Source organism: Ancylobacter sonchi, assembly GCF_018390695.1.
Classification (GTDB): domain Bacteria; phylum Pseudomonadota; class Alphaproteobacteria; order Rhizobiales; family Xanthobacteraceae; genus Ancylobacter; species Ancylobacter sonchi.
Genome location: NZ_JAHBGF010000010.1, coordinates 287,235 through 343,408, shown reverse-complemented (window position 1 = coordinate 343,408; position 56,174 = coordinate 287,235). Strand labels below are relative to the sequence as shown.

At 67.9% G+C, this 56,174-nt stretch carries 53 protein-coding genes, 1 tRNA gene and 1 pseudogene (1 of these 55 only partly in view); 18 read left to right on the top strand and 37 right to left on the bottom strand.

Going from position 1 to position 56,174, the window contains the following annotated elements; all coding sequences use genetic code 11:
* Positions 1–447: the end of a LysR family transcriptional regulator gene (locus KHC28_RS03080; protein WP_214006854.1), read on the top strand. It extends 450 nt beyond the left edge of the window; the window shows 447 of its 897 coding nt (coding positions 451–897); its start codon lies beyond the left edge, outside the window; its stop codon occupies positions 445–447.
* 95 nt (positions 448–542) lie between these two features.
* Here the strand turns inward: KHC28_RS03080 and KHC28_RS03075 are convergent, their stop codons facing one another.
* From KHC28_RS03075 to KHC28_RS03055, 5 genes are all read right to left on the bottom strand, one after another.
* Complete coding sequence (locus KHC28_RS03075; RefSeq protein ID WP_214006853.1) at positions 543–2,045, bottom strand: MFS transporter; 1,503 nt, start codon at positions 2,043–2,045, stop codon at positions 543–545.
* A 188-nt stretch (positions 2,046–2,233) separates the two neighbouring features.
* Positions 2,234–2,680: a hypothetical protein gene (locus KHC28_RS03070; protein WP_214006852.1), complete on the bottom strand. Its 447-nt coding sequence runs from the start codon at positions 2,678–2,680 to the stop codon at positions 2,234–2,236.
* Positions 2,681–3,279: 599 nt separating this feature from the next.
* Positions 3,280–3,369 (bottom strand) — tRNA-Ser (locus KHC28_RS03065).
* A 55-nt stretch (positions 3,370–3,424) separates the two neighbouring features.
* Positions 3,425–4,129 (bottom strand): alpha/beta hydrolase family protein, encoded by a 705-nt coding sequence (locus tag KHC28_RS03060; RefSeq protein WP_214006851.1) that lies wholly within the window; start codon positions 4,127–4,129, stop codon positions 3,425–3,427.
* Positions 4,130–4,278: 149 nt separating this feature from the next.
* On the bottom strand, positions 4,279–4,548 hold the full coding sequence (locus KHC28_RS03055) for a hypothetical protein (RefSeq protein ID WP_214006850.1): 270 nt from the start codon (positions 4,546–4,548) through the stop codon (positions 4,279–4,281).
* A gap of 529 nt (positions 4,549–5,077) precedes the next feature.
* Between KHC28_RS03055 and KHC28_RS03050 the strand changes: the two genes are divergently transcribed.
* Positions 5,078–5,647 carry a hypothetical protein gene (locus tag KHC28_RS03050; RefSeq protein ID WP_214006849.1) on the top strand — a complete coding sequence of 190 codons (570 nt, stop codon included), beginning with the start codon at positions 5,078–5,080 and terminating at the stop codon, positions 5,645–5,647.
* An 87-nt stretch (positions 5,648–5,734) separates the two neighbouring features.
* Here KHC28_RS03050 and KHC28_RS03045 read toward each other — a convergent pair whose 3' ends face one another.
* From KHC28_RS03045 to KHC28_RS03035, 3 genes are read right to left on the bottom strand one after another with little or no spacing between them, the layout of a single operon-like run.
* Entirely contained in the window at positions 5,735–6,502 is a 768-nt protein-coding gene (locus KHC28_RS03045; RefSeq protein WP_214006848.1) for a heme ABC transporter ATP-binding protein, read from the bottom strand.
* A 6-nt stretch (positions 6,503–6,508) separates the two neighbouring features.
* On the bottom strand, positions 6,509–7,648 hold the full coding sequence (locus tag KHC28_RS03040) for a FecCD family ABC transporter permease (protein WP_376772584.1): 1,140 nt from the start codon (positions 7,646–7,648) through the stop codon (positions 6,509–6,511).
* The gene (locus KHC28_RS03035; protein WP_246564179.1) at positions 7,618–8,583 is read right to left on the bottom strand and encodes a heme/hemin ABC transporter substrate-binding protein; all 966 of its coding nucleotides are present in this window, start codon (positions 8,581–8,583) and stop codon (positions 7,618–7,620) included. The genes KHC28_RS03040 and KHC28_RS03035 overlap by 31 nt, the downstream gene beginning before the upstream one ends.
* Before the next feature lie 247 nt (positions 8,584–8,830).
* Between KHC28_RS03035 and KHC28_RS03030 the strand changes: the two genes are divergently transcribed.
* The 3 genes from KHC28_RS03030 (at position 8,831) to rimO (ending at position 12,879) form a co-directional block, all read left to right on the top strand.
* Positions 8,831–10,972 carry a TonB-dependent receptor domain-containing protein gene (locus tag KHC28_RS03030; protein ID WP_214006847.1) on the top strand — a complete coding sequence of 714 codons (2,142 nt, stop codon included), beginning with the start codon at positions 8,831–8,833 and terminating at the stop codon, positions 10,970–10,972.
* A 77-nt stretch (positions 10,973–11,049) separates the two neighbouring features.
* Positions 11,050–11,376 carry a heme-degrading protein HmuQ gene (gene hmuQ, locus KHC28_RS03025; RefSeq protein WP_214006846.1) on the top strand — a complete coding sequence of 109 codons (327 nt, stop codon included), beginning with the start codon at positions 11,050–11,052 and terminating at the stop codon, positions 11,374–11,376.
* A gap of 144 nt (positions 11,377–11,520) precedes the next feature.
* Positions 11,521–12,879 (top strand): 30S ribosomal protein S12 methylthiotransferase RimO, encoded by a 1,359-nt coding sequence (gene rimO / locus KHC28_RS03020; protein ID WP_214006845.1) that lies wholly within the window; start codon positions 11,521–11,523, stop codon positions 12,877–12,879.
* Positions 12,880–12,994: 115 nt separating this feature from the next.
* Here the strand turns inward: rimO and KHC28_RS03015 are convergent, their stop codons facing one another.
* The 9 genes from KHC28_RS03015 to KHC28_RS02975 form a co-directional block, all read right to left on the bottom strand.
* A complete protein-coding gene (locus KHC28_RS03015; RefSeq protein WP_214006844.1) occupies positions 12,995–13,765 on the bottom strand; it encodes a bestrophin-like domain in 771 nt (256 codons plus the stop codon).
* Positions 13,766–13,780: 15 nt separating this feature from the next.
* Positions 13,781–15,019: an ArgE/DapE family deacylase gene (locus KHC28_RS03010; protein WP_214006843.1), complete on the bottom strand. Its 1,239-nt coding sequence runs from the start codon at positions 15,017–15,019 to the stop codon at positions 13,781–13,783.
* Entirely contained in the window at positions 15,016–16,296 is a 1,281-nt protein-coding gene (locus tag KHC28_RS03005) for an allantoate amidohydrolase (protein ID WP_214006842.1), read from the bottom strand. Before KHC28_RS03005 ends, KHC28_RS03010 begins: the two co-directional genes overlap by 4 nt.
* Positions 16,297–16,452: 156 nt before the next feature.
* A complete protein-coding gene (locus KHC28_RS03000; protein WP_214006841.1) occupies positions 16,453–17,538 on the bottom strand; it encodes a BMP family ABC transporter substrate-binding protein in 1,086 nt (361 codons plus the stop codon).
* Positions 17,539–17,646: 108 nt separating this feature from the next.
* Positions 17,647–18,570 carry an ABC transporter permease gene (locus tag KHC28_RS02995; RefSeq protein ID WP_214006840.1) on the bottom strand — a complete coding sequence of 308 codons (924 nt, stop codon included), beginning with the start codon at positions 18,568–18,570 and terminating at the stop codon, positions 17,647–17,649.
* A complete protein-coding gene (locus tag KHC28_RS02990) occupies positions 18,563–19,639 on the bottom strand; it encodes an ABC transporter permease (RefSeq protein ID WP_214006839.1) in 1,077 nt (358 codons plus the stop codon). The genes KHC28_RS02995 and KHC28_RS02990 overlap by 8 nt, the downstream gene beginning before the upstream one ends.
* A complete protein-coding gene (locus tag KHC28_RS02985) occupies positions 19,629–21,203 on the bottom strand; it encodes an ABC transporter ATP-binding protein (protein WP_214006838.1) in 1,575 nt (524 codons plus the stop codon). The genes KHC28_RS02990 and KHC28_RS02985 overlap by 11 nt, the downstream gene beginning before the upstream one ends.
* Positions 21,204–21,490: 287 nt before the next feature.
* Positions 21,491–22,468, bottom strand: a complete 978-nt coding sequence (locus KHC28_RS02980) for a quinone oxidoreductase family protein (RefSeq protein WP_214006837.1) — start codon at positions 22,466–22,468, stop codon at positions 21,491–21,493.
* 38 nt (positions 22,469–22,506) lie between these two features.
* Entirely contained in the window at positions 22,507–23,232 is a 726-nt protein-coding gene (locus tag KHC28_RS02975) for a CDP-alcohol phosphatidyltransferase family protein (RefSeq protein WP_214006836.1), read from the bottom strand.
* A 167-nt stretch (positions 23,233–23,399) separates the two neighbouring features.
* Here KHC28_RS02975 and KHC28_RS02970 point away from each other — a divergent pair, with 167 nt between their 5' ends.
* The gene (locus tag KHC28_RS02970) at positions 23,400–24,680 is read left to right on the top strand and encodes a UbiH/UbiF family hydroxylase (RefSeq protein ID WP_246564178.1); all 1,281 of its coding nucleotides are present in this window, start codon (positions 23,400–23,402) and stop codon (positions 24,678–24,680) included.
* Between the two features lie 12 nt (positions 24,681–24,692).
* Here KHC28_RS02970 and KHC28_RS02965 read toward each other — a convergent pair whose 3' ends face one another.
* Complete coding sequence (locus KHC28_RS02965) at positions 24,693–25,649, bottom strand: AEC family transporter (protein WP_214006834.1); 957 nt, start codon at positions 25,647–25,649, stop codon at positions 24,693–24,695.
* A gap of 189 nt (positions 25,650–25,838) precedes the next feature.
* Here KHC28_RS02965 and hspQ point away from each other — a divergent pair, with 189 nt between their 5' ends.
* Complete coding sequence (gene hspQ / locus KHC28_RS02960; RefSeq protein WP_213351762.1) at positions 25,839–26,168, top strand: heat shock protein HspQ; 330 nt, start codon at positions 25,839–25,841, stop codon at positions 26,166–26,168.
* A 124-nt stretch (positions 26,169–26,292) separates the two neighbouring features.
* On the opposite strand, the gene KHC28_RS02955 is transcribed toward hspQ, so the two are convergent.
* Positions 26,293–27,060 carry an invasion associated locus B family protein gene (locus KHC28_RS02955; RefSeq protein ID WP_214006833.1) on the bottom strand — a complete coding sequence of 256 codons (768 nt, stop codon included), beginning with the start codon at positions 27,058–27,060 and terminating at the stop codon, positions 26,293–26,295.
* A gap of 359 nt (positions 27,061–27,419) precedes the next feature.
* Between KHC28_RS02955 and KHC28_RS02950 the strand changes: the two genes are divergently transcribed.
* Complete coding sequence (locus KHC28_RS02950) at positions 27,420–29,126, top strand: extracellular solute-binding protein (protein WP_214006934.1); 1,707 nt, start codon at positions 27,420–27,422, stop codon at positions 29,124–29,126.
* A 167-nt stretch (positions 29,127–29,293) separates the two neighbouring features.
* Positions 29,294–29,614 (top strand): hypothetical protein, encoded by a 321-nt coding sequence (locus KHC28_RS02945; protein ID WP_214006832.1) that lies wholly within the window; start codon positions 29,294–29,296, stop codon positions 29,612–29,614.
* 250 nt (positions 29,615–29,864) lie between these two features.
* Here the strand turns inward: KHC28_RS02945 and mfd are convergent, their stop codons facing one another.
* Positions 29,865–33,410: a transcription-repair coupling factor gene (mfd, locus tag KHC28_RS02940; RefSeq protein ID WP_214006831.1), complete on the bottom strand. Its 3,546-nt coding sequence runs from the start codon at positions 33,408–33,410 to the stop codon at positions 29,865–29,867.
* The gene (locus tag KHC28_RS02935) at positions 33,407–33,703 is read right to left on the bottom strand and encodes an FAD assembly factor SdhE (protein ID WP_214006830.1); all 297 of its coding nucleotides are present in this window, start codon (positions 33,701–33,703) and stop codon (positions 33,407–33,409) included. Before KHC28_RS02935 ends, mfd begins: the two co-directional genes overlap by 4 nt.
* Positions 33,704–34,239: 536 nt before the next feature.
* On the opposite strand from KHC28_RS02935, the gene recG reads away from it, so the two are divergent.
* The 3 genes from recG to mobA all read left to right on the top strand — a co-directional run bounded on the left by recG (position 34,240) and on the right by mobA (position 37,533).
* Positions 34,240–36,324, top strand: coding sequence for an ATP-dependent DNA helicase RecG (gene recG, locus KHC28_RS02930; RefSeq protein WP_214006829.1), 2,085 nt, complete (start codon positions 34,240–34,242; stop codon positions 36,322–36,324).
* Between the two features lie 190 nt (positions 36,325–36,514).
* Positions 36,515–36,910 carry a YbaN family protein gene (locus tag KHC28_RS02925; protein ID WP_246564176.1) on the top strand — a complete coding sequence of 132 codons (396 nt, stop codon included), beginning with the start codon at positions 36,515–36,517 and terminating at the stop codon, positions 36,908–36,910.
* Positions 36,907–37,533, top strand: coding sequence for a molybdenum cofactor guanylyltransferase MobA (gene mobA / locus KHC28_RS02920; protein WP_214006828.1), 627 nt, complete (start codon positions 36,907–36,909; stop codon positions 37,531–37,533). The genes KHC28_RS02925 and mobA overlap by 4 nt, the downstream gene beginning before the upstream one ends.
* 24 nt (positions 37,534–37,557) lie before the next feature.
* Here the strand turns inward: mobA and mobB are convergent, their stop codons facing one another.
* The gene (gene mobB / locus KHC28_RS02915; protein ID WP_214006827.1) at positions 37,558–38,079 is read right to left on the bottom strand and encodes a molybdopterin-guanine dinucleotide biosynthesis protein B; all 522 of its coding nucleotides are present in this window, start codon (positions 38,077–38,079) and stop codon (positions 37,558–37,560) included.
* A gap of 87 nt (positions 38,080–38,166) precedes the next feature.
* Between mobB and KHC28_RS02910 the strand changes: the two genes are divergently transcribed.
* Positions 38,167–38,457 (top strand): sulfurtransferase TusA family protein, encoded by a 291-nt coding sequence (locus KHC28_RS02910; protein ID WP_214006826.1) that lies wholly within the window; start codon positions 38,167–38,169, stop codon positions 38,455–38,457.
* A gap of 3 nt (positions 38,458–38,460) precedes the next feature.
* Here KHC28_RS02910 and KHC28_RS02905 read toward each other — a convergent pair whose 3' ends face one another.
* Positions 38,461–38,754, bottom strand: a complete 294-nt coding sequence (locus KHC28_RS02905) for a DUF2218 domain-containing protein (RefSeq protein ID WP_214006825.1) — start codon at positions 38,752–38,754, stop codon at positions 38,461–38,463.
* A gap of 396 nt (positions 38,755–39,150) precedes the next feature.
* Between KHC28_RS02905 and KHC28_RS02900 the strand changes: the two genes are divergently transcribed.
* On the top strand, positions 39,151–40,122 hold the full coding sequence (locus tag KHC28_RS02900) for a hypothetical protein (protein WP_214006824.1): 972 nt from the start codon (positions 39,151–39,153) through the stop codon (positions 40,120–40,122).
* A 136-nt stretch (positions 40,123–40,258) separates the two neighbouring features.
* Here the strand turns inward: KHC28_RS02900 and KHC28_RS02895 are convergent, their stop codons facing one another.
* Complete coding sequence (locus KHC28_RS02895) at positions 40,259–41,188, bottom strand: cyclase family protein (protein WP_214006823.1); 930 nt, start codon at positions 41,186–41,188, stop codon at positions 40,259–40,261.
* A gap of 181 nt (positions 41,189–41,369) precedes the next feature.
* Entirely contained in the window at positions 41,370–42,818 is a 1,449-nt protein-coding gene (locus tag KHC28_RS02890; RefSeq protein ID WP_214006822.1) for a S1C family serine protease, read from the bottom strand.
* A gap of 232 nt (positions 42,819–43,050) precedes the next feature.
* Here KHC28_RS02890 and KHC28_RS02885 point away from each other — a divergent pair, with 232 nt between their 5' ends.
* Positions 43,051–43,407 (top strand): hypothetical protein, encoded by a 357-nt coding sequence (locus KHC28_RS02885; RefSeq protein WP_214006821.1) that lies wholly within the window; start codon positions 43,051–43,053, stop codon positions 43,405–43,407.
* A 144-nt stretch (positions 43,408–43,551) separates the two neighbouring features.
* Here KHC28_RS02885 and KHC28_RS02880 read toward each other — a convergent pair whose 3' ends face one another.
* Positions 43,552–45,015: a Hint domain-containing protein gene (locus KHC28_RS02880; protein ID WP_214006820.1), complete on the bottom strand. Its 1,464-nt coding sequence runs from the start codon at positions 45,013–45,015 to the stop codon at positions 43,552–43,554.
* A 431-nt stretch (positions 45,016–45,446) separates the two neighbouring features.
* Complete coding sequence (locus tag KHC28_RS02875; RefSeq protein WP_214006819.1) at positions 45,447–46,433, bottom strand: helix-turn-helix transcriptional regulator; 987 nt, start codon at positions 46,431–46,433, stop codon at positions 45,447–45,449.
* Positions 46,434–46,970: 537 nt separating this feature from the next.
* On the opposite strand from KHC28_RS02875, the gene KHC28_RS02870 reads away from it, so the two are divergent.
* A complete protein-coding gene (locus KHC28_RS02870; protein ID WP_214006818.1) occupies positions 46,971–48,080 on the top strand; it encodes an alginate lyase family protein in 1,110 nt (369 codons plus the stop codon).
* Between the two features lie 61 nt (positions 48,081–48,141).
* On the opposite strand, the gene KHC28_RS02865 is transcribed toward KHC28_RS02870, so the two are convergent.
* Complete coding sequence (locus tag KHC28_RS02865) at positions 48,142–48,807, bottom strand: YoaK family protein (RefSeq protein ID WP_214006817.1); 666 nt, start codon at positions 48,805–48,807, stop codon at positions 48,142–48,144.
* A 209-nt stretch (positions 48,808–49,016) separates the two neighbouring features.
* On the opposite strand from KHC28_RS02865, the gene KHC28_RS02860 reads away from it, so the two are divergent.
* Together KHC28_RS02860 and KHC28_RS02855 are read left to right on the top strand one after the other, a co-directional pair.
* Positions 49,017–49,409 carry a GFA family protein gene (locus KHC28_RS02860; protein ID WP_214006816.1) on the top strand — a complete coding sequence of 131 codons (393 nt, stop codon included), beginning with the start codon at positions 49,017–49,019 and terminating at the stop codon, positions 49,407–49,409.
* A gap of 151 nt (positions 49,410–49,560) precedes the next feature.
* The gene (locus tag KHC28_RS02855) at positions 49,561–49,854 is read left to right on the top strand and encodes a YciI family protein (RefSeq protein WP_214006815.1); all 294 of its coding nucleotides are present in this window, start codon (positions 49,561–49,563) and stop codon (positions 49,852–49,854) included.
* A 52-nt stretch (positions 49,855–49,906) separates the two neighbouring features.
* Here KHC28_RS02855 and KHC28_RS02850 read toward each other — a convergent pair whose 3' ends face one another.
* From KHC28_RS02850 to KHC28_RS02810, 9 genes and pseudogenes are all read right to left on the bottom strand, one after another.
* The gene (locus KHC28_RS02850; RefSeq protein ID WP_214006944.1) at positions 49,907–50,089 is read right to left on the bottom strand and encodes a hypothetical protein; all 183 of its coding nucleotides are present in this window, start codon (positions 50,087–50,089) and stop codon (positions 49,907–49,909) included.
* Between the two features lie 148 nt (positions 50,090–50,237).
* Positions 50,238–50,981, bottom strand: coding sequence for an arsenical resistance protein ArsH (gene arsH / locus KHC28_RS02845; RefSeq protein WP_214006814.1), 744 nt, complete (start codon positions 50,979–50,981; stop codon positions 50,238–50,240).
* On the bottom strand, positions 50,974–52,227 hold the full coding sequence (locus KHC28_RS02840) for an MFS transporter (protein WP_214006813.1): 1,254 nt from the start codon (positions 52,225–52,227) through the stop codon (positions 50,974–50,976). The genes arsH and KHC28_RS02840 overlap by 8 nt, the downstream gene beginning before the upstream one ends.
* Positions 52,224–53,276 carry an ACR3 family arsenite efflux transporter gene (gene arsB, locus KHC28_RS02835; RefSeq protein WP_214006812.1) on the bottom strand — a complete coding sequence of 351 codons (1,053 nt, stop codon included), beginning with the start codon at positions 53,274–53,276 and terminating at the stop codon, positions 52,224–52,226. Before arsB ends, KHC28_RS02840 begins: the two co-directional genes overlap by 4 nt.
* 6 nt (positions 53,277–53,282) lie before the next feature.
* On the bottom strand, positions 53,283–54,110 hold the full coding sequence (gene arsN2 / locus KHC28_RS02830) for an arsenic resistance N-acetyltransferase ArsN2 (RefSeq protein WP_214006811.1): 828 nt from the start codon (positions 54,108–54,110) through the stop codon (positions 53,283–53,285).
* Positions 54,111–54,118: 8 nt separating this feature from the next.
* Positions 54,119–54,646 (bottom strand): arsenate reductase ArsC, encoded by a 528-nt coding sequence (locus tag KHC28_RS02825; protein ID WP_214006810.1) that lies wholly within the window; start codon positions 54,644–54,646, stop codon positions 54,119–54,121.
* Positions 54,639–55,007 (bottom strand): ArsR/SmtB family transcription factor, encoded by a 369-nt coding sequence (locus KHC28_RS02820; RefSeq protein ID WP_214006809.1) that lies wholly within the window; start codon positions 55,005–55,007, stop codon positions 54,639–54,641. The genes KHC28_RS02825 and KHC28_RS02820 overlap by 8 nt, the downstream gene beginning before the upstream one ends.
* A 9-nt stretch (positions 55,008–55,016) precedes the next feature.
* On the bottom strand, positions 55,017–55,226 hold the full coding sequence (locus KHC28_RS02815; RefSeq protein WP_214006808.1) for a hypothetical protein: 210 nt from the start codon (positions 55,224–55,226) through the stop codon (positions 55,017–55,019).
* Between the two features lie 321 nt (positions 55,227–55,547).
* Positions 55,548–56,121: pseudogene (locus KHC28_RS02810) on the bottom strand (IS3 family transposase); the annotation flags it as partial.
* Positions 56,122–56,174: the final 53 nt, after the last annotated feature.

Sequence of the window (56,174 nt, the reverse complement as noted above, 5' to 3'; positions counted from 1 at the left end):
AGCGCGCTGGTCGCGAGGCGTGTCGGCGCGGTGCGCCGGGTGATCTGCGCGAGCCCGGCCTATCTGGCGCGGCGGGGCGTGCCGCACCAGCCGGACGATCTTGCTGCGCATGACAGCATCAGCTTCCAAGGTTTCGCGACCGCGCCGGAATGGCGCTACCGGCGTGACAGCACGGCGTTCGCTGTCGAGCCGCGCGCCAAACTCGCGGTCAACACGACGGAGGCTGCCATCCAGGCGGCACTGGCGGGCGTCGGCATCATCCGCGTTCTGTCCTATCAGGTAGATGACCAATTGCGCTCCGGCGAGTTGCAGGAGCTGCTGGCGGCGTTCGCTCCGGAGCCGCTGCCGGTGAACCTCCTCCATGCCCCAATTGATCCCCTGCCGCTGAAAGTGCGGAGCTTCCTCGACTGGACCGCTCCGCGCCTGCGGGAGCGGATGGTGCGCTAGAGTCCGCTATAGAGACGCCGTCGGGAGCCCAGCTTCTGGCGCGATACGTCCTGTCAAAGCGCCATTCGAACTTGCGAGATCCTTGCGTCGATCAATCAAGCAGCTTTGCCCGAGGTCGGCCTGGCGCTCGCGCCTTGGCGCTCCATCCTCCGCGCGGCGTACCAGGCGGCAAAGCCCGCGAGCACCACGACGGCCCCAAGCAGCGGCAGGCTGTCGCGCACCGCGAGGAGCATGTCTGCACCGCTTGAAGAAAGCCATGTGCGCGATATCCCATCCGGGGCTTCCAGATTCAGCGTGAGCATGGTTGCGCCGCCGGCAACACCGAGACAGGTTCCCAGCGCGCGCATCAGGTTGAGCAACGAACCGGCAGGGCCCGACAACTCTGGCGGCACTGCCGCGATCGCCACTTGGTTATTGGGGGCGATGAAGAGGCCGAGACCGATGCCGAACAGTGCATAGGCGATGCCGTCGGAAAGTCGATGGTCCTCCACCCGTCCGAGAGTGGAAAACAGAAGGACAACGGCCAGGAAGCTCAGCGCCATGCTCACCATGCCGACCCGGCGTTCGCCCAACCACTCCTTCACCGTGCTGCTGAACGGTGCCGTGAGCCCGATGGCTACCGGAATGATTGCGAGGTGAAGGCCGGCCGTACCGGGCGGCTCGCCGAAGCCGTGCCCTTGCGCGAAGGACATAAGAAAGAACATGCCGAACAGCTGCGCATAACCGAGAGCCACTCCGGCCGCCGCACTACAGAACGCAATGCTTCGGAACAGGGTGGGATCGATCAGCGGCGCGCGGAAGATGCGTTCGCGCCGCACCAGCAACACGAGCAACAGCGCCGCCACCGCAAGACTGCCGAGCGTCGCCGGGGAACTCAGCCCCCAGCTCGAGACATGGTTGAGTACTGCCACGATCAGTATCAGAGCGGGACCGATCAGCAGCGCCCCGCCCCAGTCGAAGGCGCGGTCCGGCCGCGTGCCGCTGCTTCGAGGCAACGCCAGCCAGCCAATGACGACGGCCAAGGCACCAAACGGGACGGTGAGCCAGAAGATCCATCGCCAGCCGAACGTCGCGAGAAGCAAGCCACCCAGCACCGGGCCCGCGCTCATACCCACCGCCTGAGCTGCCGCGAACCAGCCGAGCGCCCGTCCTCGCTGCGCCGGCGAGACCGTCTTCACCAGGATCGAAATGCTGTTGGCGCCGAGCAGCGAGCCACCCACGCCCTGCAGGAAGCGGAAGGTCACCAGTTGCTCGAAACTGGACGCGAAACCGCACAGGGCGCTGGCGAGGATGAAAATGAGGTAGCCGGCGATATACAGCGTCTTGCGGCCGAACATTTCACACAGACGGCCAAAGATCGGCAGGAATGAAACGAAGGCTGCGAGATACGACAGCGCGATCCAGCTCACATGTTGAAGCGGCGCGTCGAAATAGCGTCCGAGAGTCGGCAGGGCGAGCTGAACGATCGTGGCGTCGAGCTGCCCGACAAATGCGCCCATCGAGACGAGGCCGACGACAAGCCAGGGATGCCATGCCTGACGCTCCAGCCAGGCGAGTGGAGCGGGTTCGGTCGTAAGCCGGTCGATGAGGCGAGACATTCAATCACCAAAGGATTGGGGGACCACATCTTCCCCGGTGGAGCGCGTGCGATCCTGCCGGCGGAGTCGAGGCGCTCGGTGCGGATCGGCGTCGCCCCTGGGAGGGGCGAGCCCGGCAGCATCGCCGGAAGATGACAATGGCCCCGCTCCGCCCGAGAAGGAGCAGGGCCTCCGCCTCAGGGGAGCAATCAGCGTTTCGTTACGTCATTGCAGCTTATGATCGCCGGCTCGTCATTGGCCTGCCGGACGCCAGCCAGAAGATAGCAATAGGCAAGCGTGGTATCGGACAGATCCTCGACGAAATAGCCATCCGTGTCGGCCATCATCACCTTGTCGCCAGCTTTTGAGGCGGTTCCGATAAATGGTTCGGTTGTAACCCTGCCGCCGGAGGCTTCGTCGCCAGCAATGATGCTTTCGCCCCGGAGGCGGCGGCCATCCTGACCAACGATGCGAAGTGTGATGTCACGCTGTGCCCGGAGCGGTTTCTCCCAGGCGGCCTTGCTGTCCGGCCAATGCGCTCCACCCGCGCCGGCAATGAGCGTGTTGGTCCTGCCGATCCAATCCCCTTTCATGTCAGGAGTTTGAGCGGCGGCGACGGAAATCGTCATCACGTTGCAGAGCAGTATCCCCTTCATCGCCCCTCGCCATATTGTTCGACTTTGAATCGAAAACAGCTGTATCTCATCCTCGCAGGTACCGGAATGACAGGCGGCATGGCAGCTTTGTCACAGACCGCGTGACGCGCATCCGGAGTGAGGCGGCCAAGGCATTGCCGATCTCTATGGCCGGGTGCCATGCGCGCCAGGCGAGGTCGCGGCGCATCCACGGGGATTCGAGGGTAGCTCCGGTGGAGGAGAAACCATGTCGGCGGCGGATGCGACCCGGGCCGACAGGACTGGCCCACTCCATCCGGGGTGAGGACGGCGCGCGCGGCGTCCTTCCATGGCGGGGACGATGATGGAGCTCGCCTTGGCGATGGCAGTACGCCCGCAGTCCGAGGTCTGAGAAGACGTTGTGTGCGACAAGAGAAAGAAGAACCGCAGCGTCGTGCGGGCGAGGTCCATGCGGGTATATGTCCGCGACGCCTTCTTCCCTGGCGCGTGGCGCTCGCCGAATCGAACGCTCCCATCCCGGCGTATACCATCCCATCCAGCGACCAAGATGGAGCCTGACGTGGGGCTTCAGTACGAACTCGAAAAAAATATGATATATTTCAATATATTGTATGAAACTCTGGCGGAGAGGGTGGGATTCGAACCCACGGTGGGCTTGCACCCACGGCGGTTTTCAAGACCGCTGCCTTAAACCACTCGGCCACCTCTCCAAGCGCCGGATCGTTCATCCCATACCCGGCGGCGAATGCAAGAGTGCGGCGTTGCTTATCCCCCTCTCGGGCGCGACTGTCCGGCGCCCCCTTCCGACGGGCGCTCCGCCTGCGCCGAGCGCCACTGCATCATGAAGGCCGCCGTCTGGTCGAGGATCATCGCCTCCACCGCCGGATGCGTCGGCAGGGAGGCATGGTTGACGAAACGGGCGCCCGCTGCCCAGGCGTCGATGTTGCGGGCGCCGCGCACATTCGGAAAGCCGGGACCGTGAATGTTGATGCAGTGCGCCACCGGGCAAGGCGGGGAACCGGGCGCCGCATCGACGGTGATGACCAGCGGCGCCTCGTGCCCCCGGCGCACGAGGTCGCGGGCGAAAGTGAGCGCCGTCGAGCCGCCGAGGGAATGGCCGATGATCACGTCGGGTACCGCCCTGGCCTGCCGGTTGAGAAAATGTGTATCGCTCAACGTCCGGAAGCCCTGCTGGCGAAGTGGCCGCGCCAGCGCGGAGACACCGACATAGTCCGTCTCGACATAGACGCCGAGCCCATCCAGCAGCAGCACCAGCGGCGGCTGTTGCGGTACCGGCACAGGTGCCGAATCGGGTGGGGGCAGCAGCGGCGACACCTGCCAGGGCGCGAACAGGGAGGGCGGCTGCTGCGCCAATGCCGGTGCGCTCCATCCCAACGCACCCCACAGCATCGCCGCGATCGGCCATGCTGCGAACCTGCTGCCACCGAACTTCGCCTTTACGCCCTTCAACTCGTCACCTGCATGTTCCGGCGCGCGACCGTCCGCCCGTCGACTGATAGCCGACAGGATGAAACCTGACGAACGGCGATTTTGCGGCGCACCGCCTTCACGCGATGCGCCGCCCCTGGATCATGCACAGTGCTGGCGAGGGCGATCCGTCAGGCGGCGTGCGGCCGGCCTTCATCGCTGGCGTGCAGCCCGCAGGCCATCGCCCAGCTACGGAATGCGGTCCAGGCATGGGCCTGCTGCACCGGCCCGCGCGCCTGCTCCAGCTGGGTGAGCAGCATTTCCGCATAGTTGCCCAACCGGTCGTGGCGCAGCGAGCGCAGGAGATTCACCGCACAGTCCAGCGAGCGGACCTCGATGGTCTCGCGGCCGATATGGACATGGATGGGTTCGGGTCGGAATTCGGCTACCGCAAGCGTCATGATGCTGATCCTCCCAAAAAAACGCGGCTCTTGATTGATGGTCGGCTCGCAGGAGCCGCCGCAGCCCCTGGCCTTTGCGGGAAGTTTAGCGCGGATTTGCATCATTGGCGCGACACCATTCGGTGATCGCGGAGCTTTCCGCCGACCGGGGACGGCTTCCGACGATTTCGGCATGAAAAATACAGAACATTATACATGGAATCTGGGATGCCAGACGAGCATTCAGTCTACCGTCATCCCGACACAAGCTCGTTGGCTCTCGGTGCAAACAACCAGACGACATGCAGCGCCGCCTTTTCCACGCCACCCTCGAGGCAATCGCGCGAAGTCGGAACAATAGACAAGTTTTGTACCATAAACATCCGCGATGAAATTAATCCTGACAGCAAACTAAGTTGCATATTATTATCATATCTGCACAAAGCTTCGCCCATCTCATCGTTAGAAAATTGCACTATATTTCATAATTTACTTCATGTTACGCTGCGAGCGGACGACGCCAAGATCGTCCCCTAAAGAGGAAACGCCAATGTCCATCCGTACCAAGATCGCCGCGCTGGCCGCGGCGGCGACCCTGCTCGGCATCGTGCCGGCCCTCGCGCAGGACGAGATGTCCCACGCCGCCGCCGTCACCGCCTATGTGAAGAAGAACATCGAGCCCTGGCTCAGCGACCCGGCAGTGATTTCCGCCGTCCTGACTTCCAACAAGGCCCACGCCAAGCTCATGCAGAGCGACATCGATGAGCTGGACAACAAGTGGAAGGCCAAGGACCAGGCGCTGCGCGACAGCACCATGAAGAACAAGCTCGCCGAGTTCCTGACCAAGAAGAAGGACGCGTCGGGTGGCGTCATCACCGAAGCCTTCGTCATGGACGGCTACGGCCTGAACGTCGGCCAGACCGACGGCACCTCCGACATGTGGCAGGCCGATGAGGCCAAGTGGCAGAAGACCTATCCGGTCGGCCCGGGCGCCATCTTCGTCGACAAGGTCGAGGAGGACGGTGGCAAGAAGATCGCCCAGGCCAGCGTCGCCATCTCCGACAAGGGCCAGAACATCGGCGCCGTCACCTTCGGCATCGACGTCGACAAGCTGAAATAAGCCTACTAGCCGGCCAAGCGCGCCGGCGAACAGCCGCCGGAGGATGCCCCCCCCAGCCTCTTCCGGCGGCCCCAAGCGCGCCGCCCCTCAGGCGCGCGTCATCGCCTGCGGCAGCAGGAACGGGCCAGTCTGCGGTGCCGTGCCGATCCGCGCCGTGACCGCGTAGAGCTCGCCGACGAGGGCGTCGGTCAGCACCTCGGCCGGCGTTCCGCGCGCGACGATCCGGCCGCCCTTCAGAGCCACCACCTCATCGGCGATCATCGCCGCGAGATTGAGGTCGTGCAGCACCGCCGCCACGCCGCCACCGCTTCGGGCCACCTGCCGGGCGAGTTCGACCACCATCAGCTGGTGCGACAGATCGAGACTCGATGTTGGCTCGTCGAGCAGCAGGTAGCCCGGCCCGTCGCAGCTCGCGAGCTGGGTGAGCGCGCGGGCGATCTGCACGCGCTGCTGCTCGCCGCCGGACAGCGCCGCATAGGGCCGGTCGCGAAAACCGGCGAGGTCAACCTTCTCCAGCGCCCCGGTGATGCGGTGCGGCGCGCGCTCGCCTTGCGGCAGGCCGATCGCCACCACCTCGGCGACGGTGAAGGGAAACGCCACATGCACATCCTGCGGCAACACCGCCCGTCGCCGGGCCAGCCGGGCCGGCCCCAGCGCCGCGATGTCCTGCCCATCGACCAGCACCCTGCCCTGCTTCGGGCGTAGTTCGCCCGTCAGCACCTTCAGCAGCGTCGACTTGCCGGCGCCATTGGGGCCGATCAGCGCCGTCACCCGGCCGGGCCGCACCGTAAGGTCGGCACCGTCGAGCAGCAGCCGGCCGGGCACCGCGTAGTCGATATCCTGCGCTTCATACATGGAACGTCACCCGAACAGATCGGCACGGCGGCGCAGCAGCAGCCAGAGGAAGAACGGTGCGCCGATGGCGGCGGTGACGATACCGAGCGGCAGCTCCGCCGGCGCGGCGATGGTGCGCGCCACCAGATCGGCACCGAGCAGCAGCGCTCCGCCGGCGAAGGCCGAGGCCGGCAGCAGCAGGCGGTGCCCCGGCCCGATGAGCAGCCGCAGCAGGTGCGGCACCACCAGCCCGACGAAGCCGATCACCCCGGCCGCCGCCACTGCCGCGCCCGCTCCGGCGGCGACGCCGGCAATGGCGAGGCGTTTCGCCCGCTCCACATCGACGCCGACATGAAAGGCCGCCGCCTCGCCCAGCGCCAGCGCATCGAGCGCGCGCGCCAGCGGCGGCGCCAGCACGAACAGCAGCAGCACGAAGGGCGACGCCGCCATCAGCTTGGCCCAGGTCGCGCCACCAAGGCTGCCCATGCTCCAGAAGGTAAGATCGCGCAATTGCTGGTCGGAGGCGATGAACACGAGAACGCCGGTCCCCGCCCCCGCCATCGCCCCGAAGGCGATACCGGCGAATAGCAGCGTCGCCACCGAGGTCCGCCCCTCGCGGGTCGCCACCACATGCAGCACCGCCGTGACCAGCAGCGCCCCGGCAAAGGCGGCGGCCGGCAGGCCGAACTCGCCGATGAACGCCGGCAGGCCCACCCCCGGCAGCACAGCCGCCAGCGAGGCGCCGAGCACGATCCACAGCACCGCGGCCAGAGCCGCGCCGCTCGACACGCCGATCAGGCCGGGATCGGCCAGCGGGTTGCGGAAGACGCCCTGCATCACCGCGCCGGCCGTCGCCGTCGCCGCTCCGACCATGAGGCCGAGCAGCGTGCGCGGCAGCCTGATGTCCAGCACCACCACGCTCTCGCGCAGCCCGATCTCCGGGCCGGCGACGCTGCCGCCCATCGCCCGCCACAGGATCGCCAGCACATGCTCGACCGGGATCGTCACCGGTCCGATGGCGAGCGAGGCGAGCGCCGCCGCCAGGGCGAGCGCCGCGCAGGCGGCAAGCCCCAGCCGTGCCCGCCTCTCTCGCGCGCCGCGCTCCGGCACCGCCCTCACCGCGACCGCCTCGATAATCACGGCGCCGTCCCCGTAGCCTGCGTCCACGGCCGCTCCGGCAGCTTCGGCAGATCGAGCTCAGGATAGATCGCTGCGGCAAGGTCGCGCGCGGCCTGCGGCATACGAGGACCGAAGGCCAGCAGATAGGCGCCATCGACGGGGAACAGCCGTTTGTCGCGCGCCGCCGGCGTCGTCGCGAAGGCCGGCAGCTGGAGTATGGCGTCATCCGCCCCGCCGCTGCGCCCCATCTTGACGATGGCATAGGGCTCGACGGCCAGCACCGCCTCGCCCACCGCCGGCTTGTAGCCGGTGATGGCGCTCATCACATTGGTCACGCCGGCCAGCTTGAAGGCGGCGTCGGCCCCGGTGCCCTGCCCTGCCACCATCGGCGAGCCGCCGCCCATCGACATCACGAACACCGCCCCACGCGGCTCCTTGATGCGCGCGCGCATCGCCGCCAGCGCCTCGAAGTCCTCGGCCACCGCCTTGGCGAGCACCTCGCCCTTCGCGTCCGCGCCCATGGCGTGGGCGACGAAGCGGATCTTGGCGACGACGCCGGCGGCATCGTGCCCTTCCGGCACCGAGATGAACGGCACCGAGGCCTGCTGCAGCACGTTGATGGTGGTGGGCGGCCCGGAGCCCTCCATCGCCAGCACCAGGCTGGGGGCCAGTGCCAGCACGCCTTCGGCGGAGAGCGCACGCATATAGCCGACATCCGGCTTGTCCTTCAGCGCCTGGGGCGGGAACACGCTCGTCGTGTCGACCGCGACGATGCGATCCTGAAGGCCCAGCGCATAGAGAATCTCAGTGATCGAGCCGCCGATGGCGACTACCCGGCTGGTGTCCTTCACCGTCACATGCCGGCCGGCGCTGTCGACCATCTCGACCGGCGCCGGCTCGGCCGCGCGAGCGTATTCCTGTGGTAAAATCGCCACGCAGAGCAGAAACACGAACTTAAAACTATTATAAATCGCATTCGGCATGGCAACACCTCTCAATGTTGTCGCCTATGTGGACCAATGATTGCCTTGATTCAATTCATTTTCGCATGAGTCATCGAACTGAATTGGTCGATAAATCTCAAAATGTAATTATTATAAAGTGGAACTAAACTTTGTTGACTCCGATATTTACCTGAAAATATGACCGATGTGACGCAGATGCGAGGCGGAGTCGGCTACCGAAAAACGGCAGTTCTCTGGCCTCGCCGCTTACGCATCGAGGATGATCATGGCCGCGACCTTCCCGCGCGCCGGCGCCAGCCGCCGTCCGCTCTCCCGCCACTCCGCCCTGCTCGGCATCTCGCTCGGCGCGCTCGTCGTCGCCGCGCCGGCACTGGCGCAGCAGGCCGCCTCCACGGCGGCCAGCACGACGACGGCTACCGCCGGCGAGGCGGAGGCGCTGCCGACGGTGACCGTCCAGGGCGCCGACGGGCGGCTGGTCTCCGACCCCTATTCCACGCCGTCGGCGGTCAGCACCGTCAACATGCTGAACAACCTGAACCAGTCGAGCCGCCTCGACACCGTGCTGCGCACCGTGCCCGGCACCTTCACCGAGCAGAGCACCTCCAATCCCGGCGTCGCGATCAACATCCGCGGCTTCCAGGGCTTCGGCCGCGTCAACATGATGATCGACGGCGTGCGGCAGAATTTCCGCTTCGTCGGCCACGAGGCGTCAGGCTTCGCCTATGTTGACGAGCAGCTGCTGGCCGGCGTCGACATCGCCCGCGGCGCTGTCTCCACCGCAGGCGGCGCCGGTGCGCTGGCCGGCGCGGCGGACATGCGCACGCTCGGGGTCGACGACATCATCAAGCCGGGCAACAATTGGGGGGCGATCTCCAACCTCACCTGGGGCAGCAACGGCGTCGGCTGGAAGGAAATGTTCGCCGGGGCCGCCAAGCTCAACGACCGCGTCTCGGTCGCCGGTGCCATCGCCAATTCCGGCCCGACCAATTACGAGAACGGCGCCGGGGTGATGGTGCCCTATACGTGGCAGAACCTCACCTCGGGCCTGCTGAAGAGCGACATCAAGCTCACCGACGACTCGACGCTGAAGCTCGGGGCGGTGTTCTACAACAACTTCTTCTACGCCAATTCCGCCGACCAGCAGGTGACCAACAACACCTTCACGGCGAACTACCACTACGACCCAGACAGCGAGCTGATCGATTTCCGGCTGAATGCCTATTACAACGACCTGACTATGACCTACCTCAACACCACGCGCACCTCTTCGAGCTCGCGCGGCCGTGTCATCGAGGATCAGGGCTGGGGCTTCGACACCTCCAATACCTCGAAGTTCATGTGGGGTGAGGTCGCGGTGTCGACCATCAACGGCTTCGAGTATTTCTACGACGACGTGAGCGCTTCCAACAGCCTCACCCCCGCAAATTACGGCGGCGTCAATCCCTCGGGCGAGAACTCGATCGGCGGCGTCTTCTCCGAGACCACCTTCAGCTACAACATCGTCGATTTCATCCTTGGCCTGCGCTACGACTTCTACACGTTGGACGGCTCGGGCTATGAAAGCGGCACCGGCGGCGCGGTGCCGATCGGCGCATGGACGGTCGACCAGAGCGACGGCCGCTTCGACCCCAAGTTCACCCTCGCCATCAACCCCTTCGACTGGCTGCAGCCCTATGTGACCTATGCTGAGACCATGCGCGCGCCCACCGCAAGCGAGACCATGGTCGGCGGCACCCATCCGGGCGGCACCGGCTCCTATTCGGCCAATCCCTATCTTGAGCCGGAAGTCTCCAAGGGCTGGGAGTTCGGCTTCAACATCCGTAAGGACGGCCTGTTCGTTGCCGGCGACCAGCTGCGGCTGAAGGCCGACTACTTCACCAACGACATCTCGAACTACATCGTCACCTGCCGCAACGTGCAGTATTATTTCTGCAACGTCGACGGTACCTCCAACGTGAGCGGCATCGAGCTGGAGGCCAACTACGACTCCGGCAAGTTCTTCGCCTCCGCGAGCTACACCCACAACAAGAACGATCTGCCGCCGCAGACCCAGGGCTTCGGTACCAACCAGTACCTGCCGGACGACATCGTCTCGCTGACCGCTGGCCTGCGCTTCTTCGACGAGCGCCTCACCATCGGCGGGCGCTATTCCTTCTATTCAGAATCGACGCAGATCACCTTCGGTCCGACGTTCGTCGGCGCCATCAGCTCGACGCCCTCGGCGAGCTACAACCTCGTCGACCTGTTCGGAAGCTACCAGATCAACGACAAGCTGACCTTCCGCGTCGACGCCACCAACCTGTTCGACGAGGAATACACCCCGGCGCTCTCCGTCGGCGCGACCGGCTTCACCGGCTATACCGGCCAGGGCCGTACCGTGCTGATGAGCCTGCGCGCGCATTTCTGAACGACGCGCCGGTTTCCATCTCCCGATGCCGGGCGCTATCGTCCGGCATCACCCATCCGACCAATGAGGGACGCTCCATGTTCATCGCCATGAACCGCTTCAAGGTGAAGCTCGGCTCGGAAGCCGATTTCGAGCAGGTCTGGCGCGCGCGCGACAGCCACCTGTCCACCGTGCCCGGTTTCAAGAAGTTCGACCTGCTGCGCGGTCCGCAGCGCGACGATCACACGCTCTATGCCTCGCACACCATCTGGGGCAGCCGCGCCGATTTCGAGGCCTGGACCAAGTCGGAGGCCTTCCGCGCCGCCCACAAGAACGCCGGTGGCAACAAGCCGCTCTATGTCGGCCATCCCGAGGTCGAGCTGTTCGAGGCCATCGATCTCGGTACCGCCGAAAAGGCCGCCTGACGGCCCTTCTGCCGACCGTCGACCACCTTCACGCCGGGTTGTCCTGCGCCGTGCGCGCGGCGGCCCGGCGTCTTCGTGAGTTGACGGCGGACCGCGCCTCGATTAACGGCTCGCGCTTGCTTCGAGAACCCGAGCCCGACATCCATGGCCGATCCCGCGTCGATCGACGTCCCGCACAGCCCTTCCGGCGAGGCGCCGCGCATTTCCTTCGTCTCGCTGGGCTGCCCCAAGGCGCTCGTCGATTCCGAGCGCATCGTCACGCGCCTGCGTGCCGAGGGCTACGAGCTCTCGCGCAAGCATGAGGGCGCCGACCTCGTCATCGTCAACACCTGCGGCTTTCTCGACAGCGCCAAGGCGGAAAGCCTCGCCGCCATCGGCGACGCGCTGAAGGAGAACGGCAAGGTCATCGTCACCGGCTGCATGGGCGCCGAGCCCGAGCAGATCCGCGACGTGCACCCCGGCGTGCTCGCCGTCACCGGCCCGCAGCAATATGAGAGCGTCGTCAATGCGGTGCACGCCGCCGTGCCGCCGCGGCACGATCCTTTCCTCGATCTCGTGCCGCCGCAGGGGGTGAAGCTCACTCCGCGTCACTACGCTTATCTAAAGATTTCCGAGGGTTGCAACAATCGCTGCACCTTCTGCATCATCCCCAAGCTGCGCGGCGACCTGGTCAGCCGGCCGGCCGGTGAGGTGATGCGTGAGGCCGAAAAGCTGGTCGCCGCCGGGGTGAAGGAACTGCTGGTCATCTCGCAGGACACCTCCGCCTATGGCGTCGACCTGAAATATGCCGAGAGCCAGTGGAAGGACCGCCAGGTCCGCACCCGCTTCCTCGACCTGTCGCGCGAGCTGGGCTCGCTCGGCGCCTGGGTGCGCATGCATTATGTCTACCCCTACCCGCATGTCGACGAGGTGATCGGCCTGATGGCGGAGGGCGTGATCCTTCCCTATCTCGACATCCCGTTCCAGCACGCCTCGCCGACGGTGCTGAAGCGCATGAAGCGCCCGGCGGCGCAGGAGAAGACGCTGGCGCGCGTCCAAGCCTGGCGGGCCGCCTGCCCGGACCTCACTTTGCGCTCGACCTTCATCGTCGGCTTCCCCGGCGAGACCGACACCGAGTTCGAGGAGCTGATCGACTTCCTGGAGGAAGCCGAGCTCGATCGCGTCGGCTGCTTCAAATACGAGCCGGTCGCCGGCGCGCCGGCCAATGATCTCGGCGTCGCCATCCCCGACGAGGTGAAGCAGGAGCGCTGGAACCGCTTCATGGAGGTGCAGCAGCGCGTCTCCGCCCGGCGGCTGAAGCGCAAGGTCGGCACCCGCCAGCAGGTGATCATCGATTCGGTCGGCCCCACCGTGGCGGTGGGCCGTTCCAAGGCGGACGCGCCGGAGATCGACGGCGTGGTGCATGTCGCCTCGCGCCGGCCGCTGCGGGTCGGCGAGATCGCCACGGTGAAGATCGAGCGCGCCGATGCTTACGACCTGCACGGCACCGCGGTGGGCTTCTGAGCCGCCGGCCTTCTAGAGCCTTTCCGGTGAACTCCGGTTCACCCGAAAGGCTTCACGGTCTTGTTCGGACGCGTCGTCTTCACGCGAACCGGATTCCACTTCGCTCGAAAACGCTCTAGCGCAGGATGCGCGCCAGTTCCTCGGAGGGGAGCAGGCTCGCATCCACCGAGGGCCAGATCAGCACCATCGTGTAGGACATGGTGGCGACGAAGGCGATGGTGAACAAGGCGAGGCCGACGATCAGCGCGCCGCGCCGCCCGGTGTGCAGGGCCGCCAGCCCGGTCTGCGACAGCACGCCCAGCAGCAGCACCATGATCCAGCGATGCGGCGCGAGATCGGAATTCACCGCGAAATAGCGGTCGCTGCGCAGCTTGCGCAGCTGCATGTAGACCTGCACCAGCGGGCCGCGCAGCGTCGCAGGCGTGGCGGGATCGGCCTCCACCTCGCGCAGGCGGCGGTTGATGGTGTCGAGCCCGGCAGCCGCCTGCGGATCGAGGCCGGTCCACCCCTCTCGCCATTCGAGCGTCACGATGGCGCGCGCATAGTCGGTGATGGCGACGTGCAGCCCGTCGCAGGGCACCCCGCACATGGCGGCGAGATCGACGCCGTTTCCCAGCGTCTGCACCTCTTCCTGCATGGTCTTGGACAACCGGACGTCGCCGCTCCAGATGTCGCTGATCATGAAGGCGAAGAACAGCGAGAAGGGCAGCGTCAGCGCGCTCAGCACCGAATTGGCGAAGTCGCGTGAATTCACCCACGCGACCACGCTTTCCATCATCGCCACCCGATAGGCGATGATGGCCCACAGCACCGGCACCATCCCGACCACGACGACCGAGATCCAGTATCCGTGGTCGTCGAGGAAGGGCGTCAGCAGACCGGCCATGACTATAGCGGGCGGCTAGCGGGCGGCGAGCAGGTCGCGCAGCGCGCCCTCGATGATCCGCGTCGCCTTGTCGAGGTCGGAGATGCGCACATGCTCGTCGGCCGCATGGGCATTGGCCTCGAGGATCGAGCGCGGCCCGGCGCCGTAGAGCACGGTCGGGATCCCGGCGGCGGTGTAGTGGCGCGCATCGGTGTAGAGCGGCACGGCGGTCGCCGGCGGCACCTCGCCCAGTATCTCGGCCGCGTGCTTCTGGATGGTCTCCACCAGAGGCTCGGTGCCCGGCAGCGTGCGCAGCGGCTCGGCGAGGATGATGCGCCGGCACTCGATGTCGATGCCGTCCCAGCCCTCGACCGCCTTCTCCACCAGCGCGGTGAGCGCGGCCTCGACCTCCTCGCCGTTCTCTTCCGGCGTCAGGCGACGGTCGACGCGCAGCGAGATGCGGTCGGGCACCACATTGGTGTTGATGCCGCCGGAGATCAGGCCAACGGTGATCTTCGGCGAACCGATGCCCGGGGTGGCGCTGGTGATGCCGTAGAGGCGGCGGCGCTCGCCATAGATGGCGGTCAGGATGGCGGTCGCGGCTTCCAGCGCGTCGGCGCCGGTCTCCGGCATGGCGGCATGCGCCTGCTTGCCGCGCACCACGATCTCCAGGTGCAGCGCGCCATTGTGCGCCACCACGACGGAATAGGAGAAGCCCGCGGATATGGCGAGGTCGGGCTTCGAGATGCCCTGCCCGAGCAGCCATTTCGGCCCGACGAAGCCGCCGGCTTCCTCGTCATAGGTCAAATGCAGCTCGACCGTGCCGTCGAGGCCCTCCGGCTTCTCCTTCAGGGCGAGCAGCGCGAAGGCATAGGTGGCGAAGTCGGACTTCGAGACTGCCGCGCCGCGGCCATAGATCGCCCCGCCCTTCTCCTCGGCGCCATAGGGATCGAAGGTCCAGCCCTCGCCCGGCGGCACCACGTCGCCATGGGCGTTGAGTGCGATCACCGGCCCCTTGGCGTCGCCAAAGCGCTCGCGCACCACCAGATTGACCACCGACTTCATGCCGTAGCTCTTCACGAAGGGCTCGGGCACCGGGTGGCGCTCCACGGTGAAGCCGAGCTCCTCCAGCAGTTGTCCGGTCACTTCGGCATGGGCGGCACAGTCGCCGGGCGGGTTGTCGCTCGGCACGCGGACCACCGCCTTGAGGAACGCCACCTCGCGTTCGAGCCGCTCTCCGTCGCGACCCGCGACGCCCGCTTCGACTTGGCTCACTGCTCTGCTCCCTGGACGCTGCCCGCCAGCTGCGGCAGCTCGAACCGTTCGATGAAACGCACCAGCGCCGCCACCGCAAGCCCGATATCCTGCGGGCTGGCGTATTCCGCCGGATTATGACTGATGCCGCCGCGACAGCGCACGAACAGCATGCCGACCGGGCACAGCCGCGACATCGCCTGCCCGTCATGGCCGGCGCCGGACGGCAAGGTCGGCGCGCGCTGGCCAAGATCGGCGGCGGCGTTGCGCAGCCTCAGCTGGAGATCGCGGTAGCATGGCACGGTGCCGACCTCGTGAAAGGCGGAAATCACCACGCCGAGCCCGCGCGCATCGGCGATGCGGTGCGCCTCGCGCTCGAATTCGGTCAGCGCCTCGCGGCGGGAGATATCGGAGCCGGAGCGCAGGTCGAGGGTGAACACCACCCGCGAGGGAATGACGTTGACCGAACCCGGCTCTACATGCAGCCGCCCCACCGTCGCCACCATGCCGTGGCGGTCGGCACGGGCGATCTTCTCGGCCACCAGCGCCATCTCGGCGGCGCCGGCGAAGGCATCGCGGCGCATGCGCATCGGCACGGTGCCGGCATGGCCGGCCTCGCCGGTGACGGTGATCGACAGCCGCGAGGCGCCGGCAATGGCAGAGACGATGCCCAGCGGCTCGCCCTCGGCCTCCAGCACCGGCCCCTGCTCGATATGCGCCTCGACATAGGCGATGGTCTTGTCCGGGTCGTAGGCCGCCGCCGGAATGTCGGCGGGATCCTTGCCATAGGCACGGATCGCCTCCTCGAGCGAAACGCCGTCGGCGTCGCGTGCGCCGAGCCAGGACGGCAGGAAATGCCCGGCCACCGCGGCAGAGGACGACAGCGTGGTGGGAAAGCGTGTGCCTTCCTCATCGCCGAAGGCGAGCACATCGATGCCATAAGGCCGCTTCAGCCCGGCCTTCACCACCGCCTCGACGGCGAGAATGCCGACGATCACCCCCATGGTGCCGTCATAGCGGCCGGCATTGGCGACGGTGTCGATATGCGAGCCGATCAGCAGGCGCGGCGCCTCGGGGCCGGCAGGCTGCCAGCGGCCGCGCAGCGTGCCGAGCGCGTCTTCGGAGACGTCGAGCCCGGCCGCCTTCATGTAGCCGGCGACCAGATCGGCGGCGCGGCGATGCTCCGGGGTCAGGAAGAAGCGGGTGAGGTTGTCGCCGGACTGCGAGATGGCGCCGAGAGCATCGAGCATCTCCGTCGCCCGCGCGCCCATGGCGGCGATGTCCACCGGTATCCTCATGCGCCCGTCGCCGCTCCCATCGTCGCCGTTCGGCCCGGTCGTTCGCGATGCCGGGCACGGCATGATCTGGCGCATCGCATATGGAGGTGGCTTTGGCAATCTCGGCGGCGGCCCGGAGGTCGCCGCCGAAGGCTTGGGAGGGTCAGACCGCCCGGCTCACTGGCCGGGCACCTTGTCGTCGATGCCCTTCACGTACCAGTTCATCGACAGGATATCCTTGTCGGCCACCGCCTCGCCGGCCTTGGCGGCCACCGTGCCGTCCTGCTTGACGACCGGACCCTGGAAGGGGTTCAGCGCGCCGGACTTGATCTTGGCCTCGGTCTCCTGCGCCAGCTTCTTCACGTCGTCGGGCATGTTGGTGTAGGCCGCCATCTCGACCTCGCCGTCCTTGAGGCCGGCCCAGGTGTCAGTGGACTTCCAAGAGCCGTCCATCGCCTCCTTGACGCGCTCGACATAGTAGGGCGCCCAGTTGTCGACGATCGAGGTGAGCTGCGCGTTCGGGCCGAACTTGATCATGTCGGAGGACTGGCCGAACGCCTTGACGCCGCGCGCCTCCGCGACCTGCATGGCGGCCGGGCTGTCGGTATGCTGGGCAATGATGTCGACGCCCTGGTCGATCAGCGCCTTGGCGGCGTCGGCTTCCTTGGCGGGATCGAACCAGGAGTTCACCCAGACGATCTTCACCTTCATGTCGGGGTTCACCGACTGCGCGCCGAGCATCATCGCGTTGATGCCCGAGATCACTTCCGGAATCGGGAAGGAGGCGATGTAGCCGATGGTGCCGGTCTTCGACATCTTGGCGGCGATCTGGCCGAGGATGTAGCGGCCCTCGTGGAACTTGGCGTTGTAGGTCGCCATGTTCTTGTCGCGCTTGTAGCCGGTGGCGTGCTCGAAGAACACCTTCGGATGCCGCTTGGCCACCTTCAGCGTCGGCTCCATGTAGCCGAAGGAGGTGGTGAAGATGATCTTGTTGCCGGCGCGGGCCAGCTGCTCGATCACGCGCTCGGCGTCGGGACCTTCCGGCACGCTCTCGACATAGGAGGTCTCGACCTTGTCGCCGAACGCCGCCTCGACCGCCTTGCGGCCCTGGTCGTGCTGGTAGCTCCAGCCGAAATCGCCGACCGGCCCGATATATACCCACGCCGCCTTCAGCTTCTCGGCGGCGGAAGCCGGCAGCGCGCCGGCGCCGGCCAGAGCCGCACCCGCGGCGAGGCCCAGCGCCAATGAGAGAATCTTCCGCATGAACGTCTCCGCTCTTCCTGTCCGTCGCGGCCTTTGGTAACGCATCCCACCGGGGCCGCCGCCGCGGGGACACACGGCCGCCTGCGCGGCCGGATACTGCGCCGCCGCTCAGCGGTCCGGCACGAAGGGGACGCCGAGCGAGGCCGGGGCACCCTGCCCCCGCTTCATCGCCGAGATCAGCACCAGCGCCCCCACCGTCGCCAGATAGGGCAGCGAGGACAGCAACTGCGAGGGAATGCCAAGGCCGAAGCCCTGGACATGCAGCTGCAGGATGGACACCGCGCCGAACAGATAGGCGCCGGCCAATAGCCAGAGCGGCTTCCAGGCGGAGAACACCACCAGCGCCAGCGCGATCCAGCCGCGACCGGCGGTCATATCGCTGGCCCAGAACGGCGTATAGGCAAGCGACAGATGCGCCCCGGCGAGGCCGGCGCAGGCACCGCCGAACATCACCGCCAGCGTGCGGATCTTGCGCACGGGATGGCCGAGCGCATGGGCGGCGGCATGGCTCTCGCCGACCGCGCGGAGAATGAGCCCGATACGGGTGCGGGCGAGCCCCCAGGTCACCAGCACCAGCAGCCCCACCGAGGCGTAGACGAAGGCATCCTGCCCGAACGCCACCTTGCCGAGGATCGGCAGGTCGGAAAGGCCGGGAATGTCGAGCGCCGGCGCGGCGTCGAGCCGGGTGCCGACGAAGGACGCGCCGATGAGCCCGGCGAGGCCGAGGCCGAGAATGGTGGTGGCGAGGCCGGATGCCACCTGGTTCGCCGCCAGCCAGATGGTCAGCGTCGCGAACACCAGCGACAGCGCCATCCCCGCCAGCACCGCCGCCAGCGTGCCGAGCAGCAGGCTGCCGGAGGAATAAGCGGTGGCGTAGCCGACCGCCGCGCCGATGATCATCATGCCCTCGACGCCGAGATTGAGCGTGCCCGCCCGCTCCGCCACCAGCTCGCCGAGCGAGGCGATCAGGAGCGTGGTCGCCGCCGCCACCACGCTCGCCAGCACCGCGCCGATCATCACCGTGTCAAGCATGGCGCACCCCCTCCACCCGCCGGATGCGGTAGCGCACCAGCACGTCCGCCGCCAGGATGGCGATGAGCAGCGTGCCCTGGAACACCCGGGTGACGTCGAACGGCATGCGCAGGGAGATCTGCGCCGCCTCGCCGCCGATATAGGTCAGCGCCAGTATGAAGCTCGACACCAGGATCCCGACCGGATGCAGCCGCCCCAGCATGGCGGCGATGATGGCGGTGAAGCCGTAGCCCGGCGAGATCGACGGCTGCAGGTTGCCGATCGGGCCGGCCACCTCGATGATGCCGGCGAGCCCGGCCAGCCCGCCCGAGACCGCGAACACGCCATAGGTCACGCGCCGCTCGTCGAAGCCGGCGAACGCCGCCGCCCGCGGCGCCGAGCCGCCGAGCTCAATGGAGAAGCCGACCAGCGTGCGCCCCAGCACGAAGGTCGCCACCACCACCACCACGAGCGCGATGACGATGCCGGCATGCATGCGCCCCTCCTCGAACAGCAGCGGCACGGTCGCCACCGCATCGAAGGTCACGCTCTGGGGAAAGTTGAAGCCGGCCGGGTCGCGCCACGGGCCGCGTACCAGATAGTCGAGCCCCAGCTGGGCGACATAGACCAGCATCAGCGAGGTGAGGATCTCGCTCGCGCCGAAGCGCACCCGCAGGAAGGCGGGGATCAGCCCGTAGGCGGCGCCGCCGACCGCGCCGAGCACCAGCATCGCCGGCAGCACCCACGGTCCGGCCTCGGTGCCGTGCGTCGCCAAAGCGAGCCAGGAGCCGAACACCGCGCCGACGACATATTGCCCCTCGGCGCCGATGTTCCAGCGATTGGCGCGGTAGCAGAAGGCCAGCCCGACGCCGATCAGCAGCAGCGGGCAGGACTTCACCACCAGTTCCTGTAAGGTATAGGGGTCGCCCAGCGGATCGATGAAATAGATGCGGAACGCCTCGACGGGGTCCTGCCCCATGGCGAGGAACATCACCGCGCCGACCACCAGCGTCACCGCCAGCGCCACGAATGGCGCGGCGATCAGCCCGGCGAGCGGCACGTTTTCCTGTCTCTCCAGCTTAAGCGGCATCGGCATCCCCCTGCGCGGAGGCCGTCTCCGCGCCGCCCATGGCAAGGCCGATCGCCTCGCGCGAGGTTTCCTCCACCGGCACCGGCGCGGTGAGCCGCCCCTCGCACATCACCGCGATGCGGTCGGTGAACTCCAGCAGTTCGTCGAGGTCCTGGCTGATCACCAGCACCGCGCAGCCTTCCGCCGCCTTGGCCCGCAGCGTGGTGCGGATGAAACTCGCCGCCGCCGCATCGACGCCCCAGGTCGGCTGGTCGACGATGAGCAGCACCGGCTCGCGCAGCACCTCGCGGCCGATGACGAATTTCTGCAAATTGCCGCCGGACAGCCGGCGCGCCTTCGGGTCGCGCCCGCCGAACCGCACGTCGAAGCGCTTGACGATCTCGCCGAACATCGCGTGCAGCACCGAATGGCTGATCACGCCGTGCCGCACATTGCGCCCGTCGCCATGGGTGGTGAGCAGCACATTGTCGGACAGCCGCATGTCCGGCGCCGCCGCGTGGCCAAGCCGCTCCTCCGGCACGAAGCCGGCCCGGAGCGCCCGTCGCTCGGTCGGCCCGAGCGCGCCGGCCGGGGTGCGGTCGATGACGATGGCCTCGGCATCGCCGCCCAGCCGCTCGCCGGACAGCGCCTCGAACAGCGCGGTCTGGCCGTTGCCGGCCACCCCGGCAATGCCGATGATCTCGCCGGCGCGGATCTCCAGATTGATGTCGATAAGCGCCGAACCGCGCGAGCCGTCGCCCTTGAGGTTGAGGTTCTTCACCAGCAGGCGCGGCTCGCCGAGCTCGTGCGTCACGATGCGCGGCGTGCGCGGCACCTCGGCGCCGACCATCAACCGGGCGAGGCTGGCGGCGCTCTCGCGGCGCGGATCGACCTCGGCGATGAACTTGCCGCCGCGCAGCACGGTGGCGCGCTGGCACAGGCGGCGCACCTCGTCGAGCTTGTGGGAGATGAACAGCACCGCCCGCCCCTCGGCGGTGAGCAGGTCGACGGTGCGGAACAGGCTTTCCGATTCGTCCGGGGTGAGCACCGAGGTCGGCTCGTCGAGGATCAGCACCCGCGGGTCGCCGAGCAGGCAGCGCACGATCTCCACCCGCTGGCGCTCGCCCACCGAGAGTTCGCCGACTCGCCGATAGGGCTCCACCTGAAGGCCGTAGCGATGCACGCAGGCCTCGATGCGGGCGGCGAGCGCCGCCAGGCCTTCATGGCGCGGCAGGCCGAGCGCGACGTTCTCCACCACGGTCAGCGCGTCGAACAGCGCGAAATGCTGGAACACCACGCCGATGCCGCGCGCCCGCGACGCTGCCGGATCGGGGAAGGAAACCGGTGCGCCCTCGAAGCGCAGTTCGCCGGAATCGGCCTGCAGCAGGCCGCACATCATCTTCACCAGCGTCGACTTGCCGGCGCCGTTCTCGCCGAGCAGCGCATGCGTCTCGCCGGCACGTATGGCGAGGCTGACGTGATCGTTCGCCACCAGCGCGCCAAAGCGCTTGGTCAGCCCGATCGCCTCCAGGAGCGCCGGCGGCGGCTCCAATGTCGATGGATCGGACGGCACGACATCAGCCATGGCGCGCCCTCCAGAGGCAGGCACGCTCCAGTGGCGTGCGCACAAGCCTTGCTGTCGGAACCGGTCGGAGCGGGCAGCGATGTCTCATCCGGATTCCACGACAGATGCACTTTAAACAAGCATCGCATGCCGGTTAGGCGGGGCAAGCCCAAAGTCTGGCCGGGCGCCCCGCCGACTTGATGCAATTCACGGCAATTTCGTATCTTCCCGGCGCCGCATCAGCCAACAGGCATCGGTCGGCCATCGCCGGCCGACGAACGCTCCCTCGATGCCGATCGGACAATGCCTCAGGGAATCAGCACGCTTGAGCCGGTGGTCTTGCGCCCTTCCAGCTCGCGATGCGCCTCGGCGGCGTCGGCGAGCCGGTAGCGCTGGTTCACCGGGATCTTCACCGCCCCCTTCGACACCACGTCGAACAGGTCGGCGGCATTGGCGTCCAGCGCCTCGCGGGTCGCCACATGGGTGAACAGCGTCGGGCGCGTCGCATAGAGCGAGCCCTTCTGCGACAGTAGCAGCAGCGAGAAGTTCTGGATGGCGCCGGACGCGTTGCCGAAGCTCACCCACATGCCGCGCGGCCGCAGGCAGTCCAGCGAGGCGGGATAGGTCGCCTGGCCGACGCCGTCATAGACCACGTCGCACAGCGCGCCCTCGGTGATCTCCTTCACCCGCGCCGCGAAATCCTCCTTGGAGTAGTCGATGGCGTAGGCGGCGCCGGCCTCGCGCGCGACGGCGCATTTCTCCGGCGAGCCGGCGGTGCCGATCACCGTGGCGCCGAGATGGTTCGCCCACTGGCAGAGGATCTGCCCGACGCCGCCGGCGGCCGCCTGCACCAGCACCACGTCGCCGGCCTTCACCGGGTAGGTCTGGCGCAGCAGATAGCGGGCGGTCATGCCCTTCAGCATCATGGCGGCGGCGGTCTCGTCGGCGATGCCGTCGGGCAGCTTCACCAGCGTCGTGGTCGGCATCACCCGCTCGGTGCAATAGGCGCCAAAGGCGGTGCCATAGGCGACGCGGTCGCCGCGCTTGAAGCCGGTGACGCCCTCGCCCACCGCCTCGATCACCCCCGCTGCCTCGTTGCCGGGGATGAAGGGCAGCCCGCCCGCCGCCGGATAGAGGCCGGTGCGGAAATAGGTGTCGATGAAGTTCAGCCCGATGGCGGTGTGCCGCACCCGCACTTCGCCCGGCCCCGGCGCCTTGAGCTCGATCTCCTCGAGCTTCAGCACCTCGGGACCGCCGACCTCATGCACGCGCACTGCCAGGACCATGGAACGCACTCCGAAACAGGGATGGGGAAGACCGGCGCTCAGGCCGAGCGGCGCCGCGAGGGCACCAGCCCGAACAGCAGGAAATACAGGGCGACGAGGCACAGGCCGACATCGACCCAGATCGGCGGGGCGAGCTTCTCCACCACCGCCGTCACCGCCAGCACCGCCCAGAGCGCCAGCAGCCCGATGGTCAGCAGCCGCGCGCGCACCACCCGGAACGGGTGCACGAACTTGATCGGCAGGAAGGTCCCCGCCGCGAGGAAGGCGATGATCGCCGCCACCACATAGCCGTTCATCGGCAACAGGAAGAAGTAGAACACCACGAGGTTCCACACCGCCGGGAAGCCCTGGAAATACTTGTCCTCGGTCTTCATGTTGGTGTCGGCGAAATACAGCGCGCTGGTGAGCAGGATCGCCGCGCTGGCCGGCACCGCCAGCCAGGCCGGCATCAGCCCGCCGGTCGCCACCGCAAAGGCCGGCACCAGCACATAGGTGAGGTAGTCGACCACGAGGTCGAGCGTCTCGCCCGACCAGCGCGGCAGCACTTCCACCACCCGCACCTTGCGGGCCATCGAGCCGTCGATGCCGTCGACGAACAGCGCCGCCCCGAGCCAGGCGAACATCAGCGCCCAGTTGCCCTCGACCGCGGCGATCAGCGCCAGCAGGCCGAGCACCGCGCCGGTGGCGGTGAACACATGGACGGCGAAGGCCAGCGTCTGCTGACGCGTCGGCTTTTCCGCGAACGGTTTGACGGATACCGCCACTGGTTTCTCTCCCAAGGCCGCGACGCGAGACCGGCCGGCTTCTTCATCGTCGACGTCGCGCATATATCACGCCCGTAGCGATCCGCATGGACAGACCGCGTTGCCCTCGCTTATCCCACACTCATGCCCGGCCTTGTAGCCCCGCACAACACAAGATGGAGGCCCCCATGGAGCCGCACCCCGCTTCCGCGTCGCCAAGCCCCGCGCTGGCCGCCATCGACGTGGCCGTGGTCGGCGCCGGCGCGGCCGGAATGATCGCCGCCCTCGCCTTCGCCGCCGAGGGCTTCGCCGTGACGCTGGTCGGCCCGCCGCGCCGGCGCGACGCCCGCGCCACCGCGCTGATGGACGGCTCAGTGCATGCGCTCGAGGCGCTCGGCGTGTGGCCGCGCCTCCAGGGGCGCGGGGCGTCGCAGAAGGTCTCGCCGCTGCGGGTCATGCGCCTCGTCGACGACACCGGCCGGCTGTGGCGCGCCCCGGAGGTGAGCTTCGAGGCCGGAGAACTCGGCCTGCCCGCTTTCGCCTGGAACGTCGAGAACGAGGCGCTGCTGCAGGCGCTGGAGGCCACCATCGCCGCCGCGCCGCGAATCACCCGCGTCGAGGCCAGCGTCGTCACGGTCACCGACGAGGCGGACGCCGCCCGCCTCGTCCTCGATGACGGCCGCACCCTCGCCGCCGCGCTGGTCGCCGCCGCCGACGGGCGGAACTCGCCCTGCCGTGCCGCCGCCGGCGTCGGCCTGCACATCCGCGATTACCCGCAGGTCGCGGTGACCGCGACGCTGTCGCACGACCGGCCGCATCGCGACGTCTCCACCGAGTTCCACACCCCGACCGGGCCGTTCACCCTGGTGCCGCTGCCGGGCAACCGCGCCAGCATCGTCTGCGTCGTCTCCCCGAAGGATGCCGAGGCGCTGTCGGCGCTGGACGACGCCGCCTTCTCCCGCGAGATGGAGCGTCGCGCCCACTCGCTGCTCGGCAAGATGCGGCTCGACGGCCCACGCGGCGCCTTCCCGCTGGTCGCCGGCACCGCCGAGCGCTTCGCCGCCGGCCGGATCTTCCTCATGGGCGAGGCGGCGCACATCCTGCCGCCCATCGGCGCGCAGGGGCTCAATCTCGGCATTCGCGACGCCGCCACCCTCGCCGAGCTCGCCGGCGACGCCCGCCGCGCCGGTCGCGACCCGGCCGGCAGCGACATCGCCGACGCCTATGAGCGCCGCCGCCGCACGGATGTCGGCAGCCGCAGCCTCGCCGTCGACCTGTTCAACCGCTCGCTGCTGACCGGGCTACTGCCCATTCAGGGCGCGCGCGGGCTCGGCCTGTGGGCGCTCGGCCGCTCGGCGACGCTGCGCCGCCTCGCCATGCGCGAGGGCGTCGGCCCCGGCCGCGACGTGCCGCGTCTGATGCGGGCGCCGGCCGCAGAGCTCGCATCCGACGCGAATAACGTCGCCTAACTGTCTGATCTGTCAGTTCAGGCTGTGCGGCAGCATGTCATGCTGCACGGCATAGAGCAGCGCGGTGACGGTCGCCACCGAGACTACGGTACCGATCAGCACCCCGCCGGAGGCGCCTTCGACATAGGTCTCGTACTGCTTGGCCATGATGAAGGCATTGAGCGCCGGCGGCAGCCCGGCCATCAGCACCGCCGTCGCCACCCAGACCGGCGAGAAGCCGCCCACCAGCATCAGCACGGTGAATACCAGCACCGGGTGGAGCAGCAGCTTGATGGCGATGAGGAACGGCACCTCGCCGGAGATCTTGCCCATCGGTCGCAGCGCCACCGAGACGCCGAGGGTGAACAGCGCGCAGGGCGCCGCCGCGTTCTTCAGGAATTCCAGCATGCGGTCGATCGCCGCCGGCGGGTGGAACTCGATGGCGGCGGAGAGCACGCCGAGAAAGGTGGCGACGTTGAACGGATGCGTCGCCACCCGCCGCACCACATACCAGAGCGTGGCGGGCAGCGAGCGCTTGTCGCGCCCGCCCAGCGCCATCAACAGCGGCACCACGGTGAAGAACAGCAGGCTGTCGAACACGAAGATCAGCGCGGTGGGCACCGAGGCTGCCGCGCCCAGCGCGCCGAGCGTCAGGCCGGGGCCCATATAGCCGACATTGGAATAGGAGCCGACCACCGCCGCGATCGTCGCCTCCGGCAGGTTGCGGCGCAGCCACAGGCCGACGCCCAGCGACAATGCGAAGCAACTCGCCGAGCACAGCGTCGTCACCAGGATGAAGCGGCCATTGGCCAGTTCGTGGAACGGCGTGCGGGCCACCAGCGAATAGAACAGCGCCGGCAGGGCGACATAGATGATGAAGAAGCTCAGCCAGGCGAGCCCGCTCTCCGGGATGCGCGCGATCTTGCCGCAGCCGAGGCCGAGGAAGATCACACCGAAGAAGGGAAGCGCAAGTGCGAGGACGTCGGCCATGCCCGTTGGCTATCGGCTCGCCACGGCGCGGTCAATCGCGGCCACGCTCGGCACGCGGGTTGCTTGCCTGTCGGGGGCGTAACTAGGTCTAAGGTAGCATCCTCATCCAAAGCGTGAGTACTGCTAAAGTTGACATCATCGCACCCGGCGCTTAGGGCTCACCCGCGCGGAAAGGCGAACACTATGGATATGAAGGAACGCATCGCCAAATACCGGATTGGCCAGGTGGTCCGCCACCGCCATTTCCCGTTTCGCGGCGTGGTGTTCGATGTGGACCCGGAATTCGCCAACACCGACGAGTGGTGGGAATCGATCCCCGAGCATATGCGCCCGTCCAAGGACCAGCCCTTCTACCACCTGCTGGCCGAGAACGCCGACACCGAATATGTCGCCTATGTCTCCGAGCAGAATCTCGAGCCGGACACCTCCGGCGAGCCGGTGCGCCATCCGCAGGTCGAGGAGATGCTCGCTGCCGATGGCGATGGCGGCTGGCGGGTGAAGAGCGACCGGCTGCAGTAGCGCCGTCTCCGCCGGGACCTTCTGCTTCCGTCTTCTGCCCACCCTCGGAAATGAAAAATGCCCGGCGCTCGCGAGAGGCCGGGCATTTTCATGCGTATCGCGTCTCCCGAGGGGAGAGCCGGCCTCACTGGGCCGGCTGCGCGCCCTTCAGCTTCTCGGCGCCGAGCTTCTCCAAGCCCTGCTTGGTCTTCTCTTCCTGCGCCGAGGCCTGCGCCTTCAGCTGGTCCTGGCGGGTCTTCACCTGGTCCTGGATCTTCTTGACCTGCTCCTCGAACACCTTCGGGTCGGTGTCGCCGCCGTCATAGACCTTGGCGAAGTCGCCGAGGCCGATCGGGTAGTTGATCAGCCGGCCGACCGCATTGGCGGCCTGGATGGTCAGGCCCGGGGCCTTCTTCATGCGGGCGATGAACTCGTCGTCGACCTGCAGGTCGCCACGGCAGGTGCGCTCGTCGCACATGATGTAGGTGCCGAGGATCGGCTGCTCGTTGGCCAGCGCCACGCGGAAGCCCTGGCGCAGCAGCACGCCGGTCGGGAAGGAGACGGTGAAGAACTTCTTCGGATCGTCCTTCACCTCGAAGATGCCGAAGCGGACGAGGAACTGCCCGGTATCGGTGATGATGCTCTGCTCGTAGTTGCAGACCTTCTTGTTGATCTGCGCATTGTCCTCGCAGCGCTTCACCCACGGGATCGGGATCGCCGGGATCTGCGGGGCGGCCTGGCCCTGCTGCTGCGCCGGAGCGGGCGCGGCGGCCGGGGCGGCAGGCTTGGCCGCCGGCTTCTGCGCCGTCTGGGCCATGGCCGTGCCGGTGCCGGCAAGGGCGAGCAGCAGGGCGGCTCCGGCGAACTTTCGCGCCAGACGCGACTGCGGCGCGGAAAACGAGCGTCTGATCATATCAAGTTCCTGTCGTGCGAACCGCGGCGAAGCTACGGCGGCTGGGCTACGGCGACGGACGCCTTGGCGCCTTAAGGGAGACGAGGCTGTCTCCCGTTCAAATGCGGCAAGACAGTGGCTCATGGCGCGGCCGGCGTCCATTCTGTTATCAGTGGCGCGACCGATCCATCCGAATCCGTCGCAAGGAAACAGCAAGCGTGACCGATATCACCCGTCGCGCCGTCCTGCGCAACGGCCTCGTGGCCGCAAAGGGCGCGGCGCTGGCGGCCTGCCTGCCGGGCATCATCGCTCCCGCACTTGCCGAAACGATGGCAGCCGCCGCCTCCGATGGCCAAGCCCTGCCCCGCCACGGCCTCGCCATGCATGGCGATCCGCTCTATCCCGCTGATTTTTCTCACTATACCAGCGTCAATCCGTCGGCGCCGCGCGGCGGACGACTGGTGCTGGGCGCGGTCGGCGCCTTCGACAGCCTCAATCCGTTCATCGTACGCGGCTCGCCGGCCCCCTTCGTGCGCTGGAACCTCGTCGAGAGCCTGATGGCGCGCTCGCCCGACGAGGCCTTCACCGTCTACGGCCTGCTCGCCCGCGCGATCGCCACCGACGACGCCCGCTCCTTCGTCGCCTTCGAGATCGACGAGCGCGCCCGATTCGCCGACGGCACCGCGCTGACCGCCGACGACGTGCTGTTCTCTTTCGATCTCCTCAAGACCCGTGGCCGGCCCAATCTGCGCAGCTATTACGGCAAGGTCGCCCGCGCGCAGGCCACCGGCGAACGCTCGGTGCGCTTCGACTTCGCCGGCGCCGACCGCGAGCTGCCGCTGATCCTCGGCCTTATGCCGATCCTCGCCCGCCACGCCACCGATGCCGGGACGTTCGAGCAGACCAGCTTCACCGCCCCGCTCGGCTCCGGCCCCTACGAGGTCGCCTCGGTACGTCCGGGCGAGAGCGTCACGCTGCGGCGGCGCGCCGACTATTGGGGCTACGGGCTGCCGGTCAATCGCGGCCTCTATAATTTCGCCGAGCTGCGCTACGACTATTATCGCGACGTGAACGGCCTGTTCGAGGCGTTCAAGCGCGGCCTCACCGATGTCCGCTTCGAGACCGATCCCGGCCGCTGGAGCTCGGGCTACGACATTCCGGCGGTGCGCGACGGGCGCATCCTGCGCGAGGACATCGCCACCCGGGTGCCCAAGCCCTATTCGGCGCTGATCTTCAACATGCGCCGCAAGCCCTTCGACGATCCCCGCCTGCGCGCCGGCATGATCGAATTGTTCGACGCCGAATGGGCGAACGCCAATCTCTATTTCGGCCTCTACCGGCGCTGCGGCAGCTTCTTCGACGGCTCCGAGCTCTCCGCGCGCGGCCGCCCCGCCGACGCAGCCGAGCGCGCCCTCCTCGCCCCCTATCCCGACGCCGTGTCGCCGGAGGTGATGGATGGCAGCTGGCAGCCGCCCTCCTCCGACGGCTCCGGCCGCGATCGCACCCGGCTCAAGACGGCGCTGGAGCATTTCGAGGCCGCCGGCTACGTGCTGCGCAATGGCCGGCTGGTCGCCGCCGCCGATGCCCGCCCGCTCGCCCCCGAGGTGCTGGTCGGCACCTACGACCAGGAACGCCTCGCGCTGGCCTGGCAGCGCATGCTGAAGCGCGCCGGCATCGATCTGCGCATCCGCCTCGTCGACGGCGCCCAGTTCGAGGCGCGCAAGATGAACTATGACTACGACATCGTGCCCTATATCTGGGACCAGTCGCTGTCGCCCGGCAACGAGCAGGCGTTCTATTTCGGCTCGGCCGCCGCCGACACGCCGGGCACCCGCAACTTCATGGGGCTGAGGAGCCCGGCAGCGGATGCGATGATCGAGGCGCTACTCGCCGCCCGCTCGCGGGAGGATTTCGTCACCGCCGTGCGCGCGCTCGACCGGGTGCTGATCTCGGCGCGCTTCTCGCTGCCTTTGTTCTATACGCCGGGCGAATGGCTCGCCCGCTGGCGCGATGTCGAGCGGCCGGCGACGCTGTCGCTGCGCGGCACGCTGGCGGAAACCTGGTGGCAGGGCGAGCGCAAACGCTGATGCAACGCCTACCGTCGTACCGTTGCGGCAGGGCATGGGATCGGGCGCGCGGGCCACACAAGCCGATTTCCTTAACCTAGCGACGCCCGGACGCTGGACAGGCCGGGCGGAAACGGCTCCTTAGGGGCGGGCGGTGTTGGAGATTGGCTGTCCTTCGGAGTTCGACCATGCGTTACGCCGCTTTTCTTGCTGCCGGCCTCGCCGCCGCGACCCTTGCCGTGGGGCCTGCGGGTGCCCAGCAGTCCATTACCGTGCATCCGCAGGCGCGGCCGGGCGCGCAGGGCGAGGAGATCGTCATCCCGCCGCTGAACAACCCGAACTATCTCGATCCCGGCCCGATGCCGGATCGTCCGGGTTCCGACAAGTCGATGGACTATATGAACCAGGCTGGCGGCAACGAGCTCGGCGGCATCGGCGTCGGCATCGGCAGTGACGTGGATGCCGACGACCTGCCCGATAGCGACGGCGCCTACGATTCCAATCCGTAGTCGACGGCCTCGCCGAGGCCGCCCTACCTGACGCGCCGAGAGGTCGCCTCTCTCGGCGTGCCCTCGGCTCCGCGCCTATCCCTGCATTCCGCAGAACCACCCTCCCCCGAGGTGCCCGGCCGATGGCCGGGCCACGGGGAAGCTCGCCCAGCCGCCCGCTCGTCAGCGCCCGCGGCTCGGCACGACGGCATTCCGGCGACGGAGCCCGCCACAGCGAGCCGGCGCACGAGACCCGGACAGTGCGCCCGGCTCACGCCGCCTTGGCGGCGCTCCCGGCGATCTTCGCCAGTTCCTTCAGGATCGCCCCGACGCCCTTGAGCCGATCATTGGCGCTCGCCCAGTCGTCGGAGAACACCACCTTGAGATCCGGCCGCACCTTGGCGATGACGTGCGGCTTGCCGAGATAGGCGACCAGCCCGGCCGTATTGGGGAACTGGTTCTCGCGGAAGGTCAGCACCGCGCCGCGCGGGCCGGCGTCGACCTTCTCGACATTGGCGCGCCGGCACATCGCCTTGATGGCCACCAGCTTGAGGAACTGCTTCACCTCTTCCGGTGCCGGACCGAAGCGGTCGACCAGCTCGGTGCCGACTTCCTCGATCTCCTCCTCGGTCTCGAGGTCGGCGAGGCGGCGATAGAGGTTCAGCCGCACATGCAGGTCGGCGACATAGTCCTCCGGGATCAGCACCGGCGCGCCGATGGAGATCTGCGGCGACCACTTCTCCGCCACCGGCGCGGTGATACCGGCCTTGAGGGCGGCGATCGCGTCCTCCAGCATCTCCTGGTAGAGCTCGTAGCCGACCTCCTTGATGTGGCCGGACTGCTCGTCGCCCAGGAGGTTGCCGGCGCCGCGAATGTCGAGGTCGTGGCTGGCGAGCTGGAAGCCGGCGCCCAGCGTGTCGAGCGATTGCAGCACCTTGAGCCGCTTCTCCGCCTGCTGGGTGATCTGCTTCTCGGCCGGCAGGGTGAAGATCGCATAGGCGCGCGTCTTCGAGCGCCCCACCCGCCCGCGCAGCTGGTAGAGCTGGGCGAGGCCGAACATGTCGGCACGGTGGATGATCAGCGTGTTGGCGTTCGGCACGTCGAGGCCGGATTCGACGATGGTGGTCGACAGCAGCACGTCGAACTGCCCGTCATAGAAGGCGGACATGATCTCTTCCAGCTGCGTCGCCGCCATCTGGCCATGCGCGACGGTGACCTTCACCTCCGGCACGTTCTGGTCGAGATAGGCCTTCACCTCGCCGAGATCCTCGATGCGCGGGCAGACATAGAAGCTCTGCCCGCCGCGATAACGCTCGCGCAGCAGCGCCTCGCGCACGATCAGCGGATCGAACGGCGTGACGAAGCTGCGCACCGCCAGCCGGTCCACCGGCGGCGAGGCGATGATGGAGAGCTCGCGCACCCCGGTCATCGCCAGCTGCAACGTGCGGGGAATCGGCGTCGCGGTCAGCGTCAGCACATGCACCTCGGCGCGCAGCTGCTTCAGCTTCTCCTTGTGGCCGACGCCGAAATGCTGCTCCTCGTCGACGATGACGAGGCCGAGATCCTTGAAATGGATGGCCTTGCCGAGCAGCGCATGGGTGCCGACCACGATGTCGACCGTGCCGTCGGCCAGCCCCTTGCGGGTCTCGCTGAGCTCCTTCGAGGGCACCAGGCGCGAGGCCTGACGCACCACGATGGGCAGCCCCTTGAACCGCTCGGAGAAGGTCTTGAAGTGCTGGCGCGCCAGCAGCGTGGTCGGCACGACGATCGCCACCTGCTTGCCGTTCAGCGCCACCGCGAAGGCGGCGCGCAGCGCCACTTCCGTCTTGCCGAAGCCGACATCGCCACAGACGAGGCGGTCCATCGGATGGCCGGAGCCGAGATCGTCGAACACCGCCTCGATGGCGGCGTCCTGGTCCTCGGTCTCCTCATAGGGGAAGCGGGCGCGGAACTCGTCATAGGCACCCTCGGCCGGCACGAGGCGCGGCGCTTCCTTGAGGTGCCGCTCGGCCGCAACCTTGATCAGCTCGGCCGCCATCTCGCGGATGCGCGAGCGCATCTTCGCCTTACGCGCCTGCCAGCCGCCGCCGCCGAGCCGGTCGAGCTGCGCCTCGGTGTCTTCCGAGCCGTAGCGCGACAGCAGTTCGAGATTCTCCACCGGCAGGAACAGCTTGGAGCCTTCCGCATAGTGGATCTCGAGGCAGTCGTGCGGCGCGCCCATCGCCTCGATGGTCTTCAGGCCGACGAACCGGCCGATGCCGTGGTCGACATGCACCACCAGATCGCCGGCGGTCAGCGCCGACAGTTCGGAGATCACGTCCTGCGGCCGGCGCGCCTTGCGCTTGGGGCGCACGAGGCGGTCGCCGAGAATGTCCTGCTCGCCGATCACCGCCAGCGTGTCGGTCTCGAAACCGCTCTCGATGCCGAGCACCGAGACGCCGAGCGCCCCCTTGGCCAGCTTCTCGGCGGCGTCGCGCGAGCCGACCCGCTGCGTGCCCTTCAGCCCGTGATCGCCGAGCACGGTGGTGAGGCGGTCGAGCGAACCTTCCGACCACGCGGTGACGACGGTGCGCTTCTTGGCCGAAAGCTCGCGCAGATAGCCGACGGCGGCCTCGAACAGATTGGCCTCCGGGTCGGCACGCTCGGGCGCGAAGGAGCGAGCCGGGCGGCCGTCGAGGTCGATCACGTCCTTGGAGGGCGGTACCGCGAAGGCGGTGAGCGCGATGGCCGGCGCCTCGGCGCGCCGCCTCGTCCACTCCTCCTCGGTGAGGTAGAGCGCGTTCGGCGGCAGCGGCTTGTAAGGCGCCCCGCCGCCGAGCATGCCGTGGCCCGGATGCTCGTTGCTCTCCCGCCGCGCATCGTAATAGTCGCGGATCTGGGCGAGCCGTTCACCGGCGGCGTCGCCGGTCTGCGCCTCCATGACCACCGGGCTGTCGCCGAGATAGTCGAACAGCGTATCGAGCCCGTCATGGAACAGCGGCAGCCAGTGCTCCATGCCGGGATAGCGCCGTCCCTCGCTCACCGCCTCATAGAGCATGTCGCCGCGCTGGGCGGCGCCGAACTGCGCCACATAGGCCATGCGGAAGCGCCGCATCGTCTCGGTGGTCAGCTGCAACTCGCTCATCGGCACGAGATCGAGCGAGCGCATCTGCGCGGCGGTGCGCTGCGTCTCGGGATCGAAGGAGCGGATCGATTCCAGCGTGTCGCCGAAGAAGTCGAGCCGCACCGGCAGCGGCAGGCCGGGCGGGAACAGGTCGACGATGCCGCCGCGCACCGCATATTCGCCGGTGTCGCGCACGGTGGGCGTGCGGATGAAGCCGTTGATTTCCGCCCAGCCGGTCACCTCATCGAGCGAGAGCGCATTGCCCGGCGCCGCCGAGAAGGACTGCGTGCCGACCAGCGCCCGCTTCGGCACGCGCTGCAGCGCCGCGTCGACGGTGGTGAGCACCACCGAGCCGCCCTCGCGCCCCTTCACCCGCGCCAGCCGGGCGAGCGTGGTCATGCGGCGGGCGACGATATCGGCATGCGGCGAGGAACGGTCATAGGGCAGGCAGTCCCACCCCGGCAGCGCCAGTCGCTCGACCTCGGGAGCGAAGAAGGCGAGCGCGCGCTCCAGTTCGGCCATGCGCTCGGCGTCGCGGCAGATCACGGTGAGCGTCGGCCAGGCGGCGTCGTCCTTCGCAGCGAGCGCGCGGGCGAGGTCGCCGATGACCAGCCCCTGCATGCCGGTCGGCACATTGGCGAGAGTGACCGTCCGGCCGGGAGCGAGATGGCTGATCAGGCTGCGATCGATCGGGGCGGAATGGGCTTTGGTCATATTTCGGGAAGGCCTTCCCCGGAGAGGTGGAAACGGCAGAAGCGCTGGAACATCGGCGTGTCGAACGGCGCGGGGGCGACGCCGGCATTGACCCAGCCCAACAGGTCCGGATCCTCGATCTCGATCAGCAACTCGAAGGCATCGACCTCCTCCTCGCTCATTTCCGGCAGCAATGCATCGGCGAAGCGGCCCATCAGCAGGTCCATCTCGCGCGTGCCGCGATGCCATGCGCGAAAGAGAAGCCGCCGCCGCCGAGGGTCGAGCCCCGCGCTCGACCGCGTGGTTCCGGTCATTCGAATGCGCCTCGTTAGGGACCGCGCCACGCGGCCTCGAAGGAAAGCCGACGTCTTAGCGCGCCCGTGTTCCGCTGTCAGGTAGGCAATGGGAAGGGGTTCGGGAAGGGGCGGCGTCTATCGCGGGGTTCAGGGCTCGCTCCTCAGGCCAGAGGGAGAAGCACGGCCGGAGCGTCGCCCGCCAACTCCGATCTTCCGAACGAGCGATGGAACGGGCAAAGGACCGTACGCGTGGTGAGGTCGCGCCGGCCGGCGCATCCCCCTGCAAACGTCCGCCCCCTCGTCCACCGGAGAGCGAACCAATTGAGGGCATTCGTCTCCAGACCGCCCACCTCGGCCGAATGGCGCGAGAGAGCGTCGCCCGCGCGGCGTGGCGCAAGCGCAACCTTTCCGGATGGATCGGGATACCTGCGCTGCCTTGCACGAAAGGGCCACACCGAGACGCCATGCTATTGTCCGGGCCTGTCCACTGGAACGCCTCCACCTCCCGCCCGACACGATTGCACCTGCCCCGCCCTTCCTCCACATTCCGCGCCATGCTTCGCCCCGACGCCCTCAATCCCTACTTCGCCGCCCTCACCGATCTTCCGGGCATCGGGCCGAAGCTCGCCCGCCCGTTCGGCCGGCTGCTCGGCAAGCCGGAGGGCGCGCGGGTGCTCGACCTGCTCCTGCACCTGCCCGCCTCCACCCTCGACCGCCGGGCCCGGCCGACCGTCGCCCAGCTGGTGCCCGGCGAGATCGGCACCGTGCGGGTGCATGTCGACCGCCACGTTCCCACGCCGCCCGGCTCGCGCGCGCCCTACCGCGTCTACACCCATGACGAGACCGGCGAGCTGGCGCTGATCTTCTTCGCCGCCGACCGCCGCCGCATGGAGCACATGCTGCCGGTGGGCGAGGACCGCTGGGTGTCCGGCACCGTTCAGCTCTATGACGGCATCCCGCAGATCGTGCATCCCGACCGCGTGCTGGACGATGAGGGCCTCGCCCGCCTGCCGCCCGTCGAACCGGTCTACCCGCTGGTGGAGGGACTCGGGCAGGGCCATGTCCGCCGCGCCATCGCCGGCGCCCTCCAGAAGACCGGCCCGCTGCCCGACTGGGGCTGCCTTCCCGAAGGGCCGGAGTTCCACGCCGCCCTCGCCCGCATCCACCAGCCGCAGGATCTTGCCGACGCCACGCCCGGCGGCCTCGCCTGGCGCCGCCTCGCCTATGACGAATTGCTCGCCGGCCAGCTTGCCCTCGCGCTGGTGCGCGCGCGTACCGTGCGCAAGACCGGGCGGCCCGTCGTCGGCACGGGTGCTCTCACCGCGAAGATCCTCGGTGCCCTGCCCTTCTCGCTCACCGGCTCGCAGGAAGCCGCGCTCATCGCCATCCGCGCCGACCTCGCCTCGCACAACCGCATGCTGCGCCTGCTGCAGGGCGATGTCGGCTCGGGCAAGACAGTGGTGGCGCTGCTCGCCGCCGCCACCGTCATCGAGGCCGGCCATCAGGCGGCGATCATGGCGCCGACCGAAATCCTCGCCCGCCAGCATCTCAAGACCATCGCGCCGCTCGCCGAGGCCGCCGGCATCCGCGTCGCCGTGCTCACCGGGCGGGAGAAGGGCAAGGCCCGCGACGCCCTGCTCGCCCAGCTGGCCGCCGGCGAGATCGACCTCGTCATCGGCACCCACGCGCTGTTCCAGGAGGGCGTCGGCTTCCGCGACCTCGCCCTCGCGGTGGTCGACGAGCAGCACCGCTTCGGCGTGCACCAGCGGCTGGCGCTCGCCGCCAAAGGCGAGGCGGTGGACGTGCTGGTGATGACCGCCACGCCGATCCCGCGCACGTTGGTGCTGACCTATTTCGGCGACATGGACTCCTCCGAGCTGCGCGAGAAGCCGAAGGGCCGCAAGCCGATCGACACCCGCATGGTAGCGATGGACCGGCTCGACGAGGTGATCGCCCGCCTCGGCCACGCGCTCGAGGAGGGCCGCCGCGTCTACTGGATCTGCCCGCTGGTGGAGGAATCCGAGACCTCCGATCTCGCCGCCGCGCAGGAGCGCTTCGAGGATCTGCGCCAGTATTTCGGCGCCGCCGTTGGGCTCGTCCACGGCAAGATGAAGGGCGCGGAGAAGGACACCGCCATGGGCGCCTTCGCCCGCGGCGAGACCCGCATCCTCGTTGCCACCACCGTGGTCGAGGTCGGCGTCGACGTTCCGGAAGCCAGCATCATCGTCATCGAGCACGCCGAGCGCTTCGGCCTCGCCCAGTTGCACCAGCTGCGCGGTCGCGTCGGGCGCGGAGACGTCGCCTCGATCTGCCTGCTGGTCTATCGCCGCCCGCTCGGCGAGGTGGCGCGCGCCCGGCTGGAGGCGCTGCGCCAGTCCGACGACGGCTTCTATCTCGCCGAGAAAGACCTTGAGCTGCGTGGCGAGGGCGACCTGCTCGGCACCCGCCAGAGCGGCCTGCCCGGCTTCCGCGTCGCCCGGCTGGAAGTGCATGGCGATCTCCTGGAGCGCGCCCGCGCGGAGGCCCGCGCGCTGGTCGCCGAGGATCCCGATCTCGTCGGCGAGCGGGGTCGCGCCCTGCGGCTGCTGCTGCACATTTTCGAGCGCGACGTCGCGGTGAAGCTGCTCGACGCCGGATAAGCCGCTATGCTGCCCTTGCGAACAATCAGCACGGGTCGGCCGGTTCGGGAAAACCGTCCGCCCGCTCGCCATCAACGCCGCGCGTCGACCGATGGGAAGCACGGATCGGCGGGCCAAGGCAGGATGTGGATCCGCCCATGAATCCGCCCATCGATGCGTCCAACAGTGCGCCCATCGGCGTAGCCGCCGCATGAGCGAGAAGAACCGCGCCCTTTCCGCCGCCGCCGCGCCGGTGCGCTGGCTGCTGTTCGTGCTCGCCTGGGTCTGCGTCGGCCTCGGCATTGCCGGCATCGTGCTCCCGGTCCTGCCCGGCACGCCCTTCCTCATCCTCGCCGCCTGGCTGTTCACCCGCTCCTCGCCGCGCTTCGAGCGCTGGCTGCTGGGCCATCCCAAGCTCGGCCCGGCGGTGGTCGCCTGGCGCGCGCGCGGCGTGGTGCCGCGCTGGGCGCAGTTCGTTGCCACCGGCTCGATGGCGGCGAGCTTCGCCATCCTCTCCTTCACCGCCATCCCGACGCTGGTGCTGGCCGGCATCGGCGCGACGATGCTCGCCGTCGCCGCCTATCTGCTGACGAGGCCGGCCGCATGAGCAGCGCCAGCGCGAGCGGCGAGCGCATTCTCGGCGTCATCCTCGCCGGTGGCCTGTCGCGTCGCATGGGCGGCGGGGACAAGGCGCTGCAACTGGTCGCTGGCCGCCGCCTGCTCGACCGGGTGATCGAGCGGCTGGCGCCGCAGGTCGACGCGCTGGTGCTCAACGCCAATGGCGATCCCGCCCGCTTCGGCGTCGACCTGCCGGTGGTGGCCGACCCGCTGCCGGATTTTCCCGGCCCGCTCGCCGGCCTGCTCGCCGGCATGGAACATGCCGCCGCCCATCATCCCTCGGCACGACATGTCCTTACCGTCTCCGCCGATTGCCCGCTGCTGCCGCGCGATCTCGCCGCCCGGCTGCTGGCGGAAAGACACGACGCCCCCGCCGCCATCGCCGCCTCTGGCGGGCGCGACCATCCGGTGATCGGCCTGTGGGACATCGCGCTGGCGCCGCTGCTGCGGCGCATGCTGGTGGACGAGGGCGAGCGCCGCGTGCGCGCCTTCACCGCCCGCGCCCGCGCCGTCACCGTCGACTGGCCGGCCGCGCCCTACGACCCGTTCCTCAACATCAACACGCCGGACGACCTCGCGGCCGCCGAACGCCTCATCGCCCTTGCAGGCTGAAGCCTCGTGACGAGCCCGGCCGCCTCAGCGCGTGCGCCAGTCAACCATGGTCACCGCCGCCGCATGCGCCTCGACGAAATCGGCGATGGCCTCGGTATCGTCGAGGTCGATCACAGGCAGGAGCGCCTCCGGCAGCGGCCGGTCCGAGGCGATGGCGGCGATGAACGGATCGTCGGGATGCAGGAACGGCTTGCCCACCTCGGCGCGGTGGATCTCGATCTTCGGGTGGCGGTCGCGCTTGAAGCCCTCCACCAGCACGAGATCCACCGGCGCCAGATGCGCGATCAGCTCCGGCAGCTCCGGTTCCGGCGCGCCGCGCAGTTCGTGCATCAGCGCCCAGCGCACGGCGGAGGCGACCAGCACCTCGCTCGCCCCCACCACGCGATGGGTGTGCGAATCCTTGCCCGGCGTGTCGATGTCGAACTCGTGATGGGCGTGCTTGATGGTGGAGACCTTCAGCCCGCGCCCGACCAGCACCGGGATCAGCCGCGCGAGCAGCGTGGTCTTGCCCGCCCCGCTCCAGCCGGCGAAACCCATCACGCGCATCACGTCCTCCCTTTCCCGGTCCCGAGACTTGCTTATGTCTTGCCGGGTTCGCGCCCTCGCCTTAAGCGAGGCGCAGGAGATGCCTAGATGCCCGTCGACGCCGATCCCGGCAAGCCCACAGCACCGACGCCGGATGCCGAAACGCCCGGCGCCGACGAATCGACGCGGCTCGACCTCAAGGGTTTGAAATGCCCGCTGCCGGCGCTGCACACAAGGCGGGCGCTGGAACGCGCCGCGCCGGGCGCGCGCTTCGAGGTGGTCTGCACCGATCCGATGGCGGTGATCGACATTCCCCATCTCGTCGGCCAGCTCGGCGACGTGCTGGAAGCGAGCGAGCGGCGCGCGGCCGAGCTCGTCTTCCGCATCCGCAAGGCGTAGGGCTCAGCCCTCGTCGCGCCAGTCGAACGGCAGCGGCGCCTCGCGGAAGGCGAAGCGGTCGAGATGGTTGGCGACGACGCCCTTCATGCGCTCCAGCGTCGGCGCGTCGACTGCCTCCAGCCGCACGGCGAGTGCCGCGTCGTCGGCATGCAGCGTGGCGATGGTGTTCTCCGGCAGCACGATCCGCCCGTCCTCGGGGGTGAAGCTGACCTCGAACTTGTGCGCCCAGTGCTTGCAGAGCTGCTGGAGATAGCGGCTGGCATGGGCGGTGGGCACGGCGGCGGAACTCACAGGCATCGTTCAGGCTCACATGGGGATCGACGGCACCACCTTAGTGCGCCGCCCCCGCCCGATCCACTCGGCTTCCGGCGGATGACGCTGGGGATTCGCGGGTCCGACACGCCACACGACAGCGATTTTCCGCCGGATCGACGTACCGCCTTGCGCCTTCACGGTGCTTACCCATTGGGGGCGCGGCCGGCGGGATGATTCGGCCGCGGGGTGCGACGATGAGCATGACGTCGGAATTGCGGCGCGGCCCCGTCAACCGGCACGCGAAGACGTGATGCGGCTATGTGCCTTATATGGAACCAAAATAAGACATTGGTACAACCTGTGGGACACACGACGCCGGACACGTGTCATTTGCCGATCTCTCATGCTATGCAACAGAAAATAGTAGGGAGCGCCACTATGACAACCTCCTCCACCTCGTCGTCCGCGGGCAGCGACCATCGCGCGATCGAGCGGAAGTTCGTCGACAAGGTCAATGAGCTCCTCGAAGAGCGTGACGGCCCCGTCGTGGTGTTCGGCATCTCGCTGAAGGGCAAGACCACGCCGGAGAAGTGGGCGATCGTCCAGAAGAACCTGGTTGCGACCGTCGCCTGCCTGCGCAAGCAGACCGACCCGAACTACCTCATCGTCGTGGCGGGGCACGACAAGCCCAATCTGGGAAAGTTCGCCGAGCGCGTGTGCTGGCTCGAAGCCGAATGGGAACGGCCGACCGACCCATCCCAGTACAGCAACGACAAGCAGAAGAAGCGCCGGCTTCTGCTGTCGCAGCTGCGCAAGACCAATATCGATAACTTCTATTTCTTTACCCTGGACGCGGACGACTATCTCGACCGCGACATATGCAGCTATATCCGCACGCACAACAACAAGACGGGCTATTATATCGACAAGGGCTACATATACGACGTCTCGAACGGCTCGCTCGGCACCCTGTCGCTGGAGACCGCGCCCTTCTATCGGCTCTGCGGCAGCTGCGCGGCGTTCTGGATGACCCGTGCGGATCTTCCCGAATCCTACATGGACAAGACGACGATCTGGCACAAGCTGCTCGACCACACGCATTTCCCCGAGGCGATGGAGGAGCTCGGCCGGCCGATCGAGCCGCTCCCCTTCTTCGGCGGGCTGTATTTTCTCAATCACGGCGCCAGCAACGTGCAGGAGAAGGGCACCAATGCGAGCAAGTCGGCGCGTGCCCTGCGCTGGCGGATCCGCTCCGCGTCCAAGGTGGCCAACGTCCTGCGCCGCTTCCATGTGCGCCTGCCCGAAGTCCCGGCGCAGGTCGACGGTGCCCCCGCCTCTTCCTCGTCGACCGCCGACGCCGAGTCGGGTGGTGGCGACAGTAGCGGTCAGCCATCGCTGGAATTGTCCTGAACCGACGCCCCATCGCCGGTTGAACGTGATCGCCGGTTGAACCTGCGCCTTCGGACCGCGGCATGCGGCTGACGGGCATGACCCTGCCCGCCGCCGCACACGGCATTAGTTGTCGCGCGCCGAGCCGGACGCCGCCCTACGGCGTCGGCCGGAACACGCCATCGGCGCCGCGCTTCAGGGGAGCCGACTGCGTCGGTAGCGGCGCGCCCGGCGCGTCGAGCACCGAGACGCCCTCTTTCCAGTCCGCCGGCGCGATGGCGATGTAGCGGGCATAGCCGCCCGAGCCGCCGAGCGGCTTGGCGAAGCCGATGGTCACCAGCGCCCCGGCTTCCGGCACCTTGTCTAGATTGGCGACACCCTCGGCCTGGGCGAAGTTGTTGTGCATCAGCCAGTGCTCGCCTTCCAGCGTCGGCGTGGTGTCGGTGTCGAGCGGCTCGTGCCCGTGGAACAGGATCTTGCGCTCGAGGTGCAGGAACTTCAGCGCGGCGAGGCTGACGCCCGGGAACGGCGCCTTGCCGAAGCGCTCCCTGTCCGGCCATTTCTTGTACCAGTCGGAGCGCACGAACACGACCGCCCCTTCCGGGATGCGGCCGTGCGCCTTCTCCCATTCCTCGATATCCGCCACCTGAAGGTGGTAGCCTTCGTCCCTGGCGACCTTGCCGGAAATGTCGATCACCGCCAGCGGGCGGATGGCGAAGCTGGCCGGCAGGTCGGAGATGGTGGCGCCCTTGGGGTTCCAGTGCGAGGGCGGATCGAGCTGAGTGCCGTACTGGTCGGTGGTCAGCTCATAGGCCGAGGCGACGAAGCCGTGCTTGTCATAGGTGAACTCCTCGCCCTCCTTCACATAACCCTCGATGTCCCGGCCGGCCACCGCCGGCTTGAACACCGCATTGCCGAAGCCCGGCCACACCGGCTGCACCGGCTCGAAGGCATGGGTGAGGTCGATATATTTGGCGCTCTTGAGCGACTGCTCGTAGAGCTTCCACAGCGGCGGCTCCTCGGCATGGGCGAAGCCGCCCGCCAGCACCGCCAGCGCGGCGAGTGCCACGGTCTTCCTGCGCATCATGTCCAGCCTCCAGCGCTTCACCTTCGGTAAGAGGGCAAGCCTCCGGCCTTTCGCGGCAGCGCACAAGCCGGTGCGGGGAGACATTCGTTCCGTGTTCGCGCTCGATAACGGAAGCCATTCACCGGTGGCCGGTCCCGCGACAGGCGGCGACAGGCGGCGGCCGGCGGCGGCCACGCGCGGCCTATCGCTCGCAGATGATCTGCGCGGTGAATTTCGCCCCGGTCTCGGCGATGTCCTCGGCCTTCATCTCGCTCGCCTCGCCGCGCACATTCACCGGCACGCCGGCGGCGCGCAGGAAAGCCAGCGCCGCGCCGTTGCCCAGTGCGAAGTTCACGTTCTGCGGCACCGTGCCGGCGACCTTGATCACGCTGAGGTCGCTCAGTTTCGCCGTCGCCACCCCGACGACCCTGCCGGTATTGTCGAGCAGCGGCCCGCCGGAATTGCCGGGCTGCGTCGGCGCGGTGAACTGGAGATAGCGGGTATCGCCGTCGATCCCCGAAAGGCTGCTCACCATGCCGGCGGTGACGTTGAGCGCGCTGTTGAGATAATTCGACAGCGGATAGCCCAGCATCATCACCGACGACCCCAGCCGGACCGGCTCCTCGCGGAAAGCGGCGACCGCCTTGGGCGTCGCGCCAACGACCCGGATCACCGCGAGATCGTTCGCGCCGTCCTTCTGCACCAGCTGCGCCGGCCCATAGGGACGGACGGTGAGGCTGCGGCAGTCGCCGGCGACATGCGCGTTGGTCAGCATCAGCCCGTCGCCGCTGACGAAGAAGCCGCTGCCGGAGGCGATCTTATCCCCGCGCTTGGCATCGGTGTCCGGCGCCGCGCCGGCGGCCGGCGGGGTGGCGGCCACGGAGGTGCCGGCATCCAGCGAGGCGTCCCAGATGGAGGCCGACAATTTGCTGCCGTCCGAAACGAACGAATCCATGGGGATCTTGCCGCCCCGCTTCAACGCGGCGTTGACGGCGGCGGCCTCGCCGGCGGCGACCGGCCCCAGCACGACCGCGTAGCGCCCATTGCTGGCGCGGGCGACGAACACCCGCGGGAAATCGGGCCGGAAGGCCCGCCCCACCGGTATGGCGGCGTCGATGTCCTCGCGGCTCGCCAGCACGAGAAAGGCGAGCGGCCCCGCCGGCCGGCCCGCGCCCTCGCCCTCGCCCTCGCCCTCGCCGCCGGCGAGGCGGTAGAGCGTGGCGACGCGCCCTTCCAGGCGCTTGGCGACCGCCTCGTTAAGCCCCTCGACATAGGGCCCGAGCAGGAAGGCCCTGCCGGTCCCCGGTCCGTAGAGCCGCTCATGCGCGACGCCCATGGCGACGAGTTGCGAGCCGCAACGCGAAATCGCATCGGGGATCAGGTTCGGGACCTGCCGGGCGAACACCGCGTCGACGAACCGGTAATCGTCGCCGACCTCGCGCGCGATGCAATCGCTGGCTGCGCGGGCGAAGGGTACGAACGCCGCGCGCTTCTGCTTCTCGCTCATGGCGGGAAGCGCCGCCGGACGGCCGCCGGACATGCCGCCGAAACGGTCGAGACGCTCGCGATAGGCGTCGCCCTCCTTGGCGTGCGCCGAAGCGGTCACGCCCAGCAACGACAGCACCGCGATCAGCAAGAAACGCAGCGTCATGGCAGCCCCCCGGGAATACCTTCAGCCTAGGGGTGCACCGCCTTCCCCACAAGCACTTCGGCGCCGTCCCGCTCCGCGCGCCGTCAAGGCGACCGCGAGCCGCCCCGGGACACGCGCGCGGCGCTTTCGCACCTGCCCTGTCATCTACCGCACCGCACCACGAGAACTTCGGGAATTTCGATGGATATTATCCGAGAACAATGATTACCTAGAGTAAACAGGGGGGTATGCCATGCGTATCATCGGCATCTGCTTTCTCGCCGTGCTTTTAGCGGGTTGCACGACCTCGGACCAGAACGTCTCCTCCAGTCCACAATCAGTGGCCATGAGCCCGGTGACGGTTCAGATGTCGCCGACCTACAAGGTTCCGGCGAAAGCCCAGTCTCTGGGGCGGTTCACCGGCCTCTCCTGCCAGAAGACGGCCCTGGACTCGCAGCCGACGGAACAGGACGCGCTGCAATCCCTCGGCCTGCTTGCCGGCCAGCAAGGCGCCAACATCGTCGCCAACGTCTCGGTCGACCACGCCGCTACCATCGCCAATTGCCGAACGAGCATCACCGCGACCGGCACCGCCTACCGCGTGCCCTAGCGGCCGGCGGCAGATGGCGGGCGGCAAACGGCGCCCCGCCTCGCGCATCCTTTTCCGGCGTCGGCCTCCGCCCTCTGACCGACAGGCAAGACGGGCGGGGCCGCGTGACGTGCACGCATGGCCCCGCCCGCTTCACTGGCCTGCTCAGGCGACGCGGGCGACCGGCTTGGCCTCGCTCTTCTGCCAGTAGCGCAGCGAGCCGCTGTCGACCGTGAGGGTCAGCGTCACCGGACCGCTCAGCCCGGCGAACAGCGACGCCGGCAGTTCGGCCTGCTTCGAGGTCCAGCGCCGCTCGCCGCCCTGGTGGGCGTGCGGAGCATGGAAGCCGGACAGCTCCGCCGCGTCGAGCGCGACCATGCGCACCGTGTGGGCGTCGCGCAGCTCGATGCCGGTGACGCCGACGCCGACCACGTCCAGGCTGCGGGTCGCGTTGTCGAGGCCGTCGCGCAGCGTCACGGCGCGGGAGAGCAGCCGCACGCCCTCGGCGGGCACCGCCGGCAGGGTGAACCGGAAACGCCCATCGGCGATTTCCGGACGGATTTCCACGCCGTCGCACAGGGCACGCAGCCGGCTGTCGGCCTGGCGCGTGAAGCCGGTCAGGCTCTCGGCCTTGGCGAACAGGCGGCGACGCAGCTTGTTCAGCCGCGGGCCGTTGCGCAGCACCTCGAAGCCGCACTCGGCGCGGGCCTGCCGGACCTGCTCGCGGCGCTCCTCCTGGAAGCTCGGGCGAAGCTGGGTGACGGTGCGGTTCTCGCCCTCGAACATGGCGCGGTTGCCGGTGTCGAGATACGATTCCGTCGGCGCGCCCTCGGCGAGGATGACGTCGAAGCGGTCGAGCTCGACGTGGAAATACTGGATCGTCTCCATCGCGAAGTCCTGCACGATGGTCTTGCCGTTCACCAGCAGCACCGCCGGCACCAGCGCGCCGTCGAGATACATGTGGTGCTGGGGCGACACCACCAGCTCGCGCACCGGCAGGCCGTTGCCGAGCGCGCCCTTGCGGATGCGGATCGGCATCGCCTCCACCCGCTTGTCCTCGGGAATGGTGCGGGCGCGCAGCGTGCGGCGGCCGAGCCACTTCACCGCGACGGCGCGGCCGTCATGGGTCAGCACGAGATCGCCGGCCTTGAGATTCTCGACCGCGACCTCGCCGTCCGGCGTGGCGATCCGGGTGCCGATGAGGAAGCAGGCATAGCCCACCGTGCCGGTCGAGGCATCGAAGATGAAGTCGTCGGGATTGACGTTGCCCGAAACGGTCACCGAGGAGAGGACCTGCGTGTACCACACGCTCTGCACGTTCACCGCCTGAATGGTGATGGTGCCGTCGCCATTGTCGATGGTGCGGAATTCCGTGATGTTGCTGTCGCTGAACTTCAGCACGTCACCGGCATTGAAGCCCTCGATCTTGAGGTTGGTCACGCCGCCGGGCAGCTTGACCGTGCCGTCGCCGTCACCGGTGAAGACGATGGTCTGGCCGCTGATGCCGCCACCGCCGGACTGCTGGGCCGAGAAATCCAACGTAGAGGAACCGTCGACCTCGAAGGTCAAATTGGAGCCGTTGGTCCAACCGGTATTCGTAAAAGTGCCACCATCCGTGACCTTGATCACAGAATTCGTGCCGGCATCAAGGAAGTTCGTCGCGATGCTCGCTCCGTCGGCAACCAATGTCGAGCCGGTTCCGAGAAAGATATTTCCATACGTCGAGTTCGTCTCGACGGTCGTCGTGGCGCCACTTGCTACGCTTAGGTCGGCCATTTCCTCACCTATCTGTCTGGGACTCATCAACCTCCCTGTTTTAGGAACCGAGGATGCGGGCCGCCGTCCGGATAGCGAAGAAACACATACAAAATGCTCAGAGAATGATTTTAAATTGAAATTATTTCCGCTGGATTAACGCCGCAAGCGCCGATGGCGCCAGGCCGGACGGCCTTCCGGTCACGAGGCCGTCATCTGTGGTCGGGACGTCCGGCCCGCGAGCACGGGCCATCGCCGGACGGGGCCGGCCACGCAAAGTCTCGCCGTCCCGGACGAGACCGCCGCTACGGCGCCGGCGGTGCCACCTGGTGCGGCGAATAGCCGAACAGCGCGCGGAACTCGGCGGCGAAGCGGCCGAGATTGCTGAAATGCAGTGCCAGCGCCGCGTCCGTCACGTTGCGATACTGGCCGGAGCGCAGACGCGCCTCCGCCATCTCCAGGCGCAGCCGCTTCGCCATCGCCATCGGCGTGGTGGCGAGATGGCTGCGGAAGGCCAGTTGCAGCTGGCGCGGGCTGCAGCCGGCGGCGGCGGCGATGGCCTCCAGCGTCAGCGGCTGCTCCAGATTGGCGTGGAGATAGTCGAGCGCCCGGCGCAGATGCAGCGGCTGCCCGCCCTCGCCCGCCCGCTGCAGCTGGCCGCTCAGCGAATGCGGCACGTGCAGCAGCAGCAGGCTGGTCATGACGTCCTGATATTGCCGCACCAGCAGGTCGCGCACGAGCGAGGACGTGGCGTCCGGCAGCGAGGAGACATCCTCCAGCGCCCGCTGCGCCATATGGCGCAGGCCAAATCCCGGATGATGGTCGGAGAGCAGCCGCGGATCGAAGCTTGGCTCCTGCGCCGCCAGATGGAAATGCCGGCCGAGCACATCGACGACAAGGTCCGCCGGAAAGCTCAGGAACAGCGTGGCCGAGCCGAAGCCGCGCCAGACGAGGCTGCCCGGCCGGTAGGGCGTGACCAGCATTTCGTTTTCGACCATCAGCAGGCGCCGGCCGTCGGGCGGCTCCAGCATCAGCCCCTTGGAGAGGGTGAAGCCGACCACCGCCAGCGCGGGCGGCACGAGGCCCGGCTGGTGATCGGTACGCGACCAGCCATTATAGCCGCGCTCGGTCTCGACGAGGCGGACCGCACCGACCTGCTGCACCAGCCGGCTCATGCTCACGGGATGCCCCTCGACCGGCTCGATGTGCCGGACTTCCCAGGGGAACATCTCCGCGAGGGCGTTCCGCACCGGCTTGAGGCCGGTGATCTTCTCCGCATCGGCTGCGGTCATGCCCACTCTCCGTCGCGCGGCACCGCCGCGAGATCATTGCCCGGCTGCCGCCGCCCATCCGACCGCCGGGAGGCACTCCCCCGGACAGCCGATCGCTCGGCACGCGACGCAGGCGCGGACGGTGCCGTATCGGCACCCATCCCTCTTTTCGGAACGTTCGATGGATGAGAGGACGGCAGGGGACGTTCCACGCCCTGCCGTTGACCAGCCTTGAAGACATCCCGCCTGGCCGTCAATTTACCGGCCACCTCCGGCCCGGCCTCGCGACGCGAATGCGGTCGGCTTTCGACAGAGACGCCAATTTCCGACAGGAAGCTCCCCCGCAGGCCCGCTTTCTGCGCCGGTGGTAACGGAATGGCAACGGCCATGCCGCACCACCTGACCGATTCCCGACCACAAACCGGTGATCGCCGAAGCTTCACCCCGACATTTGCGGCATGCCCGAAAGTTCTACGGCGCCGCCCGTCGATTTTCCTTCGCCTCCGTTAGCCTTGCGAGCAAGCTACCAGCGGATTGACCTGCGATCGGACGTGTATCGTGCTCACCCTCACCACGGCCTTGATCGGCATCAAGCTCGCGCTTGTTGCCGCCGCCGACGAAGCGCTGACACGCGGTCCCTATTCGGTGCTCGACAAGACGACCCTGCCGCCGAGCGGCAACGCGCACGACTATTTCCATCCCGCCCCGTATTTCTGGCCGAATCCCGCGACGCCCAACGGCCTGCCCTATGTCATGCGCGACGGTGTGCGCATACCGGGAACCGTGATGTATGAGCCGGAAAGCGAGCGCTACGATCGTACCCGCCTGCAGCGCGTCTTCGACGACACGCGCGTTCTGTGCCTCGCCTGGCGGGAGACCGGCGAGCGTCGTTATCTCGATCACGCACGGGCGATACTCGTGCGCTTCTTCATCGAGCCGGACACCCGTATGACCCGGCATCTGAAATACGCCCAGGTGCGCATGGGGCATAACAAGAATATGGGCTCGCCGACCGGGCTCATCGAGACGAAGGATCTGTACTTCTATCTCAAGGCGGTGCTGGTTCTCACCCGGAGCGGCGTGCTGTCCTCCCGCGAGATCCACGAATTCCGCGCCTGGCTGACCTCCTACCTGAACTGGCTGCTCAAATCGAAGCAGGGCGTTGCCGAATGCCGGGCGCGCAACAACCACGGCATCTATTACGACCTTCAGGTGGCGGCCATCGCCGCCGTGAGCGGCAATGCCATCGCGCTGCGGGCCGCGCTGTCGCGCGCGGTGGAACGCATACCGCAGCATTTCGCTATCGACGGATCGCAGCCGCACGAGCTGCTGCGCGAGACGTCGCAGCATTATTGCTGCTTCAACCTGCAGGGCTGGATCCACGTCGCCGAGATCGGCAAGAGGTACGGGCTGGACCTCTGGCGCTACCGGGCGCCGAACGGCGCCAGTCTCGCCGGCGCGGTGCGATGGCTGATGGAGCTTTCCGGGAAGGACTGGTCGTATCGGCAGATCGATGCCTTCGACCGGGCCCGCTACCTGCCGATCTGGTTTGCCGCCGTCGAGAACGGTATCGAACTCGCCCCTATCGCCAGCCAGGCCGAGAAGCGCGCCGCGAAGGCGGTGTTCCATCCGCATGACGGCATCAAGCCGTTCTGGCAGATGCCGTAGCGCCGCCCGATCACGAGACTGCCGGCCGGCTCCCGGCGGAACCGGACGGCGCCGGCGGCACCTATCCCCGCGTGTCCGCCCACGCCACCGCCACGATCGCCAGCAGCGGCGGCACCAGGAACGCCCACATGCCGACGCCGATGAACAGGCCGGCGGCGCCGAGGCAGCCGAGCGCGAAGGCCACCACGGAGGGAACCATGCGCCCGATGCGCGCCTTCGCCTCCGCCGCGACCGGGGCGCGCTGCAGCAGGACCGCGACATCCAGCATGATCTGCGTCGTCGTCATGGTCATCACCGTGGTCGGCGGCGCGCTGGCGAGATGCAGGCGGTGCGTCGCGTTCTGCATGGCCATGGCGCTCACCAGCACCATTCCGGTGACGAGGGCCGGCATGGCGTCACCGTCCGGGAACGGACCGAAATGGATGGCGAGCGCGGCGGCCACCGCCAGCAGCACGGCCTTCGCCGCCAGCAGCAGCCGGAAGGCCGGCAGAGCGCGCCTGTCGAGCGCCCCGGCCAGCAATTGCGTCAGCACGACCACCACGCAGAACACCGGCAGCGCCAGCAGCTTGGCCACGGCTCCCGAGGCGCCGTGCGCCAGCGAGGCGCCGAACGTCACGAAGTTGCCGGTGACATGCGTGGTGAACAGGCCGTGCAGCGAGAGGAAGCCCGCCGTATCGACATAGCCGCCGTTCATGCTCAGCAGGAGGGGTGTCCGTCTCGTGTCCATATACCCAGCCTATCGCGTACCCAGCCTATGGCCTGCCCGGCCCATCGCGCATCCAGCCTATCACCCGCCGGCCGCCGCGAAACGCCTCCGGCGGCCGTCCGACCTGCGCCGAATTCCCCCGGCCCGCGATCCTCGCACCGGCGGCCGGTCGCGACGACACCGCCATTCGTTGTACACAGGGCCTTGCGCGGCATCCCGGAGGGTACGGCATGGACAAGTTCACCGGCGGCTGCCTGTGCGGCGCGGTCAGGATCGTGGCCTCGGGTCGCCCCTACCGGGTCGGCCTGTGCCATTGCCTCGATTGCCGAAAGCATCACGGCGCGCTCTTCCACGCCTCCGCGATCTTCCCGCAAGAGGCGGTGACGATCGAGGGAGAGACCCGCGACTATGCCGGACGGTTCTTCTGTCCGCGCTGCGGCTCCTCGGTGTTCGGGCGCACCGCGGATGAAGTCGAGGTGAATCTCGGGGCGCTGGACGCTCCCGACCAGTTCACTCCGACCTACGAGCTCTGGACCGTCCGTCGCGAATCCTGGCTGCCGCCGTTTCCGCTCGCGCGGCGCTACGAGCGCGACCGTGAGACCGAAGGCCGTTTCGAAGAGTGAGCCGCGCCGCACGGCCGGTAGTGCCGCGCGTCGGCGAGGAATGCCCCGGTCCGGCCGCCGGAGAATGCCCAGTTCCGGTCGCCGAAGCCGGCGCCGTTGAGGCGGCGGGGCTTGCCGCTATAGTCGCCTCCCCAATGATCGGAGTCGCCTCATGCAATTCGCCCTGACCGCCCACGACCGCCCCGGTGCCCTGCCCCTGCGCCTGGAGGTACGCCCCGCGCATCTCGACTATCTGCGCTCGATCGCCGCCAGCCTCGTCTTCGCCGGCCCGGTGCTGGACGCCGAGGGCAAGCCCTGCGGCTCGATCATCGTCTATGAGGCGGCTGACAAGGCGGCGGCGGAAAAGCTGGTGAACGACGATCCCTACAGCCAGGCCGGGCTGTTCGAGCGGGTCGAGCTGAAGGGCTTCCGGCTGGTCGTGAAGGACGGCGCCGTCGCGGCGTGAGCCCTCGCCGGCGCGCGCGGGCGAGGAATATCCCCGCCCACGCGCGCCGGCTTCAGGCATGGGGGCTTCCGGCGGTTCGGGCGACGGGATGGCGCGGCAGGCCGGCGGCGATCCAGAAGCCGGCCGCGAGCAGCAGCGGATACAGGTGGAAGGTGAAAGCGGAAAACGTCGCGCTGTAGGTGGTGAAGGCGACGGCGAGTGCCCAGAAGACCGGCTGTCGCAGGACCCATCGCACGACGGAACTGGGTGTCCATGAGGTGCCGGAGGATCCCACCTCGTCGCCCGGATGCCGGTCCCGTGCCGGTTCGCGAATGAGATCCGTCTGACGGACGTTGTTCGACGACCGAATCACAGCCGAACGCAGGCGACGCTGGGCTGGAATGTCACTCGCCTGAAGCGATCCCGACGGCTCCACTACGTGCCGCTATAAGGGCTTGCTCCTTGAGTGATTTGTCCCGCCGCTCGCTATACCGGCTGGTGAAGTAGTCTGTCCTGTCCCGCAGCAGCAGGGTGAACTTCACCAACTCCTCCATGACATCCACCACCCGCTCATAATAGGGCGATGGCTTCATGCGCCCGGCCTCGTCAAACTCCTGAAACGCCTTCGCGACTGACGACTGGTTGGGGATGGTCACCATCCGCATCCATCGTCCGAGCACTCTCAGCGCGTTCACGGCATTGAAGGATTGAGAGCCGCCGGAGACCTGCATCACCGCCAAGGTACGGCCCTGCGTCGGGCGGATGCCGCCATATTCGAGAGGAAGCCAATCGATCTGGCTTTTGAAGACCCCGGTGATGGTGCCGTGTCGCTCCGGGCTGCACCACACCTGCCCCTCGGACCAGAGCGACAGCGACCGAAGCTCCTGCACCTTGGGATGATCGGGCGGAACGTGATCCGGCATGGGCAGGCCGCGCGGATCGAATATCCGCGTCTCGGCACCCATGCGGGTCAGCAGGCGAGCTGCCTCCTCAACCAATAGCCGGCTGTAGGAGCGTTCCCGCAGCGACCCGTAGAGCAACAGAATGCGCGGCGGATGTTGGCTCGGCTCCCGCCCCGCGAGCTTGCCAAGGTCGGGCACGTCGAGATGATCAATGTCGAGAGCGGGAAAGTCATCTGCTTCAGGCATGGGGGCTTCCGGCGGTTCGGGCAATGGGATGGCGCGACAGGCCGGCGGCGATCCAGAAACCGGCCGCGAGCAGCAGCGTTCCGACGATGAGGGCGTACAGAACGGCCTCATAGGAGCCGCTCGCGGTCCACAGGAACGCCGCCCCCAGCGGCGCGACGGCCCGGCTGATCGATGCCGGCGCCGCCAACGCGCCGTTGACCGAGCCATAGGCCTGCCGCGTCAGCATCTCGGGAACGGCAAGCCCGCGCACGATGGTCATGATGCCATTGGCTCCGCCATAGAGCACGGCCATGGCGGCGATGACGGTGAAGCTCGGCGGCAGTTCCAGCGCCATCAGCGCGACCGGAAACACCAGCACGACGCCACAGCCGATGATCCGAACCGAGGCTTTCGGCGCCAGTATCCAGATGGCCAGCCGTCCGGCCACCTGCGCGGGGCCGATGACGGCCATCGCCGCGACCACGGCCGAACTGTCGAAACCGCGCTCCATCAGCAGCGGATACAGGTGGAAGGTGAAGGCTGAGAAGGTGGCGGCATAGGCGGTGAAGGCGACGGCGAGTGCCCAGAAGACCGGCTGTCGCAAGACCCATCGCACGACGGAACTGGGTGTCCAAGAAGCGTCGGAGGATCCCGCCTCCTCGCCCGGATGCCGGTCCCGTGCCGGCCGGATCACCGCGCCATAAAGGCCGGCGCACAGGATGAGGTTGATCGCGCCCAGCACCAGCAGCGTGTCGCGCCAGCCGATCCGGTCGAGGAGCAGCTGAACCAGCGGAATGAAGACCGTGGAGGCGAAGCCGCCCCAGAGCGTCAATGCCGTTATCCCCGTGCGGGCATTGGCGGCCCCGGCCCGGCGCGCCACCACCGCGAAGGCGGGCTCGTAGAGCGTGGCCGCCTGAAGCGCCCCGATGCCGGCAACACAGACATAGAAGGCCGGCAGGCTCGACATTTGCGACCATGCCAGCAGGAGCAGGCCCGCCAGCATGGACCCGGCCGTCATCACGAGGCGCCCTTGGCCCCGGTCGATGGCCGTCCCGACCGGATAGGCCGCCAGCCCCGCCAGCGCCAGCCCGAGCGTCGCCGCTCCGTAGAGCTCCGTCTTCGACCATCCGAGGTCATGGCGCATCGCCTCCGCGATCAGCGGGAAGCTGTAGTAGAGCGAGCCCCATGAGCAGATCTGCCCGATGCCCAGTCCGGTGATGAACAGGCTGGTGGGGCGCGGCGCGGCCATCTCGTCAGATGCGGTCATTGGTTGCGGGTGACCCGGGAGGCGTGCGGACCTTCGCCCTCATACCAGCCCTTGGAGCGGTTCACGATCCAGACGACGGTGAGCATCACCGGCACCTCGATGAGCACACCGACCACGGTGGCGAGCGCCGCTCCCGATTGGAAGCCGAACAGGCTGATGGCGGCGGCGACCGCCAGCTCGAAGAAATTGGACGCCCCGATCAGCGCCGAGGGACCCGCCACGCAATGCTGCTCGCCCGAGAGGCGGTTCAGCACATAGGCGAGGCCGGCATTGAAGTAGACCTGTATGAGGATCGGGACCGCCAGCAGGGCAATCACCATCGGCTGGGCGATGATCTGCTCGCCCTGAAAGCCGAACAGCAGCACGAGGGTCGCGAGGAGCGCCACCAGCGACAGCGGCTGGAGCCGCGCCAGCAGCCGGGTGAGCGCCTGTTCTCCACCACGCAGCACCCGCCTCCGCACCATCTGGGCGATGATCACCGGCACGGCGATATAGAGCACGACCGACAGCACCAGCGTGTCCCATGGCACCGTGATGGCGGAGAGCCCCAGCAGGAAGCCGACGATCGGCGCGAAGGCGAACACCATGATGGCGTCGTTGAGCGCCACCTGGCTCAGGGTGAAATGCGGCTCGCCCTTCGTCAGGTTGGACCACACGAACACCATGGCGGTGCAGGGCGCGGCGGCGAGGATGATCAACCCGGCGATATAGCTGTCGATCTGGTCGGCCGGCAGGTAGGGACGGAACAGCCAGCCGACGAACAGCCAGCCCAGCGCCGCCATGGAAAACGGCTTCACCGCCCAGTTGATGAACAGCGTGACACCGATGCCCCGCCAGTGCTGGCGAACTTCCGACAGGGCCGCGAAGTCGATCCTGAGCAGCATCGGGATGATCATCAGCCAGATGAGCACCGCCACCGGCAGGTTGACCCTGGCGATTTCCGCCGCGCCTACCGCGTGAAAGAAGCCCGGCAGCAGGTGCCCCAGCGCGACACCGACCACGATGCACAGGGCCACCCAGAGGGTGAGATAGCGTTCGAACGTGGACATGGCGTCTCAGAGCGCGATGCGGCGGGTGAGCAGCGGGGCGGAGGCCGGGCATAGGGATGCGGCTTGCGGCGTGGCGGCGATCGCGGCCGGCGCCGCGGCCCGCGCCGCCGCCTTGAAGCCGATCCTCTCGAAGAACGGCAAGGCGGAGGTCGTCAGCAGCCATGCCTGCCGGGCGCCGGCCTCGAAGGCCCGGCTCATCAGCAGCAGGGCGATGTTGCGCCCGATGCCCCGGCCTCGTGCCTCCTCCTTCACAAGGATGGAGCGCAGCAGCACGTCATCGCCGTGCACCTCGAAGCCGCCGTAGCCGACCAACGTGCCGCCGAGCGTGCGGAAGCTGAAGAAACGTCCCGCGCTTTCCCGGAGGTCGTCGGTCGGCAACCCGGCATCACGCAGCGCCTTGGCCAGGCGCGGATCGGTCGACGCCACCTGCTCGTCACGCAGGAAGGGCGAGCCATCGTCCTTGTCGAGGTCGGTGGTCGGCGCCACGGGCAACAGGTCGAGCACTGTCTCGGAGGGGCGGCACAGCTTCACCCCGAGCGGCGACACCACCAAAGGCCGGTTGATGAGGATAGGGTGGGCGGCGACCGCCTCCAGCAACACCGCGTCGGACAGCCCGGCATTGCCCAGACCCAACTCCTGGAAGGGTGTTCCGCGCTCGCGCAGGAGGTCCCTGAGCGGCCATCCGGCCCGCTGCGCCAGCTGCGTCAGCAGGGCGCCGGTCGGCGGGGTCTTCAGATATTCGATGACATGCGGCTCGATGCCGGCATGCCGAATGAGCGCCAGCGTGTTGCGCGACGTGCCGCAATCGGGGTTGTGGTAGACGACGACGTCCATAGCTCGCCTCATGCCACGCTGGGGCGGCGTGCGGTCGACCCCTGCAACTGACCGATCTCGATCAGCTTGGCGCTAAGCGTCATACGGTCGAGGCTTGCGATGGGCAGCGCCGCAAAGACGGAAATCCGGTTCTTGAGATAACGGAAGGCGGCGACGAAGGCGGCTTCCTTCTGGATATCCATCCCTTCCACCGCAGCGGGGTCTTCAATGCCCCAATGCGCTGTCATGGGCTGCCCCGGCCAAACCGGACAGGCTTCCCCGGCGGCGTTGTCGCAGACGGTGAACACGAAATCCATGGTGGGCGCTCCGGACGTGGCGAACTCTTCCCAGCTCTTCGACCGAAAGCCCTCCGAAGGATAATCGTAGGCCCGCAACACCCTCAAAGCGAAGGGATTGACGGTGCCTTTGGGCTGGCTACCAGCGGAAAATGCTCGGAAACGACCAACTCCGTCCTTCGTGAGAATGCTTTCAGCCAGTACCGAACGCGCCGAATTACCCGTGCAGAGGAAGAGGACGTTGTAAATGCGTTCAGTCATCGGCGGCCTCCTTGGCAGCGAATGTCTTTGAGCAGCAGGGCGACAATTCGGAGACAAGGGGCTCGCACACTTCGGGGCGGCCACGACAGCAGTCCTTGACGAGGAAGCCTGCAATCGCCCGCACCGCGTCGAGGTTCGCTCGGTAGATGATCGTCCGGCTTTGACGCTCGGCGCCGATCAACCCCGCCCGCGTCAGCACCGCGAGGTGCGTGGACATGGTGTTGTGCGGGACCGCCAGCCGCCGGGCGACTTCCCCGGCCGGCAGCCCATGAGGCTCGTGTTCGATCAACAGCCGGAACACGTCCAGCCGCGTCGACTGTGCGAGCGCCGCGAAGGCGAGGATGGCTTGCTCTGATTCCATATGTCCACGCTAATCGACATATGGACGAAAATCAAGATGCCCGCTCGCCTCGTCCCGCGCCCGCAAGCCAGACGCCGATGGTGGCGACCCGCTCGAAAAGCCGAGGAGAAGGAATGCCGCCGCGCCGCCGACGACCGGCAAGCCCAACAGCGCCGCCATCGGCGCTGGAAGCGCGAACAGCGGAAATACGGTGATCTCGTTTCCCAGGACCCACGCCATGGCTCGCCCTCGCCGCCCGCACTCCTACGGCGCCATATTGGGACCGCATTATCCCGATAGGTAAGCCACCGTCGCCTGAAGCGACCCTGCCCCGGCGACAGCCTGCGGGCTCATTCACTCAAATCGACGCACAAGCGTCAGCCGCCCCTGTTCATCGGTGCGGCACCAAGGACCCATGCATATCCAGACTTCCAACCGACCCACTATCGCCTCTCTGTCCATCCCCGCAGTGAACGTTGTTCGCTCCAGCCCTGACTGGAAACCCGAACCCTGCGGACTGACGCGCGAACAGATCCGCGCCATCATCATCGAACAAATCGGCTAGCCGATCAGTGGCCTGCTGCCGGTTCTGCGGACACGAGGTTGAGCTGATTTAGCTCGTTCCTCGAACTCGACCCGGCTGAGAGTGCCCAGCTTCGAGTGCCTGCGCCGACCGTCGTAGAGTGCTCGATATAGTCGAGCACATCGGCCCCGGCATCGTCCCTCGCCCTATGGACCTTGCGAGTTGTCCACTCGGCCTTGAGCAACGAGAAAAAGCCTTCCATCGGCGCCTTGCCCCAGACATTGCCGGCCCGGCTCATCGAACAGGTGATGCCGTGGTCGGCCATCGGGCGTTGAAACTCCCCGTCTGTGTATTGGCTGCCCCCGTCAGGGTGGTGCAGCCGGCTGTCCGGCTTGCCTCCGCGCCGGATCGCCATGATGAGGGCATCAGCGACGAGCGGTGCCGTCATCTCCGTCTTCATCGCCCAGCCGACGACACGCCGTGAGAACGGGTCGATGACGGCGGCAACGTACAGCCAGCCCTCGATGGCCAAATGCAGGTGAAGTCCGCCACCCATCTCCGGTTTGGGGGCGAGGCCTCGCAAGCGCGGGCGAGCAGATCGTCCGACGCGGCCGGCCCTTGAGAGCGGCCCGCTCATCTCAGGGATGATCAGACCCTCACCAACA

Bases quoted from the DNA above. Each gene is read 5' to 3' on its own strand.
- KHC28_RS03075 (WP_214006853.1), bottom strand. From the start codon at position 2,045: ATGTCTCGCCTCATCGACCGGCTTACGACCGAACCCGCTCCACTCGCC.
- KHC28_RS03070 (WP_214006852.1), bottom strand. From the start codon at position 2,680: ATGAAGGGGATACTGCTCTGCAACGTGATGACGATTTCCGTCGCCGCC.
- KHC28_RS03055 (WP_214006850.1), bottom strand. From the start codon at position 4,548: ATGACGCTTGCGGTAGCCGAATTCCGACCCGAACCCATCCATGTCCAT.
- KHC28_RS03050 (WP_214006849.1), top strand. From the start codon at position 5,078: ATGTCCATCCGTACCAAGATCGCCGCGCTGGCCGCGGCGGCGACCCTG.
- KHC28_RS03045 (WP_214006848.1), bottom strand. From the start codon at position 6,502: ATGTATGAAGCGCAGGATATCGACTACGCGGTGCCCGGCCGGCTGCTG.
- KHC28_RS03035 (WP_246564179.1), bottom strand. From the start codon at position 8,583: ATGCCGAATGCGATTTATAATAGTTTTAAGTTCGTGTTTCTGCTCTGC.
- KHC28_RS03030 (WP_214006847.1), top strand. From the start codon at position 8,831: ATGGCCGCGACCTTCCCGCGCGCCGGCGCCAGCCGCCGTCCGCTCTCC.
- hmuQ (WP_214006846.1), top strand. From the start codon at position 11,050: ATGTTCATCGCCATGAACCGCTTCAAGGTGAAGCTCGGCTCGGAAGCC.
- rimO (WP_214006845.1), top strand. From the start codon at position 11,521: ATGGCCGATCCCGCGTCGATCGACGTCCCGCACAGCCCTTCCGGCGAG.
- KHC28_RS03015 (WP_214006844.1), bottom strand. From the start codon at position 13,765: ATGGCCGGTCTGCTGACGCCCTTCCTCGACGACCACGGATACTGGATC.
- KHC28_RS03005 (WP_214006842.1), bottom strand. From the start codon at position 16,296: ATGAGGATACCGGTGGACATCGCCGCCATGGGCGCGCGGGCGACGGAG.
- KHC28_RS03000 (WP_214006841.1), bottom strand. From the start codon at position 17,538: ATGCGGAAGATTCTCTCATTGGCGCTGGGCCTCGCCGCGGGTGCGGCT.
- KHC28_RS02995 (WP_214006840.1), bottom strand. From the start codon at position 18,570: ATGCTTGACACGGTGATGATCGGCGCGGTGCTGGCGAGCGTGGTGGCG.
- KHC28_RS02990 (WP_214006839.1), bottom strand. From the start codon at position 19,639: ATGCCGCTTAAGCTGGAGAGACAGGAAAACGTGCCGCTCGCCGGGCTG.
- KHC28_RS02985 (WP_214006838.1), bottom strand. From the start codon at position 21,203: ATGGCTGATGTCGTGCCGTCCGATCCATCGACATTGGAGCCGCCGCCG.
- KHC28_RS02980 (WP_214006837.1), bottom strand. From the start codon at position 22,468: ATGGTCCTGGCAGTGCGCGTGCATGAGGTCGGCGGTCCCGAGGTGCTG.
- KHC28_RS02970 (WP_246564178.1), top strand. From the start codon at position 23,400: ATGGAGCCGCACCCCGCTTCCGCGTCGCCAAGCCCCGCGCTGGCCGCC.
- KHC28_RS02965 (WP_214006834.1), bottom strand. From the start codon at position 25,649: ATGGCCGACGTCCTCGCACTTGCGCTTCCCTTCTTCGGTGTGATCTTC.
- hspQ (WP_213351762.1), top strand. From the start codon at position 25,839: ATGAAGGAACGCATCGCCAAATACCGGATTGGCCAGGTGGTCCGCCAC.
- KHC28_RS02955 (WP_214006833.1), bottom strand. From the start codon at position 27,060: ATGATCAGACGCTCGTTTTCCGCGCCGCAGTCGCGTCTGGCGCGAAAG.
- KHC28_RS02950 (WP_214006934.1), top strand. From the start codon at position 27,420: ATGCATGGCGATCCGCTCTATCCCGCTGATTTTTCTCACTATACCAGC.
- KHC28_RS02945 (WP_214006832.1), top strand. From the start codon at position 29,294: ATGCGTTACGCCGCTTTTCTTGCTGCCGGCCTCGCCGCCGCGACCCTT.
- mfd (WP_214006831.1), bottom strand. From the start codon at position 33,410: ATGACCAAAGCCCATTCCGCCCCGATCGATCGCAGCCTGATCAGCCAT.
- KHC28_RS02935 (WP_214006830.1), bottom strand. From the start codon at position 33,703: ATGACCGGAACCACGCGGTCGAGCGCGGGGCTCGACCCTCGGCGGCGG.
- recG (WP_214006829.1), top strand. From the start codon at position 34,240: ATGCTTCGCCCCGACGCCCTCAATCCCTACTTCGCCGCCCTCACCGAT.
- KHC28_RS02925 (WP_246564176.1), top strand. From the start codon at position 36,515: ATGAGCGAGAAGAACCGCGCCCTTTCCGCCGCCGCCGCGCCGGTGCGC.
- mobA (WP_214006828.1), top strand. From the start codon at position 36,907: ATGAGCAGCGCCAGCGCGAGCGGCGAGCGCATTCTCGGCGTCATCCTC.
- mobB (WP_214006827.1), bottom strand. From the start codon at position 38,079: ATGCGCGTGATGGGTTTCGCCGGCTGGAGCGGGGCGGGCAAGACCACG.
- KHC28_RS02910 (WP_214006826.1), top strand. From the start codon at position 38,167: ATGCCCGTCGACGCCGATCCCGGCAAGCCCACAGCACCGACGCCGGAT.
- KHC28_RS02905 (WP_214006825.1), bottom strand. From the start codon at position 38,754: ATGCCTGTGAGTTCCGCCGCCGTGCCCACCGCCCATGCCAGCCGCTAT.
- KHC28_RS02900 (WP_214006824.1), top strand. From the start codon at position 39,151: ATGACAACCTCCTCCACCTCGTCGTCCGCGGGCAGCGACCATCGCGCG.
- KHC28_RS02895 (WP_214006823.1), bottom strand. From the start codon at position 41,188: ATGATGCGCAGGAAGACCGTGGCACTCGCCGCGCTGGCGGTGCTGGCG.
- KHC28_RS02890 (WP_214006822.1), bottom strand. From the start codon at position 42,818: ATGACGCTGCGTTTCTTGCTGATCGCGGTGCTGTCGTTGCTGGGCGTG.
- KHC28_RS02885 (WP_214006821.1), top strand. From the start codon at position 43,051: ATGCGTATCATCGGCATCTGCTTTCTCGCCGTGCTTTTAGCGGGTTGC.
- KHC28_RS02875 (WP_214006819.1), bottom strand. From the start codon at position 46,433: ATGACCGCAGCCGATGCGGAGAAGATCACCGGCCTCAAGCCGGTGCGG.
- KHC28_RS02865 (WP_214006817.1), bottom strand. From the start codon at position 48,807: ATGGACACGAGACGGACACCCCTCCTGCTGAGCATGAACGGCGGCTAT.
- KHC28_RS02860 (WP_214006816.1), top strand. From the start codon at position 49,017: ATGGACAAGTTCACCGGCGGCTGCCTGTGCGGCGCGGTCAGGATCGTG.
- KHC28_RS02855 (WP_214006815.1), top strand. From the start codon at position 49,561: ATGCAATTCGCCCTGACCGCCCACGACCGCCCCGGTGCCCTGCCCCTG.
- arsH (WP_214006814.1), bottom strand. From the start codon at position 50,981: ATGCCTGAAGCAGATGACTTTCCCGCTCTCGACATTGATCATCTCGAC.
- KHC28_RS02840 (WP_214006813.1), bottom strand. From the start codon at position 52,227: ATGACCGCATCTGACGAGATGGCCGCGCCGCGCCCCACCAGCCTGTTC.
- arsB (WP_214006812.1), bottom strand. From the start codon at position 53,276: ATGTCCACGTTCGAACGCTATCTCACCCTCTGGGTGGCCCTGTGCATC.
- arsN2 (WP_214006811.1), bottom strand. From the start codon at position 54,110: ATGGACGTCGTCGTCTACCACAACCCCGATTGCGGCACGTCGCGCAAC.
- KHC28_RS02825 (WP_214006810.1), bottom strand. From the start codon at position 54,646: ATGACTGAACGCATTTACAACGTCCTCTTCCTCTGCACGGGTAATTCG.
- KHC28_RS02820 (WP_214006809.1), bottom strand. From the start codon at position 55,007: ATGGAATCAGAGCAAGCCATCCTCGCCTTCGCGGCGCTCGCACAGTCG.
- KHC28_RS02815 (WP_214006808.1), bottom strand. From the start codon at position 55,226: ATGGCGTGGGTCCTGGGAAACGAGATCACCGTATTTCCGCTGTTCGCG.